This is a genomic window from Psychrobacter piscatorii, assembly GCF_904846415.1.
GTDB classification, from domain to species: domain Bacteria; phylum Pseudomonadota; class Gammaproteobacteria; order Pseudomonadales; family Moraxellaceae; genus Psychrobacter; species Psychrobacter piscatorii.
On the sequence record NZ_CAJHAR010000020.1, the window covers coordinates 1 to 57,671 of the forward strand.

At 44.1% G+C, this 57,671-nt stretch carries 46 protein-coding genes, 4 tRNA genes and 2 pseudogenes (1 of these 52 running past the window's edge); 31 read left to right on the plus strand and 21 right to left on the minus strand.

What is annotated here, in order from left to right:
• A pseudogene (locus tag JMX83_RS09655) lies at positions 1-142 on the minus strand (IS3 family transposase); the annotation flags it as partial.
• A gap of 52 nt (positions 143-194) precedes the next feature.
• Between JMX83_RS09655 and JMX83_RS09660 the strand changes: the two are divergent.
• The 6 genes from JMX83_RS09660 to tdh all read left to right on the plus strand — a co-directional run bounded on the left by JMX83_RS09660 (position 195) and on the right by tdh (position 6,174).
• Entirely contained in the window at positions 195-521 is a 327-nt protein-coding gene (locus JMX83_RS09660) for an MOSC domain-containing protein (RefSeq protein ID WP_227675809.1), read from the plus strand.
• A gap of 156 nt (positions 522-677) precedes the next feature.
• Positions 678-2,042 carry an APC family permease gene (locus JMX83_RS09665; protein WP_201601127.1) on the plus strand — a complete coding sequence of 455 codons (1,365 nt, stop codon included), beginning with the start codon at positions 678-680 and terminating at the stop codon, positions 2,040-2,042.
• Between the two features lie 95 nt (positions 2,043-2,137).
• Entirely contained in the window at positions 2,138-3,013 is an 876-nt protein-coding gene (locus JMX83_RS09670; RefSeq protein ID WP_201601130.1) for an N-acetylmuramoyl-L-alanine amidase, read from the plus strand.
• A 56-nt stretch (positions 3,014-3,069) separates the two neighbouring features.
• Positions 3,070-3,816 carry a pyridoxine 5'-phosphate synthase gene (locus JMX83_RS09675; protein WP_201601133.1) on the plus strand — a complete coding sequence of 249 codons (747 nt, stop codon included), beginning with the start codon at positions 3,070-3,072 and terminating at the stop codon, positions 3,814-3,816.
• Between the two features lie 78 nt (positions 3,817-3,894).
• Positions 3,895-5,085, plus strand: a complete 1,191-nt coding sequence (kbl, locus tag JMX83_RS09680) for a glycine C-acetyltransferase (RefSeq protein WP_201601136.1) — start codon at positions 3,895-3,897, stop codon at positions 5,083-5,085.
• A 63-nt stretch (positions 5,086-5,148) separates the two neighbouring features.
• Positions 5,149-6,174 carry an L-threonine 3-dehydrogenase gene (tdh, locus tag JMX83_RS09685; protein WP_201601139.1) on the plus strand — a complete coding sequence of 342 codons (1,026 nt, stop codon included), beginning with the start codon at positions 5,149-5,151 and terminating at the stop codon, positions 6,172-6,174.
• A gap of 216 nt (positions 6,175-6,390) precedes the next feature.
• Here tdh and JMX83_RS09690 read toward each other — a convergent pair whose 3' ends face one another.
• A complete protein-coding gene (locus JMX83_RS09690; RefSeq protein WP_201601142.1) occupies positions 6,391-6,801 on the minus strand; it encodes a hypothetical protein in 411 nt (136 codons plus the stop codon).
• Positions 6,802-7,101: 300 nt separating this feature from the next.
• Here JMX83_RS09690 and JMX83_RS09695 point away from each other — a divergent pair.
• The 4 genes and pseudogenes from JMX83_RS09695 to JMX83_RS09705 form a co-directional block, all read left to right on the plus strand.
• Positions 7,102-8,721: pseudogene (locus JMX83_RS09695) on the plus strand (HD domain-containing protein); the annotation flags it as partial.
• A 548-nt stretch (positions 8,722-9,269) separates the two neighbouring features.
• Positions 9,270-9,608 carry an IS630 transposase-related protein gene (locus tag JMX83_RS15245; RefSeq protein WP_227675808.1) on the plus strand — a complete coding sequence of 113 codons (339 nt, stop codon included), beginning with the start codon at positions 9,270-9,272 and terminating at the stop codon, positions 9,606-9,608.
• Positions 9,595-10,107, plus strand: a complete 513-nt coding sequence (locus JMX83_RS09700; protein ID WP_265089531.1) for an IS630 family transposase — start codon at positions 9,595-9,597, stop codon at positions 10,105-10,107. The genes JMX83_RS15245 and JMX83_RS09700 overlap by 14 nt, the downstream gene beginning before the upstream one ends.
• Positions 10,108-10,246: 139 nt before the next feature.
• Positions 10,247-11,035 (plus strand): hypothetical protein, encoded by a 789-nt coding sequence (locus tag JMX83_RS09705; protein ID WP_201601147.1) that lies wholly within the window; start codon positions 10,247-10,249, stop codon positions 11,033-11,035.
• 270 nt (positions 11,036-11,305) lie between these two features.
• On the opposite strand, the gene purL is transcribed toward JMX83_RS09705, so the two are convergent.
• Positions 11,306-15,319 (minus strand): phosphoribosylformylglycinamidine synthase, encoded by a 4,014-nt coding sequence (gene purL / locus JMX83_RS09710; protein ID WP_201601149.1) that lies wholly within the window; start codon positions 15,317-15,319, stop codon positions 11,306-11,308.
• 431 nt (positions 15,320-15,750) lie between these two features.
• On the opposite strand from purL, the gene JMX83_RS09715 reads away from it, so the two are divergent.
• On the plus strand, positions 15,751-16,245 hold the full coding sequence (locus JMX83_RS09715) for a pyridoxamine 5'-phosphate oxidase family protein (RefSeq protein ID WP_201601151.1): 495 nt from the start codon (positions 15,751-15,753) through the stop codon (positions 16,243-16,245).
• 364 nt (positions 16,246-16,609) lie between these two features.
• A complete protein-coding gene (locus JMX83_RS09720) occupies positions 16,610-17,104 on the plus strand; it encodes a pyridoxamine 5'-phosphate oxidase family protein (RefSeq protein WP_201601153.1) in 495 nt (164 codons plus the stop codon).
• Positions 17,105-17,213: 109 nt separating this feature from the next.
• On the opposite strand, the gene pgsA is transcribed toward JMX83_RS09720, so the two are convergent.
• The 3 genes from pgsA to acs form a co-directional block, all read right to left on the minus strand.
• A complete protein-coding gene (gene pgsA, locus JMX83_RS09725; RefSeq protein WP_201601155.1) occupies positions 17,214-17,894 on the minus strand; it encodes a CDP-diacylglycerol--glycerol-3-phosphate 3-phosphatidyltransferase in 681 nt (226 codons plus the stop codon).
• A gap of 650 nt (positions 17,895-18,544) precedes the next feature.
• Positions 18,545-19,702, minus strand: a complete 1,158-nt coding sequence (locus JMX83_RS09730; RefSeq protein WP_201601157.1) for an NAD(P)/FAD-dependent oxidoreductase — start codon at positions 19,700-19,702, stop codon at positions 18,545-18,547.
• A 276-nt stretch (positions 19,703-19,978) separates the two neighbouring features.
• Positions 19,979-21,940, minus strand: coding sequence for an acetate--CoA ligase (acs, locus tag JMX83_RS09735; RefSeq protein WP_201601159.1), 1,962 nt, complete (start codon positions 21,938-21,940; stop codon positions 19,979-19,981).
• Between the two features lie 438 nt (positions 21,941-22,378).
• On the opposite strand from acs, the gene JMX83_RS09740 reads away from it, so the two are divergent.
• Positions 22,379-23,662 (plus strand): BaiN/RdsA family NAD(P)/FAD-dependent oxidoreductase, encoded by a 1,284-nt coding sequence (locus JMX83_RS09740; protein WP_201601162.1) that lies wholly within the window; start codon positions 22,379-22,381, stop codon positions 23,660-23,662.
• 116 nt (positions 23,663-23,778) lie between these two features.
• Positions 23,779-24,780, plus strand: coding sequence for a pirin family protein (locus JMX83_RS09745; RefSeq protein WP_201601164.1), 1,002 nt, complete (start codon positions 23,779-23,781; stop codon positions 24,778-24,780).
• 103 nt (positions 24,781-24,883) lie between these two features.
• On the opposite strand, the gene nemA is transcribed toward JMX83_RS09745, so the two are convergent.
• Together nemA and JMX83_RS09755 are read right to left on the minus strand one after the other, a co-directional pair.
• Positions 24,884-25,990 carry an alkene reductase gene (gene nemA, locus JMX83_RS09750; RefSeq protein WP_201601167.1) on the minus strand — a complete coding sequence of 369 codons (1,107 nt, stop codon included), beginning with the start codon at positions 25,988-25,990 and terminating at the stop codon, positions 24,884-24,886.
• Between the two features lie 212 nt (positions 25,991-26,202).
• Entirely contained in the window at positions 26,203-27,132 is a 930-nt protein-coding gene (locus JMX83_RS09755; protein WP_201601170.1) for a DMT family transporter, read from the minus strand.
• Between the two features lie 603 nt (positions 27,133-27,735).
• On the opposite strand from JMX83_RS09755, the gene JMX83_RS09760 reads away from it, so the two are divergent.
• The 4 genes from JMX83_RS09760 to JMX83_RS09775 all read left to right on the plus strand — a co-directional run bounded on the left by JMX83_RS09760 (position 27,736) and on the right by JMX83_RS09775 (position 30,917).
• A complete protein-coding gene (locus JMX83_RS09760) occupies positions 27,736-28,149 on the plus strand; it encodes a hypothetical protein (RefSeq protein ID WP_201601172.1) in 414 nt (137 codons plus the stop codon).
• A gap of 261 nt (positions 28,150-28,410) precedes the next feature.
• Entirely contained in the window at positions 28,411-29,415 is a 1,005-nt protein-coding gene (locus JMX83_RS09765) for a lipoate--protein ligase (RefSeq protein WP_201601174.1), read from the plus strand.
• 209 nt (positions 29,416-29,624) lie between these two features.
• Positions 29,625-30,041 (plus strand): VOC family protein, encoded by a 417-nt coding sequence (locus JMX83_RS09770; protein ID WP_201601176.1) that lies wholly within the window; start codon positions 29,625-29,627, stop codon positions 30,039-30,041.
• The gene (locus JMX83_RS09775) at positions 30,042-30,917 is read left to right on the plus strand and encodes a lysozyme inhibitor LprI family protein (protein WP_201601178.1); all 876 of its coding nucleotides are present in this window, start codon (positions 30,042-30,044) and stop codon (positions 30,915-30,917) included. It abuts the gene before it with no gap.
• A gap of 136 nt (positions 30,918-31,053) precedes the next feature.
• Here JMX83_RS09775 and JMX83_RS09780 read toward each other — a convergent pair whose 3' ends face one another.
• Positions 31,054-33,189: an NADPH-dependent 2,4-dienoyl-CoA reductase gene (locus tag JMX83_RS09780; RefSeq protein ID WP_201601180.1), complete on the minus strand. Its 2,136-nt coding sequence runs from the start codon at positions 33,187-33,189 to the stop codon at positions 31,054-31,056.
• 413 nt (positions 33,190-33,602) lie between these two features.
• Between JMX83_RS09780 and JMX83_RS09785 the strand changes: the two genes are divergently transcribed.
• Complete coding sequence (locus JMX83_RS09785; RefSeq protein WP_201601181.1) at positions 33,603-35,267, plus strand: acyl-CoA synthetase; 1,665 nt, start codon at positions 33,603-33,605, stop codon at positions 35,265-35,267.
• Positions 35,268-35,363: 96 nt separating this feature from the next.
• On the opposite strand, the gene JMX83_RS09790 is transcribed toward JMX83_RS09785, so the two are convergent.
• The 4 genes from JMX83_RS09790 to hemA all read right to left on the minus strand — a co-directional run bounded on the left by JMX83_RS09790 (position 35,364) and on the right by hemA (position 39,417).
• Positions 35,364-35,783, minus strand: coding sequence for a DUF6691 family protein (locus JMX83_RS09790; protein ID WP_201601183.1), 420 nt, complete (start codon positions 35,781-35,783; stop codon positions 35,364-35,366).
• A gap of 98 nt (positions 35,784-35,881) precedes the next feature.
• Positions 35,882-36,319 carry a YeeE/YedE family protein gene (locus JMX83_RS09795; RefSeq protein WP_201601185.1) on the minus strand — a complete coding sequence of 146 codons (438 nt, stop codon included), beginning with the start codon at positions 36,317-36,319 and terminating at the stop codon, positions 35,882-35,884.
• Between the two features lie 206 nt (positions 36,320-36,525).
• Positions 36,526-37,662, minus strand: coding sequence for an aminotransferase class V-fold PLP-dependent enzyme (locus tag JMX83_RS09800; protein WP_201601187.1), 1,137 nt, complete (start codon positions 37,660-37,662; stop codon positions 36,526-36,528).
• Positions 37,663-38,025: 363 nt separating this feature from the next.
• Positions 38,026-39,417: a glutamyl-tRNA reductase gene (gene hemA, locus JMX83_RS09805; RefSeq protein WP_201601189.1), complete on the minus strand. Its 1,392-nt coding sequence runs from the start codon at positions 39,415-39,417 to the stop codon at positions 38,026-38,028.
• 551 nt (positions 39,418-39,968) lie between these two features.
• Here hemA and JMX83_RS09810 point away from each other — a divergent pair.
• The 10 genes from JMX83_RS09810 to JMX83_RS09855 all read left to right on the plus strand — a co-directional run bounded on the left by JMX83_RS09810 (position 39,969) and on the right by JMX83_RS09855 (position 48,887).
• Positions 39,969-41,906, plus strand: a complete 1,938-nt coding sequence (locus JMX83_RS09810) for a tetratricopeptide repeat protein (protein WP_201601191.1) — start codon at positions 39,969-39,971, stop codon at positions 41,904-41,906.
• A 178-nt stretch (positions 41,907-42,084) separates the two neighbouring features.
• A complete protein-coding gene (lolB, locus tag JMX83_RS09815) occupies positions 42,085-42,714 on the plus strand; it encodes a lipoprotein insertase outer membrane protein LolB (RefSeq protein ID WP_201601193.1) in 630 nt (209 codons plus the stop codon).
• A gap of 89 nt (positions 42,715-42,803) precedes the next feature.
• A complete protein-coding gene (gene ispE, locus JMX83_RS09820; RefSeq protein ID WP_201601196.1) occupies positions 42,804-43,769 on the plus strand; it encodes a 4-(cytidine 5'-diphospho)-2-C-methyl-D-erythritol kinase in 966 nt (321 codons plus the stop codon).
• Between the two features lie 167 nt (positions 43,770-43,936).
• Positions 43,937-44,012, plus strand: a tRNA-Gln gene (locus JMX83_RS09825).
• A gap of 239 nt (positions 44,013-44,251) precedes the next feature.
• Positions 44,252-44,327: transfer RNA gene (locus tag JMX83_RS09830), tRNA-Gln, on the plus strand.
• 110 nt (positions 44,328-44,437) lie between these two features.
• Complete coding sequence (locus tag JMX83_RS09835; protein ID WP_057758042.1) at positions 44,438-45,385, plus strand: ribose-phosphate pyrophosphokinase; 948 nt, start codon at positions 44,438-44,440, stop codon at positions 45,383-45,385.
• Positions 45,386-45,791: 406 nt separating this feature from the next.
• On the plus strand, positions 45,792-46,481 hold the full coding sequence (locus JMX83_RS09840; RefSeq protein WP_201601199.1) for a 50S ribosomal protein L25/general stress protein Ctc: 690 nt from the start codon (positions 45,792-45,794) through the stop codon (positions 46,479-46,481).
• A 177-nt stretch (positions 46,482-46,658) separates the two neighbouring features.
• Entirely contained in the window at positions 46,659-47,237 is a 579-nt protein-coding gene (gene pth, locus JMX83_RS09845; RefSeq protein WP_201601202.1) for an aminoacyl-tRNA hydrolase, read from the plus strand.
• A gap of 103 nt (positions 47,238-47,340) precedes the next feature.
• Positions 47,341-47,721 (plus strand): aspartate 1-decarboxylase, encoded by a 381-nt coding sequence (panD, locus tag JMX83_RS09850; RefSeq protein WP_010196068.1) that lies wholly within the window; start codon positions 47,341-47,343, stop codon positions 47,719-47,721.
• Between the two features lie 188 nt (positions 47,722-47,909).
• Positions 47,910-48,887: a calcium/sodium antiporter gene (locus JMX83_RS09855; protein ID WP_201601205.1), complete on the plus strand. Its 978-nt coding sequence runs from the start codon at positions 47,910-47,912 to the stop codon at positions 48,885-48,887.
• 46 nt (positions 48,888-48,933) lie between these two features.
• Here the strand turns inward: JMX83_RS09855 and JMX83_RS09860 are convergent, their stop codons facing one another.
• From JMX83_RS09860 to JMX83_RS09870, 3 genes are all read right to left on the minus strand, one after another.
• The gene (locus tag JMX83_RS09860) at positions 48,934-49,596 is read right to left on the minus strand and encodes an RDD family protein (RefSeq protein ID WP_201601207.1); all 663 of its coding nucleotides are present in this window, start codon (positions 49,594-49,596) and stop codon (positions 48,934-48,936) included.
• A gap of 253 nt (positions 49,597-49,849) precedes the next feature.
• Positions 49,850-49,926, minus strand: a tRNA-Arg gene (locus JMX83_RS09865).
• Positions 49,927-50,109: 183 nt separating this feature from the next.
• Positions 50,110-50,199, minus strand: a tRNA-Ser gene (locus tag JMX83_RS09870).
• A gap of 350 nt (positions 50,200-50,549) precedes the next feature.
• Between JMX83_RS09870 and JMX83_RS09875 the strand changes: the two genes are divergently transcribed.
• Positions 50,550-51,344: a hydroxymethylpyrimidine/phosphomethylpyrimidine kinase gene (locus tag JMX83_RS09875; protein ID WP_201601210.1), complete on the plus strand. Its 795-nt coding sequence runs from the start codon at positions 50,550-50,552 to the stop codon at positions 51,342-51,344.
• A gap of 139 nt (positions 51,345-51,483) precedes the next feature.
• On the opposite strand, the gene JMX83_RS09880 is transcribed toward JMX83_RS09875, so the two are convergent.
• Together JMX83_RS09880 and proC are read right to left on the minus strand one after the other, a co-directional pair.
• On the minus strand, positions 51,484-52,053 hold the full coding sequence (locus JMX83_RS09880) for a YggT family protein (protein WP_075105771.1): 570 nt from the start codon (positions 52,051-52,053) through the stop codon (positions 51,484-51,486).
• Between the two features lie 162 nt (positions 52,054-52,215).
• Entirely contained in the window at positions 52,216-53,049 is an 834-nt protein-coding gene (gene proC / locus JMX83_RS09885; protein WP_201601213.1) for a pyrroline-5-carboxylate reductase, read from the minus strand.
• Between the two features lie 219 nt (positions 53,050-53,268).
• Between proC and JMX83_RS09890 the strand changes: the two genes are divergently transcribed.
• The gene (locus tag JMX83_RS09890; RefSeq protein ID WP_201601216.1) at positions 53,269-53,778 is read left to right on the plus strand and encodes a GNAT family N-acetyltransferase; all 510 of its coding nucleotides are present in this window, start codon (positions 53,269-53,271) and stop codon (positions 53,776-53,778) included.
• Positions 53,779-53,793: 15 nt separating this feature from the next.
• Here the strand turns inward: JMX83_RS09890 and tilS are convergent, their stop codons facing one another.
• From tilS to ppx, 3 genes are all read right to left on the minus strand, one after another.
• Positions 53,794-55,350, minus strand: coding sequence for a tRNA lysidine(34) synthetase TilS (gene tilS / locus JMX83_RS09895; protein ID WP_201601219.1), 1,557 nt, complete (start codon positions 55,348-55,350; stop codon positions 53,794-53,796).
• A 134-nt stretch (positions 55,351-55,484) separates the two neighbouring features.
• A complete protein-coding gene (locus JMX83_RS09900; RefSeq protein ID WP_201601222.1) occupies positions 55,485-56,288 on the minus strand; it encodes an acetyl-CoA carboxylase carboxyltransferase subunit alpha in 804 nt (267 codons plus the stop codon).
• 165 nt (positions 56,289-56,453) lie between these two features.
• Positions 56,454-57,671: the 3' portion of an exopolyphosphatase gene (gene ppx / locus JMX83_RS09905; RefSeq protein WP_201601225.1), read on the minus strand. Its footprint extends 345 nt past the window's final position; only the last 1,218 of its 1,563 coding nucleotides appear in the window; its start codon lies off the right edge, out of view; the stop codon is at positions 56,454-56,456.

The following is a 57,671-nucleotide window of genomic DNA, read 5'->3' on the forward strand; positions in this document are numbered from 1 at the left end:
ATCGTAGGGTCTCAGGCGTGCAACCTATCTTTGGCGCTATGGCTTTGATGGCTGACCAGGTGGATGGGTAATCGTCTTTAGCTTCAATTAGCATACGGACGGCGCGCTCTTTCATTTCAGGGGTATATTTTCGTGTTTTCATTGTCGTATTCTCTCAGAAAGTTGAGTCTCCGACAATCTCGGGGCGGTTCAAACTGCGCATCGTCCAACCGCGCCGCCCGTGCTACAAAATCAACGATCAGATTGGGCAATTTACCAAAGTGCCCAATATTGCGGCATGGGTCAGTAAGCAAGGTATCTCAGGCTGGTATTTTCAAGTGGTGCGTGATGGCATGATTGACGCTGATTTACCAGTTTACTTGGTCAAACGTCCCTATCCGTTTGCTACGCTTGAGACACTTTGGCAATTGTCCAATTCAAAAGAAAAGTTTGACGCTGAGGTGATTGAGCCGTGGCTCGAGATTGAATGTTTGGAAGACAGTTGGAAAAAGGTTCTGGCTAAGAAAATCCAACAGGATTAAAAAGGTAACACTCAACAAAAACCTTTAATATGACTTTCTATTTATAAAAGATAGCCACTACCCTGCGTAATGGCGTCACAAGGTTTTTCATGTTCTATGTCAGCTCCATAATAAACACTCTCTCCTTCTCTATCTTTAATTGTGAAGGAGCACCCCATGAGTGAAAAGACAGAAAGTATCAGCTACCTACAAGCGATAGCGATTAGCGTTGGTGCGATTATCGGTTGGGGTGCTTATGTCATGCCAGGCGATTTATTTTTGCCACAGTCACAGCTACTAGGCTCTTCTATTGCTATTATTATCGGTACTTTAGCCATCTATATGGTTGCGCGTGCCTATATTAATTTGCTGACCCAAACGCCAGAGAATGAATCAGGCGGTATCTATTGGATTGAAAAATACATCAATCGCAAGCATGCCTATATTTATGGTTGGGGCGTCACGATAGGCTATATCTCTATTATCGCGCTTAATATATCAGCTGTCGCTTTGCTATTGCGCTATCTGTTACCTAGCGGCTTACAATTAGGCTATCTGTATACGATTGCTGGTTGGGAAGTCTACGCCAGTGAAGTGTTCTTATGCAGCGCGGCTATTATTTTGTTCAGTTATATCAATTTAAAAGGCATACGAGTCGGCGCAAAAATCCAACTCTATATTGCCCTCTTTATGATTCTATCAGTCACCGCGCTGTTTTTTGCATCGCTTTGGATGACACCAACGAGCCAAGCGTTTTTGCAAGCTGATATGTCTAGCAGCTCTATCACCAGTCTGGCATGGTTACCTATCTTGGCCGTTATGCCGTGGGCGTATGTTGGTTTTGAGACCACACCTCAGATTTCAAAAGCCATTAGCGATTCAAAAACCAAGACCAAAAGTATTATCCTAATTTCACTCATCGCAGGTGTGTTGTTTTACTTTTTAATCAATTACTTTACCGCGCTAAACATGAACTTTGACTATCAAGCAATCAAAGACAGCCACTGGGCGACAGGTGAAGGCATAGACAATCGGATTGGTAGCATCGGTATCTGGCTGCTATCGATCGCTATGATTGGCTCGATAATGAGCGGTATCAACGGCTTTATATTGTCATCAGTTAAGCTCTTAGAATCTATGGGCGACACGTCGTTATTGCCTAGCGTATTTACAGATAAACGCAACCAATTTAGTAAGCAAAAAACCGTTATATTGATATGCTTGGTATGTCTACTCTCTCCTTGGCTAGGTAGAAACTACCTACTCGATATCGTGACGATGGCGTCCTTGGGCATTACGGTTGGCTTCGCTTATGTCACGACCGCTGACCTTATCAATGAGCGAAAAAAGAAACAGGCAGGCTTACTAAATTATCTCTCTGTATTGATCAGTGTGGTCTTTATATCGCTATTACTACTACCATTTTCACCAGCGGCGCTATCATTTAATGCTTATGTCTTATTGGGATTCTTTATTCTGCTCGGGGCAATTGGTTATAAAAAAATCGCAGTCAATCCTAACGTTAAGTCTGTCGTTAGTTAACGGAAAGTAGCATTTACCTGTCGAACGAAATAGACACCAATAGCATCAAACGCAAACGAAGCTATAACCACAACTCTTCCTATATAGAGCATTTCATGGTAAAAAACATCTTCTTAGCACTTGGCTTAACTCTGCCTTTAATTGGCTGCGTGACCACAGCGCCGCAAGTAGCAACAACCAAAAACTACAACGTCGACAGCGACACCTATCAATCGACTGGTAAAAGCCAGCGCATCAAAACCATCGTCCTGCACTACACGGTCTCAGACAACGAGCGCTCAATCAAAACATTGACTACGGGCAATGTGAGCGCGCACTATCTGGTCTTAGACAGTGACGATGATAAAATTTATAACCTCGTACCCGAATCTGAGCGCGCGTGGCATGCAGGCGACGGTGGCTTTTCAGGTCGAACCATCCTCAATGATACGTCTATCGGCATCGAAATCGTCAATGCAGGAATCAAGCCTGAATATCGAGACGCGCTAAAGAATGGCAATATGGATTACCATCCTTATGATCATTATGTGGCGTTTGATGAATTGCAGATTAAAAAGGTCGCGCAACTGGTGCAAGATATCGCCAGACGCTATGATATCTCACCAAAGAACATCATCGGTCACTCGGACATGGCACCCTCGCGCAAGATCGACCCGGGTGCCAAATTCCCATGGGAGCGACTGTATAAAGAGTACGGTATCGGCGCTTGGTATGATGAAGCGGACAAGCAAGAAATTATGAATCGGCGTACCTTGGTCGCGCCAAGCGTGCAGGAAATCAAGCAAGCCTTTCGCAAATACGGCTATCAAATCAATAATAGCGACGAGTGGGACAAGGCTAGCCGCGATGTCATCTATGCGTTTCAGTTGCATTTCAGACCGCAGCAGCCAACCGGTAATATGGATAGCGAAACCTATGCGATATTGCAGGCGCTCAATATGAAGTATGCTAGTCGGGATGACTTCTACTAAAATTAAGTATTAATAACCAACAATCTATCCATAACAACAATGAAAAAGGACATATGATGAGCACCCTATTTAGTGTCAATTTGAATAAACTTGCTTTAATCAGAAACTCTCGCGGCACAGATTATCCCAACCTACTGTACTTCGTGAAGAAGCTGATTGATTTAGGTGTCAAAGGCTTTACTGTGCATCCGCGACCTGATGAGCGTCATATCAGATACCAAGATGTCTATGATATCAGCGCCTTTTTAAAAGACTATCCAGAGATTGAGTTCAATATCGAGGGCAACCCGAACGAGCAGTTCTTAAAGATTATCCGTGAGGTCAAACCGCATCAATGTACCCTCGTGCCCGACAGCGAAGATCAACTGACCTCCGATCATGGTTTCGATATCATCAAACATAAAGACATGCTCTCAGCGTTGAGCCATGAGCTGCAAGGGTTTGGCACGCGCTGCGCGGTATTTATCGATCCTGATATCGAGCAAATCAAAGCAGTCATCGACAGTGACGTGCAAACGATCGAGATGTATACCGAAGAATGGGCGCGCGCCTACAGTAATGGTAAGAACGATGACAATATTGACTTCGATGAGGTCAAGCAACGCTTTGACGACTGTATTACCCTCGCCAGTGACAACGGCATTCGCGTCAATGCCGGTCATGATTTAAATTTAGAGAACTTAGCCCAATTGCTCGGTCTTGGTAATATCGCTGAGGTGTCTATCGGTCATGCGTTTACGATTGAATCACTAGAGCAAGGTATGGATAATGTGGTGCGTCAGTATTTAGACATCTGTGCTTAACCCACATCAATAAGCAAATAATTTGGCTCTATCAAAAAACCCTAAGCAAACGCCAATAATAGTAAAAAAGGAATCTTTATGTATCAAGCCTTTCAGAAGCATCTACAGCAAGAAATCAGCGATATCCGCGACGCAGGGCTGTATAAAAACGAGCGCGTTATCACCTCTCCGCAAGATGCGCTCATCACGATCGCCGACGGCCGTGAAATGCTGAACTTTTGTGCCAATAATTACCTTGGATTGTCTGACCATCCTGAGATTAAAAAGGCGGCTACCCAAGCCATTGAAGACTCAGGTTATGGCATGTCATCGGTACGTTTTATTTGTGGTACGCAAGATTTGCACAAGCAATTAGAGGCAGCGATTTCTAAGTTTTTTAATACCGAAGATACGATTCTTTATGCGGCCTGTTTCGATGCCAATGGCGGTGTCTTTGAGCCACTGCTGACCAGCGAAGATGCCATCATTTCTGACTCGTTAAACCATGCCTCAATCATCGATGGTGTGCGCCTGTGTAAAGCCGCGCGTTATCGCTATGCCAATGCGGATATGCAAGATTTAGAGACTCAGCTACAAGCGGCGCAAGCACAGCGTTTTCGTTTGATTGTCACCGATGCCGTGTTTTCAATGGATGGTAATGTGGCGCCGATGGATGAGATTTATGCATTGGCACAAAAATATGATGCCATGATCATGATTGACGAGTGTCATTCAGCAGGCGTGGTCGGTCGCACTGGTGGCGGCGTGACTGAATTGTTTGATCTGCGCGGTGATATTGAGCTGATTACAGGTACTTTGGGCAAGGCATTTGGCGGTGCGATTGGCGGCTTTACGACGGGTAAAAAAGAAATGATTGAGATGCTTCGTCAACGCTCACGCCCGTATCTGTTTTCAAACTCCATTCCGCCCATGATCGCGGCCGCCGGGTTAAAAGCGTTTGAGATGCTAGCAGAGGACAATACCCTACAAGACAAACTGCATGAAAATACCGCCTATTTTGTGAAGCAAATGCAAGATGCGGGCTTCGATATCAAACCCACCGAATCGGCCATTTGTGCGGTGATGCTCTATGACGCCACTGTCTCGCAACAAATGGCAGAGGCGCTGCTTGAGGAAGGCATCTATGTGATTGGCTTCTTCTACCCTGTCGTCCCCAAAGACGAGGCTCGTATTCGTGTCCAGCTCTCTGCTGCCCATACGCGCGAGCAGCTCGACCAGTGTATCGCCGCCTTTACCAAAGTCGCCAAACAAATGAAGGTGATTGATTAAGCGTCGTTCGACAGTTATCTAGATTCACCAACGAAATGCAACACCGTTAAATAAGAGAAAAGTATGAAAGCACTGGTTAAAGCCCATGACAAAAAAGGCATCTGGATGCAAGACGTGCCAGAACCGACCGTCGGCATCAATGACGTAAAAATTAAAATCAAAAAAACTGCCATTTGTGGGACAGATTTGCACATTTATAAGTGGGATGAATGGTCACAAAACACCATCAAGACGCCGATGATTATCGGACATGAATACGTCGGTGTCATTAGTGAAATGGGTGATGGCGTCCAGCATCTGGAAGTGGGTGATCGCGTCACAGGCGAAGGCCATATCGCTTGCGGACATTGCCGTAACTGCCGCCGTGGCAAGCTACATGTATGCGAAAACACCATAGGCGTGGGCGTTGACCGCGATGGCGCGTTTGCCGAATATTTGGTGATACCTGCCGATAATGTCATCAAACTCGATGAGCGTATCAGCGATGAGATGGCCGCCATTATGGACCCCTTTGGTAATGCCACTCATACTGCCCTTTCATTCCCTGTCCTTGGTGAAGATGTGCTGATTACGGGTGCAGGACTGATTGGTTCCATGGCAACGGCGATTTGCCGATTTGCCGGAGCGCGTAATATTGTGGTCAGCGATATCAGTGATTATCGCCTAGAGCTTGCCAAAAAAATGGGTGCCACGATGACCATCAACCCAGCCAAAGGCGAAACCATCGAAGGCGCTATCGAGGATCTAAAAATGCACGGCTTTGATATTGGGCTTGAGATGTCAGGCTCGCCTCAAGCCTTTGATTCGATGATTAGTAACATGTATAACGGCTCTAAAATTGCGCTCTTGGGTATTTTACCTAACACCACCACGGTGGATTGGAGCAAGATTATCTTTAAGGCGTTAACCCTAAAAGGTATCTATGGGCGTGAGATGTGGGAGACGTGGTATCAGATGGAGCAAATGCTGATTAGCGGTATTGATCTGTCGCCAATCATTACCCATCGCATGCACATCGATGACTTTCAAGAAGGCTTTGATATCATGGAAAGTGGGCAATGCGGTAAGGTGATTTTAAGCTGGGATTGATTTTGGCGATTCAGCATTTGAGAAGTCGTGGTTAGAGTTTACATTATCACGACTTATAAAACGGTACTGATTTCAGTGCCGTTTTTTTTTCGGGTATTGAAAAGTGATATGAGAGATAAAAAGTTTCGCAATAGGAATTGTTTTGATTAAAATGCTATGTTTAACGAATAGTTATAGTTAGTATCAAGGAACGAGACCCAACACATTGTTAACTCATTATTTAATTTTATTATAAAATTCAGCATCTTCCCAGTTAGGTTGTAAAGCTTCTTGTATAGCGTCGGATAAATCCTCAGCGTATTTAACTTTTTTCTGACTGTTAATAGCCTGTTGTCTGTGTTCAACAAATTCATAGAACTCTGACCAACGAGTTGTATGAGCCAAATAGCACAATAAATCAGGGTCTATATCAGCTATCAAGTCATCATGATACTTATGCGAATCATCTAATCCATTAAAACTTTTTGCTAATTCATTAAAAAATATTTTTCTTACTACCTTATCCTCTTCTAATAAATTTCTAACCCCGATGAATAAGAACTCAATATGATTGACACCATAGTCACCAACGGCAAAAAGTTGGTTTATGACATTTAATAAAATATTAAGCTTACTTACATTATTCAATTTTCACCTACACTTGACCATTTTTATAAATCCGTGATGTCGTCAAGACATATCAATATCACTAAGACTCAATTCCAAACTAATTTACCGTCTTTAAGCGCGCGCAACCCAATCAAGAAAGGGTGAGCATAAGTTCATCTTATTGCCGCTGCCAAATAGGAAGTATGCTAGTTAGGATAATTTTCATTTAGCTTCAATAAATTCTTTATCAGTTCATCATACGTTTACGGTAAAATCAACCTATGTTGATAAGTAATATAAAACTCAAACGTCATATGTAGAAATTAAAAGGGACTTACCATGAGCGCAGGCTTAATCAAACATCTAAAAAGAAAAACCGAAGAAGACAGCAATACCAGAATACTGATGTCGCAATGGGAGTTTGATGAAAAGCTTGTCGGTAAGTCGCTCGAAAATGTGGGTAGTTATTACCCACACTTTAGTAGTCATAATGAATCGCACTCACAGCAAATACTCGTCAATATCGAACGTCTACTTGGTAACAACATTGAAAAGCTAACAGCGACAGACACATGGCTAATCTTAGAAGCGACTTACTGGCATGATATCGGTATGTTATTCAATGCTGATGAAGTTCAAAAAGTCTTTGAAGAAGATGACTTCAAAGAATATGTCGAAAGTTTAGCTAATGACAATACGCAAGACTTACATGAATTTGCCAAAGTGTGGCACGAAGATGGCTGGAATAAAGCACTTGTCAATCATTCAGATCCACATACAGGCGTAGAAAAATATCGTCAGATGGTTGCTGAGTGGTATCGTCGTGGTCATGCTAAAAACTCAAACTCAGTGGTTTTAGATCCCTTTGAGAAACTTGGTATTAGCTCTCCTCGTACTGAGCTCCTTCCCAAACGTATATATCGTTATCTTGGTCAAATATGCTGGTCGCATGGACTAGGTTTTGACTATGTTATGAATGATTTACCGTTCCGTCAAACAGGTATGGGTACTGAGAACTGCCATCCTCGTTTTGTCGCTTGTTTATTACGTCTAGGGGATTTATTCGATATCGATGACAACCGCTTTTGTCCAGTCATGGCGAGACAAGTCGGTAATATGCCGTCATTTAGTGAAACTCATAAACACAAGCATCAAGCGATTCGCGAGTTTCAGCTGGATAATGAAACAGTAAGCGTGACTGCTATATGCAGTACGGAAATGGCATATATAGAATGTCGTAACTGGTTTGATTGGATTCGTGAAGAGATTCAAAACCAGATGTCACAATGGAAAAACATCGTACCTAGTCGAGAGTTTGGTTTACTCCCGACCATAAATAAGCTTAATGTTGAAATGACCGACAAAAAGATTTTACTTAACGATAAACCAATGAAATTCTCGTTAGATGAGCGAAGTGCTATTGAATTGCTACAAGGTAACAACCTCTATAAAGACGACATGAGTATCTATCGAGAACTTATTCAAAATGCGATAGATGCCACAATGATTCGAGTTTGGCTTGAACATGGGCAAGATCATAGTCAAAAGAAACTCCCAAGAAACAATAATCCTTATAATGAAGATACTTATACTCTATTCAAGCAATACCCCATAATTTTAAACTTCGAAAAACCTAATACATATGAAGGACATACCGTTTGGAAGCTCATTATTGAAGATAATGGTATAGGTATCTCTCGTAAAGATCTTGAATATATGCAAAGAATTGCTGGTTCTAAAAACAATAAAGAGAAACAGAAAATTATTCGTCAAATGCCTGTTTGGATGAGACCATCAGGAGAGTTTGGTATTGGTTTGCATAGTGCTTTTTTACTTATGAGAAATTTACCTACAGAACAACAGAAAATAACCATTTTTACTAAAAGTAGGCTAACTCATGAAAGTTTAAAAATAGAGTTAAACTCTCCCTTATCAGGTAAAGCAGGTTATTGCTTCATTGAGGAAATTGACGACTTAGATCATTATGGAACTAAACTAAGTGTGAATAAGTCTTTAAATAATAATATTGTCGAAAGTCAGATTTATGACCCTAAAACCTATTTTTTATATCAAAACTACTCGCCTATTTTACAAACGTTAGAAGATATTTATAAGAAGGCTACTAATAAAACTGTAAATTTAATTTATCCTGACTTCTTTGTAAAGTTGGAAGACTATCTTTCTCAAAGTTTCGATATGCCAAAAGATGAGTCCTACAGGAAAGCTTACTGGTGTGATGAGACTCAAGCTCTACTAAAATTAAAAATTGATGACTCAGAAGATATAGAAAATTTTAGAGCATATAATCGTAAGTTTCCTAAGCAAAACAATTTAGCAGTTTTTTTTAGAGGGCAATTTATAACTTACTTCAAAAATAATAAAGCAATTACTTTTACAAACGGGATTAACGACCTACCTTTTTTCAAATTTTCTATCGACATATATATAGTAGAGTTCAGATAAAACCGATACAACACATAAAAACCAATCAACTATTCAGATAAACCATGACTTACTCAATAGACTATCGTAAACAAGTACTGTCTAGCATCGATAATGGTCTGACTGTTAGAGAAGCTGCTGCTTTTTACGAGCTTAGCACCAGTACCATACATAGCTGGAGACAGACTTTAGAGCCTAAGAAAGGTCGAGATAAAGCGCCGACTAGAATACCTGATGACGTTTTGCTGAACGATGTCAAAGAGTATCCTGATGACTATCAGTATGAACGTGCCCGACGATTAAACTGTAGCAAAACAGGCATTCATCATGCCTTAAAACGATTAAATATCAGTCAAAAAAAAGACACTAGAACATCCAAAAGCCTGTCCGATAAAAAGAGCTAATTACCTCAATCATTTGAATGATTATATGACTCAAGGCTATCCTATTGTTTATATGGATGAAAGTGGCTTTGAGGCTGAGACTATAAGACCTTATGGCTATGCACCGATAGGTAAACCTTGTATCGATCGCTATAATTGGCAAGGTAAAAAACGTACCAACGTCATTGGTGCCCTGTACGGAAAAGCATTATTTGCACTTGATTACTTCGAGAAAAATATCAATGGAGATATATTCTATAACTGGTGCAAGCACTCGCTAATACCTAGTCTTGAGACCAAATGCGTGATTGTGATGGATAATGCAAGCTTTCATAAACGAGTACGACGACTGCTTAATAGGCATGGCCATCGCCTTTTATTTCTACCGCCCTATAGTCCTGATCTAAATCCCATCGAGAAAAAATGGGCACAAGCAAAGTTTCTACGCCAAGGATGGATGGAGAATAATTTACCTAAACTTTTTCATGATATGGGCTGTATCGATTTTATATTAAACTGACTATAGTGAGAATGCAACCTCTCTCCTAGAGTTAAGTAGAGATAATATTAAAGATGGAGAAAAAGTAGTCAGCATACTTCAAAATACTTTTTTAAAATTCTTGGAAGAAGTATCTGAGGGTACGTTCGATGCCTTACCTATGCTAGATAATAGTAAAGTTAAGCTCTCATTGTTAACTAAATTACTCGAAAATAAAATTCTAAATTATGCTGATGATCAGGAATGGAAAAGCTTTAAAATTCATGATGACTTTACGATAAAAGATATTTTAGATAAAGATAGGTTTACATCATATTCTGGTTTTTCGATAGTTCTGAAGGAGACTGAGGGTAATGAATTTTTAGATCAATCACAAATCATAAATAGTCCTCTACTTAGCCGATTAGTTAAGAATTATAGGTTTAGAACTATATTGTCGGAATACAGCTTTAAAACATATGTATATTCTAATTCGCAAAAATCAGGATCCCATCAAGGTCAATACTTATTCTCGAAAACACCTATCAATAACAATCTCTTCAAAGAAATAGATACTCCACATCATCTTAATCTCATAACGTTAAGCAGTTTGCTACGTTTTGATGAAGAAAGTTACAGTATTAAACTTGCTCTTGAAGACATTGACTACTCGTTTTTTCCAATGAAAAACATTAAGGCTTTCGAAGAGATTTTTATAGAAGTTGATGAAATAAAGTATTTTATATTTCCGTTTATTAGAGTTAGAAAGTCAATTATTGAAGTAAAGACAGATGAAATTTTCAATTTATACAAAAGCTACTTAAATACTACTATTACCTATGAGAGATTTGAAGCTCTTTATTCAGAACTTAAATCATACGTAATTGGTAGAGCTAAAGATTCTTATCCAACATGGTGTCAAGCATTTAAAAGAGGTATAGAATTTAAAGCTATAGAATTGAAATTTTAACCCGAGCAAAAGTATTATAGTTAACTCGGGGTGCAGTTTAGCCCTGATTGCAGCGGATATACTTGGTTGGCCACTGGGCTGCGGAGGCTTGGCTAGAGGTGGTTGCTCGAATGTTGGAACGCCTATAGCCTTAGCCACCGCCTCAGTGGACGACCAAGATAGTAGCGAAAAGCAGGATTAGCTCCCAATAGAACCAAAACCCAAACACAAAAAAGGTGAGCCGAAGCCCACCTTTTTTATGCTTACAACAATACTCTAAAAAGCCTTAGTCTATCTAAACCAAGCGCGAGCGTTACGGAACATACGCATCCACGCGCCATCTTCGTCCCACTCTTCTGGTTTCCAGCTGTGGTTATAGGCTTTTAGGTTACGCTCAGGATGCGGCATCATGATCGTGACGCGACCGTCGGTGCTACATAGACCCGTGACACCGCCGAGCGAGCCGTTTGGATTGAGCGGATACGTCTCGGTTGGATGACCTTGGCTATCGACATAACGCATCGCAAGCTGACCGTGGTTTGCCATACCGTCGATCTCGGTATTATTCAGCGTGGCATAGCCTTCACCATGCGCCACCGCGATTGGCAAGATACTGTCTTGCATCCCTTTGAACAGGATCGACTTGGTACGCTCAACTTTTACGTTGACAGTACGCGCTTCAAAACGCGCTGATTTGTTAGCGATGAAGCGTGGAAAGTTTTCCGCCCCTGGGATGAGGTCTTTTAACTGCGCCATCATCTGACAACCGTTACAGACACCCAAGCTAAAGGTATCAGGACGGGCGAAGAAGCGGACAAACTGCATGCGTAGCTCGTCATGGAACAAGATAGAGTTCGCCCAGCCAGAGCCTGCGCCGAGTACGTCACCATAACTAAAGCCACCACAAGCGACCAGACCGTCGAAGTCACGTAGATTGATGCGACCACTGAGTAGATCGCTCATGTGGACATCGACCGCTTCAAAGCCCGCTTGGGTAAAGCCTGCTGCCATTTCTGTCTGACCGTTGACGCCTTGCTCACGCAAGATAGCGACTCTTGGTTGGCTATTATTAGCATCAGCACGGCTGTTTACATAAGGCGCTTCTACTTTTTGATTCAGATCAAAGTTTGGCGCAGCGATCAGGCCTTTATGGCTCGCGTCGCTAATCAAGTCATACTCTTGCTGTACGCACGCTGGGTTATCACGCAGGCGTGCGATTTGATAGCTAACCTGCGTCCACGCTTGCTGCAATTCAGTACGGCTAAAGCGTAGAGTATCATCACCCATGAGCGTTGGCGTTTGGATTAGCAGGCTGTCTTCTTCCGAGCTTTGACCGACGAGACTGAGCATATCGCTGACGTTAAATTCTTCTGCCAATTGCATGAGCGCTGCGACGTTCTCTGGCAATACTTGGATGACCGCACCCAGCTCTTCACTGAACAGCTGACCGAGTAAGTTGTCATCATCTAATGACAGCTTGATACCTTGACGGCTGGTGAACTGCATCTCAGCGATAGTCGCCAGCAGACCGCCATCACCGATATCGTGATAAGCGCTGATGACGCCTTGCGCGTTACCCGCTTGGATAAAGTTAAAAAAGTCGATCAAGTCGCTTGGCTGCGCAAGATCTGGGCAGTCGTTACCGAGCTGGCTTAGCGTTTGCGCAAGGATTGAGCCACCTAGACGCAATTTACCTTTAGACAAGTCAATACGGTAGAACGCGCTGTCGCCATTGATTAGCTCAGGGGTTAGCGTTTTTGCCACGTCAACGACAGGGGCAAACGCAGTGACGACCAAACTCATTGGCGATACGACTGATTTATCAGCGCCCTCTTCATCACTCCAGTTAGCACGCATCGATAGCGAGTCTTTACCGACTGGGATAGCGATACCGAGTGCTGGACATAGCTCTTCGCCGATTGCATGTACCGCATCGAAGAGTGCAGCGTCTTCTGCATCATCACCGCATGCTGCCATCCAGTTCGCCGACATTGTGATGTCTGACAACTGAGCGATACGCGCGCCCGCGATATTGGTAATCGCTTCACCGACGGCCAGACGTGCAGAGGCTTTTGGACTGATAAGCGCAACAGGCGTACGCTCGCCGACACTCATTGCTTCACCAGTCATTGGCTGACCATCTAACGCCACTAAGCCTGACGCCGTCACCGCGCAATCTGATACAGGCACTTGATAGCGACCCACATACTGATCACGCACGACCATACCGGTGATAGAGCGGTCACCAATGCTGATCAAGAACGATTTGCTTGCCACAGTTGGGTGACGCAATACATCGGTGATTGACTCGGCTAGATTGACATCACAAAGCGCTAATGCTGGCAACGTGCTCTCGGTACGCTCAAAGCTACGCTGCATTTTCGGTGTACCGCCGAGCAGTACTTGCATCGGCATATCGACTGGTTGCTCAGCCAATAGCTCATCATCAACGATTAGCTGACGGATATCCGTCGCCTCGCCCAAGATGGCATATGGGCAGCGCTCACGGGCACAGATGGCATCGAACTGATCTTTGCTCTCTGGACGAATCGCGAGGACATAACGCTCTTGCGCTTCGTTTGACCAGATGGCCATTGGCGACATGCCAGCTTCTAACGATGGAATCTTACGCAAGTTCAGATGCGCGCCCATTTCATGGTCATTGACCAGCTCTGGCATCGCATTAGACAGACCACCTGCGCCTACGTCATGTAGTGAGACAATTGGGTTGCCGTCTTTACTGTTATTACTGGCGTCTACATCATCTCCGGCCAGCGCCCAGCAGCGATCGATGACTTCTTGGCAACGACGCTCCATCTCAGCATTGTCGCGCTGTACTGAAGCAAAATCCAAACCTTCATCAAGCTCGCCACTATCGACCGATGAGGCTGCGCCGCCGCCCAGACCGATTTGCATCGCAGGCCCACCCAGAACGATGAGCAAATCGCCTTTTTTAATAGCATTTTTTTCAATCAAGTTGCGTTTGATATTGCCGTAACCACCTGCCAGCATGATTGGCTTATGATAGCCGCGCATCTCGCTACCGTCTTTTGCCGCAGAGGTATCTAGCTGAAAACTACGGAAATAACCGCATAAATTTGGACGACCAAATTCATTTGAGAAGTTGGCGCTACCTAATGGGGCATCAAGCATAATCTCAAGACTGGTTGCCATACGGTCTGGCGTACCATAAGCTTGCGTGCTCAGCTGACCTGACTGCTCCCATTTCTCGCTAAGCTCTGGAATATGCAGATGCGACACGTGGAAACCTGCTAGACCGGCTTTTGGCTTACCGCCACGACCCGTTGCGCCTTCGTCACGAATCTCACCACCAGAACCAGTCGCTGCACCTGAATACGGGGCAATTGCGGTTGGGTGATTGTGCGTCTCAACTTTCATCAAGATATCGATGTTTTCTTGATGAAATCCATAAGGATGGATTGAGTTGGCATCCATCGCGTCCGTTGGGATAGGATAAAAACGCATACCATCAGACCCCGCCATCACCGCAGCGTTGTCTTTATACGCTGATAAGATACCTTGTGGGTTCGACTGGTAAGTGTTTTTGATCATTTGGAACAATGATTTTGGCTGTGCTTCGCCGTCAACTGTCCACTGAGCATTAAAAATCTTATGACGGCAATGCTCTGAGTTTGCCTGTGCAAACATCATCAGCTCAACGTCCGTTGGATTGCGTTTCAACTCATTGACATAAGCATTCATCAGATAGTCGATATCTTCACTGGATAACGCAAAGCCGAACTCAGTATTGGCAGACTCTAGCGCTGAATGGCCTTGTCCGATGACATCGATATGATTCAATAAGGCTGGCGCTTGATCATCAAACAATTTGCTGACATCGCTCAAGTCATACACCAAGCTCTGAGTCATACGGTCAAACAACAACTGCTCAGCGTCTACTGGTAGTTTTTCGCCTGCGTCACCGTCTGTTTTTTCATCGAGGGTTAACGTATAAACAACCACACGCTCAACACGATTGATTTCAATTTCACAGTTATTAAAGATATCGGTCGCTTTACTTGCCCATGGTGAGATGGTACCAAAGCGCGGCGCAACGATCACTTGTCGTTGATTGTCTTGCGGCGCATCTAGCGTTGTTGATGCGTCAACCGCCAGTAAATCTAGCGCTTTTTTATGCTCATCACCGCTCAATTCGCGTGATAGCACATAGACTTGCTGAGTACTTATTTGACTAACATTTAGCTCGGTTTTTTGCTGGAACTGACTGATGAGTTGCTGCGTCTGAAAATCGGTAAGAAACGGTTGTCCGGCGATGGTCATCATAAAGGCATAATCCGTAAGATCAAGGCATCTCTGCCATGCTAAGTAAATGGTCTGGGTATTATAACAAGAAGACCTATAATAAGCAGGTCTAAACCAAGATAAATTGCCGATAAGTTGTCTTCTGTCAGCATCACATATGTGCTAAATGCCGAGTCTAACTGACTCACTATCTGCTACAGTTTTGCTTCGATACTTCTTAGACCTAATTGTTTTGATGCTTGATAACACAATTTTTACCTAACCCTCATACTCCTTACAAACACTCACATCGCATTACTGGGCACCTATATAAATACAAGGGCATAACTCGGTATTCTAGTTCCAGTTGTTAAGGCGATGTTTTTTAAGAGATGAATTACATCTACCCTGAATAAAAATGATTACTACAAATAATTAACCACCTAATCACTATAAAGAAAAGGAAATCCTCTATGAATAAGCAAGAACAAATCGACAAAATCCAAGACGTTATCAAAGATGTAAAATTTGCAATGTTAAGCACCGTCAATAGTAAAGGTGACGTACATGCTTGGCCAATGACAACCAGCGAAGCGAGTATCGGTGGTAAAGAGATTTGGTTCATCGGCGACAAAACATCAGATGTGGTCAAAGACATCCAGAACAATCAAAAAATTGGCTTGTCTTATGCTTCTAAAGATGAAAAAGATTATGTCTCTGTCAGCGCCAATGCTGAGTTACCAACAGACCAAAACAAATTAGAAGAACTATGGTCACCAGTCTACAATGCATTCTTTGAGCATGGTAAAGAAGATCCAAACGTACAGCTAATCAAAGTCGTCCCACATGGCGTTGAGTGCTGGTTAGGTGGTAGCTCTACTATTAATATGTTCAAAATGGCAGCCGCTGCGCTACAAGATGGCAAAACAGCCGAAGACATCGGCGAGCAGTTTGAAGTATCGCTATAGTTTAGAAGCAACATATAACTCGATTTGGCTCAGATAAATCTACGGTTAAGTTAATGAGTCGCTTAAAACGTCAATATACTTCGGTTTATTGGCGTTTTTTATTGCCTTATTTTTGGTAAGGCTATTTTTAGACAGTACTTTTTGATTTGTAAATCATCTACTGAATAAAATCACGCAGATAATTACAAACTTTCACAGGGTATTACAGACCAGCTGTATCGTTCTATTAGGTGATATCGCTATATTGATAACTGTTAATAGGCATCATTTAATAGGCATCATTGACCACCTTATTAGTACTCTAGGTCACGCTTACCGAATAATAATTTTTACTCCAAATTTTAAATAGTAAAGGATAACTATGATGAGCAAGCAACAACAAATGGACACCATCCAAGAAATGGTAAAAGACATCAAATACACCATGATGACCACTCGTAATGATGAAAACCATCTACATTCTTGCCCGATGAATACCACTGAAACCAGTATCGGCGCAAAAGAAATTTGGTTTATTGGTCACAGCCCTTGCGAAACCGTGAGCAGTATTGAAAAGAACCCAGAAGTGAACTTGGCCTACGTCAGTGAAGATGGCAAAAAATATCTCTCTATCGCTGGTACAGCCGAACTGGTTGAAGACGAAGAAAAACTCAATGAGCTGTGGTCGCCTATGTACAATGCGTATTTTGAAAAAGGCAAAGAGGACCCACGCGTTCAGCTAATCAAAGTTACCCCACATGGTGCTGAATATTGGGCGAATGGTAATGCCATCACTAGCGCTGTCAAAATGGCGGCGGCGGCAGTCACTGACACTGCCATTGAAAAAAGCTTGGGTGAGAATTTTTCGATAGAGCTGTAATGCTTTAGTCGTTAGAACAGTAAGAACAGTAAAAGTAGACAAATAAAAAACGCCAGTCACTTAATGCGGCTGGCGTTTTTTATGCAGGTTATGATTGTTTGTCTCACTATTAGCCACTTTGCTTTAGGTACGGCCAAGCGGCTTTGAGATAAATCATCATCGACCAAAGCGTCAATATAACAGCGGCGACCATCAGCGCATAACCGATCGTCTCAAGCGACTCCCAATTTAATAAGAGTACCGTAATGGCCACCATCTGAAACGTCGTTTTTAACTTACCGACATAGGACACGGCGACGCTAGTGCTTTTGCCCAGCTCTGCCATCCATTCGCGCAATGCGGATACAGCGATCTCACGTGAGATGATGACGATCGCAGCGATTGCCATGATAATATTAGGATGCCATTGCACAAGAACGATCAGGGCGACGGCTACCATTAATTTATCAGCGACAGGATCCAAAAAACGCCCAAACGCTGACATGACATTTAATTTACGAGCGAAGTATCCATCAAGCCAATCGGTAATCGCCGCAATGATAAAAACACTGGTTAATAATAAATGGCGCAATAGGCTATCGCTAAACTCACTCATCCCCACTCGCGCAATGACATTGTCTGAGATTGCAGGCAAGCCTATACCCATGGCAGGCGGCCAGTAAGCAATTGCAACAAACAACGGAATCATCAAGATACGAGCAATCGTAAGATTATTGGGCAAGTTAAAAATACTCTTGGTATTTTGCGAACTTGACGGCTCCTGCGTATGCAAATGCGTGCTCTCAGTCATGGCAAACCCAGTTTAATATAGACATAATAATGGCAGATAGCTTAGCATTTTTCCGGCAAGCCGTCATGCCATCTCTGCAGCGATTGAGTCACCAAAGGTATCAATATCAGATGTCTCTTGTCATATCGATATAATTTCTTGAAAGCATTGAGTGCTTCTATAGAGATTAATAGTAAAAAACGCTGAGACGTTACCATTTATTTAATGGCGTATTACTTAAATAGCTTGGCATAAGACTTACTACTTAAATAGATTACTAGCCAAATAAAAGCTTAATGCATTGATCATACGGTTTAGTGTTTTTATAACGTAATATACTGTAACCAAAACAGCCAAATAGCAGTCAGTCGGGTTATGATAGCAACTGTCACAAAACACTTGTACACTTAAATATGTAAGCAAATATATGTACCTATTGTATTGGTCATTACTGCCCTAATAAATAAGTGTATAGAAAGCCAATAACTATAATAAATCACGACCACGGAACTTGTGACCAATCTGCACAGCCCGTTTTCCTCAGCCCACAGCACCTCCTCTGTGGGCCTTTTTTTGCCTTTTTGCTGATACAATAGCCTCTCATATGGGATAAAAAGTATCTTTAAATTTCAGTTGCAAACCAGCGCTACTGACAGACCATCACAGCGCCGTTATCTTGTCTTATAGATCGCCTCAACGGTTTGCTGCGCCACCTGATAGCAGCTTTCAATATTGCCGCGTGCGCACCAGTCTCCACTGACAATCCACTGTCTGATTTCATCAACTAAGATACCCAACTCTTTAGTATCTGTATCTATTATAGTAGCCGCATAACGCCAACGATGACAATCTGTTTGGCTAGGGGCGCGGTCATCATTCCAGTTTAAGGCTCGCTGCGCTGCCATTAATAACGCGGCTTTGACTGTCTCCAAATCATCATCGACGTGAGCTTCTGACCAGTCATTACGCGCATGAATGGTGATGCTTGGTAATAGCTCATCATGTCCAGGCTTATGATGTTCAATAAATATTCTATCGAGTACCGTATTATTTAAATAAGCAACATCCCACTGCGCTGCTGCTTGATAGTTTAATGTTTCAGGTAATTCTTGGGTATTGTCCCAGCCGAGCATCAGCGTATAGCAAGCCTGCATCTGCGGCTGGGTAATGTTATCTTGCTGATTAAACCCACTATCTGCCATCAGCTCTACTGCCTGACCATTTGGTGCAGTACAAATGACCCAGTCAAACCAACCGAGGCTCTCCCCTGTCTCATTAAATAGCTGAGTTTTTTTATCATTTGAGTGAGTGGTATGCTCATCAAGCGGAGCCACACGCGTTTTGAACATTATGTTTGTGTGCTTGAGCCCAACGGCTAACTCACGTCCCCAACTGGTCATTTTCGGTGTGCTGATATAGCGCGCATGCACGGTATCCCATTGCTCTTTACTTTGGATATCGGGTGCTTGACCATGATCATTTGCGGGCGTTAACTCGACCACGTTGGCACACCATGGCTGTAGCAGCCCGGTATCTAACCAAGGGGCAATAAACTGCTGAAAACCAGTGGTCTTTGCCGTAAAGAACTGTGCGCCAAATGCCCATTGCCAGTTTTTACCTGTATCACTGTCGGTGCGATAGCGCGTCGCTAACCGGCCGACACTGCGTGATTTTTCAAAAATAGTAATTTGTGGCGTACTGGATAGTCCGTGTGTCTGGTTTGAGGCACATTCTAGCAGTGTCGCGGTTAGTAGTCCTGTCAAACCGCCACCAATGATAGCGATTTTTGGCGAGGATTCATCCGTTGAGAGCAAAGCATGATCAGTCATAATGGCAGTAAACCTTATAGAGTATTTATGAGTCGTTACCATCTATAAACGGTAAGACGATCTGTTATATGGCGGGCAACTAGTAGGTAGCAATGTTAATTAACCATTGATATTGAATCGTCAAAACACCGCAATATCAATATCGTCTACGTAAAAAAGCCATGCTATTCACGATAACATGGCTTTTATTCTACTTTGATGGCAGGTACTAATGGTAGGCAAATACTAAAGGTTGAATTTAAACCACGTCTTTAATAAGTGCACTTACTTAGCAAGCTACTCTCCGCGACCAGCTTTGACCTGTTCGACCAGATCATTAATCACTGAGCTGTCCGCTAGCGTGGATAAGTCGCCCAATCCGACATATTGGCCTTCTGCCAGCTTACGCAAGATACGGCGCATGATTTTTCCTGAGCGAGTTTTCGGTAACGCCTCAACCATATAAATGGCATCTAAGGTCGCAATCGGCCCAATCTCAGCACGCACATGACGTTTTAGCTCCGCTTTTAGATCGTCTGTTTTTTCTTCGCCAGACTTTAGAATGATAAAGGCACAGATACCTGTCCCGCGAATCTCATGCGGCATACCGACAATCGCGGCCTCGGCAGTAGCCGGATGAGCAACCAAGGCGCTCTCAATCTCCGCAGTTCCTAAGCGATGCCCAGAAACGTTTAGCACGTCATCAACACGTCCTGTTATCCAATAATGTCCATCTTCATCACGCTGCGCCCCATCACCTGTGAAATAATGACCGGGATAATCGCTAAAATAGGTTTTCAAAAAGCGCGGATGGTCATTGTAGATCGTACGCATTTGCCCAGGCCAACCACTACTGATGACTAAGTTACCTTCAGCAGCGCCGTCTATGATTGCGCCTTCGGCATTGACGACTTCAGGTTTAATACCATATAGTGGCGTCATCGCGGCGCCCGGCTTAAGATCGACAGTACCTGGGATAGGTGCCATCAAAATACCGCCTGTCTCGGTCTGCCACCACGTATCGACAATAGGACACTTACCATCACCAACGACATGATAGTACCAGTCCCACGCTTCTGGATTGATCGGCTCACCGACCGAACCAAGCAAGCGTAAGCTTGAGCGATCCGACTCGCGTACAAAGGCATCACCCTCTTTCATCATCGCTCGAATGGCGGTTGGTGCGGTATATAAAATAGTCACGTCATGCTTGTCGATGATATGTCCGATACGTGCCCATGTTGGATGCTCTGGCACGCCTTCAAACATAACCGTGGTTGTACCATTCGCAAGTGGCGCATAGGTAGAGTAAGTATGCCCTGTAATCCAGCCCACATCTGCAGTACACCAATAGACGTCATCTTCTTTGACATCAAAGACGTCACGGAAGGTAGATAGTGCATAAGTAATATAACCCCCTGTGGTATGCACGACGCCTTTGGGTTTGCCCGTTGAGCCAGAGGTATACAGTAAGAATAATGGATCTTCGGCATTCATCACTTCAGGCTCACAGATCTCTGATTGCCCATCAACGAGATTGTGATACCAGACATCGCGGCGACCACTCATTGGGATAGAGTTGCCTGTGCGGTGGACGACGATGACTTTTTCGACACTGTCAGTTCCATCCATCTCTAGTGCATGATCGACATTGGCTTTGAGCGGTGTATGTTTGCCGCCACGTAAACCTTCATCAGCCGTGATAACGACTTTTGAGCGACTGTCTATCAAACGATTGCCTAGACTCTCGGCAGAAAATCCACCAAATACCACAGAATGCACCGCGCCAATACGCGCACATGCCAGCATCGAGACCATGGCTTCTGGTATCATTGGCATATATAACGTGACACGATCGCCTTTGCCAACGCCAAGCTTGCGTAGCGAGTTGCCCAGACGACAGACTGCTTCATGTAATTCTTTGAAAGAAATAATCTTGTGTAATGAAGGATGGTCACCTTCCCAGATAATGGCAGGCTTATAGGGATTGTCTTCAAGATGGCGATCTAGACAGTTTACTGAGATATTCAGCTCACCATCTTCAAACCATTTAATATTAAAATTGTCTAAGTCATAATTGACATTGCTGACTTTAGTCGGTTTTTTTATCCAGTCTATCAGCTCAGCACGCTTCGCCCAAAACGCATCATTTGCTTCGGTTGATTCGATAGATTGGTTGTAGTCTTCGAGATACTTTTCAGGGGTGGTATTGGCAGCAGCCATAAACTCGGCTGAGATTGGAAATGATTTCTGGGTCATAGTATTAGTCCTTTTTAATTATTATGACCTATACAGATAATCGTCTATAACGACTACCTATGTAGGCAATAAGGGTCATCTTCCATAATGCGTGACACTCAGCGATAGTTTGACAAATAAGCGTGTCGGTTGCAAGGCATCAACAGCCAATCATAACAATTTCGCTGTACATCTGTATACTTGGTGATTGATAGCAGCGGTTATTAAAGAATTATTAGTAAGGATTATTGCAACACCGCAATCAAGAGTGCTCTTGATATGCAGATATCACATCACAGCTCATCGGATAACACATTTAATCCTTGTAACCTCAAATGAAATATGGACAATAGCTACCCTACCGATACTGCTGTAGACAACACTGCCGATCTTTATTATTAACACATACGATTGGTTTTGTTATCACCTTTTTTAAAATTATTGTTTTACGAGACCGCAATGACTAATCACCGCAATGCACAACCCTCTACTCACTATGACGTCATCATCGTCGGCGCTGGCGCTTCAGGATTGTATTGTGCGCTCACCGCAGGTCGCCGTGGTCGTCGCGTTTTGGTCATCGACCACGCCAATAAAGCGGGCAAAAAGATTTTGATGTCCGGTGGTGGTCGTTGTAATTTTACCAACTACTTCGTCGAGCCTGAGCATTTCATCGGTGCCAATCCTCACTTTTGTAAGTCGGCACTGAGTCGCTATCCAAGCTGGGAATTTATCGGTATGGTAGAGGCGCATCAGATTCCCTACCATGAGCGTGAACACGGTCAGCTATTTTGTGATGATTCTGCCCAAGATATCCTCACTATGCTTCTTGATGAATGTACGGCTGTCGGTGTGCAAGTCAAGCTCAACACCCAGATCAATCATGTACAGACGACCGACCATGATAAAGCCAAACGGTTTGAGCTAATGACCAGCAAAAAACTTGGCAAAAAAGAGGTCGCCAGCGAGAGTCAATCTTCACAGACGCGCTATAGCTGTGAGTCGCTAGTCGTGGCAACTGGCGGTCTGTCTATTCCAACGATGGGCGCAAGCGGCATCGGTTATGAGCTAGCGCAGCAGTTCGGGCACACCCTGATAGCAACCGATGCCAGTCTCGTACCGTTTACCTTCACGGACAAAACAGGCGAGCTGATTCGTAATTTAGCGGGTATCAGCCTGCCAGTCATTGCCAGTAATGAGCGTATCTCTTTTAAACTGCCGGTACTGTTTACCCATCGCGGGCTCTCTGGCCCTGCCATGCTACAGCTATCGAACTATTGGCACAGCGGTGAGACCATCAGCATTAACCTACTGCCCGATGTAGATGTCACCGATATTTTGCTGGCTCGCAAAAAGTCACACCCACGCCAACTGATCCGTACTGTATTGGCAGAAAACACAGACAATGCACTACCCAAAAAACTACTGGCAGCATTACAAACCCAGCTGTGGGACGATATCAAAGATACCGAGCTTGCTAATATCAAAGATGAGCGACTCACAGAGCTTGGCGCTACCCTCAACGGCTGGCAGCTTAAGCCCTCTGGTACTGAAGGCTACCGTACGGCGGAGGTCACACGCGGCGGAGTAAAAACTGACGAAGTATCCTCAAAAACCATGCAAAGCAATTTGCAAGAGGGCTTGTACTTCATCGGCGAGGTACTTGATGTGACAGGCTGGCTTGGCGGCTATAATTTTCAGTGGGCATGGGCCAGTGGTTTTGTTAGTGGCGAGGTCGTTTAAGAAGCAGTCGCATTTGATAGTATAAAATAAACACGACATAAGTTCATTTTACTATAGAATTATAGTATAATATTCACTTACTGTTATTTATGCTAGATAGAATTGCGAGGTACTCGATGCGCCCAATCAAACAGATTCATGGTGATAAAGCACCACATTGGGTCGGTGACGGATTTTTTGTGAAAACATTGATCAATTATGTCGATGACCAACCAGACTTCAATTACAGTCATACCGATCCATTTTTATTATTTGATTATGGTGAGCCGACGACGTTTGCACCAAATCCTGATTATCAGACGCAGCCACATGGCATTGGCAAACATCCTCATAAAGGATTTGAGACCGTCACCCTCGCGTACTCAGGCGAGATCAGTCATGCTGACTCAATCGGTGGGCGTGGGGATATTTTGGAAGGCGATGTGCAATGGATGACCGCTGGTCGCGGCATTCTACACGAAGAGTTTCATTCAGAAAGCTTTGGGCAGCGCGGTGGTGTGTTTAGTATGGTGCAAATGTGGGTCAATCTGCCGCGTGCTCATAAGCTGACTGATCCTAAATATCAATTTATCAAACGTGGTGAGATGCCTATCATAGAATTGATGGACAATCGCGGTGACGACTCTCAAGACACTGTTGCTCAAAATACTGACAAACAAACGGTCATCGGTCAAGTTGCCATTATTGCAGGTGACTGGCATGGCGTCACAGGTAGTGCGGTGACCTTTACGCCAGTCAACCTATGGGATATCGCGCTACATACCGCAGGTACGACAACGCTACAAGTACCATGCACGCACAATACTTTATTGCTTGTACAAGAAGGCCAAGTACTGGTCAATGGTACATCTATCAGTGCAGGTAATCTGATTCAATTTGCAGCGCCGATTAAACCATCTGTAGACTCTCAACCTATACCTTTATCTGATGCTGCTACCGATACTATTGAGCTCACCTATTCTACCAATAATAATGAATACACTCCGGCCAAGCTACTGCTGCTAAGTGGAGAGCCTATTGGCGAACCAGTCGCGGGACACGGTCCTTTTGTTATGAACACCCAAGATGAGCTAAGACAAACTTTTCGTGATTACCAAACAGGGAAGTTTGGACATTAATCAAAATGAATGCGTAAAAAAAGCCCTCTAACTATCAATAGTCAGAGGGCTTTTATGAAGCATAATTTAGCTATTTAGTCAGCAAAACCGACTAATAAACGAATTACTGCGCCTGATCCATAAACGGATAGTCAGTATAGCCTTCAGAACTACCACCATAGAAGCTCTCTGGGTGCTGCTCATTAAGTGGTGCACCTTTTTGGATACGCTCAGCCAAATCAGGGTTGGCAATATAGTCACGACCGAAAGCAACCGCGTCGATATAACCAGCTTTGATATTTTTTTCTGCTTTGTCCGCATCGTAGCCACCCGCTGCGATGATGGTCTGATCGAACGCATCACGGACACGCTGACGGAACTCATCGCTATAAGGCGTACCACCTGCCCAATCTGGCTCAGATAGATGCAAATACATTAGACCACGTTTATTGATTTGCTCAATCATCCAAACGTTTTCGTCTTCGTTATAGCCCGCTTCTACATTGTTGAATGTACCAAGTGGTGAGATACGGATACCGACATGGTCTGCATCCCAAGCATCCACACAAGCATCGATAACATCTAAGGTCAAACGCGCACGATTTTCGCGGCTACCGCCGTACTCATCATCACGCTGGTTGGTTTGCTCAACCCAGAACTGATGTAACAGATAGCCGTGAGCACCATGGATTTCTACCCCATCAAAGCCGACTTCTTTGGCATTTTTGGTCGCTTGCGCAAAATCAGCAATGACTTGTTTTATTTCATCAAGTGTGGCTGGGCGTGGCGGCGTGGCATCTACACGGATCGCTTGGTTGTCGCTATCACGTAGTGAGGTGCGAATACCAACATCGACATCTGATGCTGAAATCGGTGCGCGACGTTCAGGCTGTACGCTCTCATGCGAAACAAGACCGGTATGCCATAACTGTACGACGATCTTGCCACCTTTAGCATGGACATTGTCTACAATCGTTTTCCATGCAGTGGTCTGGTCTTGAGTGTGCACACCAGGCGCGCCAGCGTAGCCTTTTGCCTGAAATGAGATTTGTGTCGCCTCGGTAATGACCAAACCAGAACCTGCACGCTGTGAATAGTATTCACTTGCCAATGCGGTTGGTACGTCACCTGGCTCAACTGAGCGCAGACGCGTTAGCGGTGCCATGATGATGCGGTTTTTTAGGGTTTGGGTGCCCATTTTGACGGGTTCAAATAAGTTATCGTGTGCCATGATATATCCTGTTCGTTATTGTATTGAGCGGTAGTAAGAACTATCAAACTCTGTTTAGAAATACTTATGATATTATTAGAAAATCTACGTTTAACGCCTATCTTTATAGGGGATAGATCTGATTATTCCAAGCAATATTTACAAACAGATACAGCAATATTCACCTATACAAATCTTTGTGTTTGGTTACTACGAAGACTGTTTACTAAGCCTTAAATACTGTTCGTCTGAGTCTTGGTTTTTGGCTTTAGCATCTTCTTAATAGACAGCTCTAATGACAGATATGTGCCGAACAATATCACCACCGAACCAATAATGGCCTGTATATTTAGCGCCTCGCCAAGCAATAAATAACCCAAAATAATCGCAAAAATTGGGATGACTAACGTAATACTCGTGGCGCGCGTCGGCCCAATGTTTTTGATCAACTGATTCATAAAAATAAGAGCAATGGCTGTTGAAAACACGCCGATACAAATGACCGATACCCATGCTTTTATACTGATCTCTTTGCCATAAGGAAACTCAGTAAAGGCCACTGGCAACATGATGATGCTACCGATGATGAGTGAGCCTGCTGTAATGGCAACGGGTGAGACGTTGTATAAGTAGTTTTTGGTGATGTTCGCGCCAAGCGCATAACCCACACAAGCAAACAAGGCATAGCCCATTGGTAATAAACCCTCCACCAAGCCTTTACCCTGCTCGCCGCCACCAAATAAGCTTTCGCTCATCAATATAATCACCCCAACTACCCCAATCACCAAGCCAAGCGCTTGTTTTTTGGACAGTCTGTCTTTAAAAAATACACGAGCGATAAAGCCACTCATCATCGGTACAGAAGCGTTTAGTACGGCGAGTACACCTGCATTCACTGATTGCGCAGAAAAAGAAAACAACACAAATGGCAGCGCTGCTGAAAACAAGCCGACGAGCGCTAGCATTTTCCAATGCTCCTTGATGCCTACTCTGTTTTTCTTTTTTAACAGTACAAAGACGAGCATGACCAATCCAGCAAATATTACCCGCAAACTGGCAAATGCTAATGAGCCAAACTCCGGCACGCCAATTCGATAAAACACAAAGGAGAGTGACCACATAAAAGAGAGGGTCACAAAGATGATGAGGTCACGGTTGGTCATCGGATAATCCTATTAAGCGCGTAGACTGCATTTACCAACTCGTGTCGGTCATAAGTGTCTGATATATGGTGTAAATTATTATACTATCAAAATATATCACGATAAATTTTTGATGGTTTGGTGAGTGATTTTTATAAAAATTATGGTAAGATTTCTTCTTATTTTTTCATTTATTTAAAGCCGTTTTCAGGTTTCTAGCTGCTCTATATGCACATAAATTAAGTCTAGCATTTCGTTGAGCCCCACACCGTCAGAAGCTCTTATTCTTTACCTTGCCTACTTTAGCTTATTTTAGCGACTCTCTATTCATATACTCGCAAACTACAAAGTCACCCTTGAGTAACCTGTTATGTTAGTAGATATAAAAATCAAACTCACTTTGATATCAAACGCTCATCATAACAAGGTGCTATAGAAGATAATCTTAATAATATCAATATTAGGACAGACTTTATCTAATATATCCAAATCTATATTAAAAATAAAAAAGTTGATATTTGTTTGCTAATTACTTAATATTTGGAATGCTAGTTGGTGTTATCATGCCAAAAAAATAACTGGCAAACAGGATGAGCAGTCATTACCATTTATTGAGGAATAATTATGAAGAAAATCGCTTTATTGATAGGCAGTATGTCCGTTGCGACGGCAGGTTTTTGCGGGGTTGGTCAGTTCTCAGATGCGACCACCTGCTATGTTTATAAACAAAATAAACTGCAAAAAAAGCTAAACTGTCAGTATGAGGGCGCTGAGGGCGCGGCGATGAGTTATAGTTTTAGACAGGTCTCCTATAACCTGCCAGGATTTGGCAAAATGGCAACCTCTACCAGTGCAAACTACAATGACCGTAATGAAGTGACTGGATGGACAACCACCGTCAATGACGAGCCCGCGATCATCAGATATCGTCTGCCAACCAATCAGCGTATCGTCAATGATGCCTATGCGCAGTCTGGCAAAGCGGTTATGCAGTGCTATCTCAGTACCAAATCACAGTGGGAAATTTGTGCTGAGTAGGATGAGATAATATCGATATTTAAAAGATCATAAAGCTAAGTATTTTACTCAGCTTTATGATGAGTATAACCAAGAACTAATGGGTTACCTTTATCAGCCCAACTCTAATTACCCCATTAACGCTCTTTACTCTTCTAAAGCTACAAATAACCTTTCCTACTCCCTACCACACTCATTGAACTCTAGCCCTGTATCAGTAAGAATATCAGTATCTATCTCTAACGCTCACTCTATAAAAATGATTTAAAAAAAGGATCCATCATGAAACTGCGCATCTTAAAATCTGCGGTGACCAACCCTTGGTTCAATCTTGCCACTGAGGATTGGATATTTAATACGCTCAATCCCGACTCGCATACGTTGTTCTTATGGCGCAATTCTGAAACCGTGGTCATTGGTCGCTCACAAAATCCATGGGTCGAGTGCAAGACCGATAAGATGGCAGCAGACGATGTGTTTTTGGCGCGGCGTCAGAGTGGCGGCGGTGCGGTATTTCATGATTTGGGCAACACCAATTTTACTTTTTTGTCCCCCAAGCATGCCTATGACCAAACGGCTAATTTTACCATTATCATCAATGCGCTAAAAAAACTGGGCATAGATGCCACATTATCTGGTCGTAATGACATGCAAGTCGGCGACCGCAAAATATCAGGCAGTGCCTTCAAACACGCCGCCGATCGCAGCTTTCATCATGGGACACTACTAGTCAATGCAAACATGCAAAAGCTCGGCGACTATCTCAATCCGCATCCCTTAAAGCTCAAAGCAAAAGGCATCAAATCTGTACGCGCACGCGTGGCAAACTTGGTAGAATTCAATGATGCCATCAATCATGAGACATTGTCTGATGCGATTATCGAGGCGTTTTGCGAATATTACGGAGAGACTGCGCCAGTTGAGCAGTTGGATGAAGCCAGCCTTGCCAAGCAGCCGGCGCTAAACACTTACTATCAGCAGATGGCTGACTGGGATTGGCGCTTTGGCAAGACGCCTGAGTTTAGCCATCATATCGAGACGCGCTTTGATTGGGGCATGATAGATGTGCATATGGATGTGAAGCAAGCCGTGATTGCAGAGGTTGTTATTTTCTCTGACGCGCTAAATGTTGAGCTTATTGAGCTGCTCAAAGAGACATTGACTGGTGTGAAATATAATAAGCATGAGATTCAAGATGCGCTCGCTAAACTAGCAAACGCACAATCTGAACTAGCGACGCAGGTGAATGATTTTGAGCAGTGGTTAGTTAGTGGGATGGAAGGTTAGATTTTGCGACGTCAGATTTAATCTAGCAAGTATTGCAGGGTATGCCACTTGCACTGCTTGATAAAAAGTTACTGACACAAATGCGCTTTATATATTTAATGTTATCGATATCATACATACGCTATTTGAGCTTTTGTATATTAATGATGCATAACAAGCACCCTGCCATTACTCGATTTTTTATGAATAATTAATATTAAGGTATTTTTATGAAGTACTTACATGCAATGATTAGAACCAACAAACTAGAAGAAACATTATCTTTCTACTGTGACCTTATGGGCTTACAACTGCTAAGAAAGAGAGACTCTGAATCAGGCAGATTCAGCTTATATTTTTTAGCAACGCATGAGGGTGCGCCAGAGATTGAAGTGACGCACAACTGGGATGAAAAGGAGTATACCAATGGCGATAATTTTGGGCACTTTGCCTTTAGAGTCGACAACCTATACGCACAGTGCGACACCTTTATACAGGCAGGGATCGAGATATTAAGACCGCCTAGAGATGGCCATATGGCTTTTGTTAAAGACCCTAATAATATCTCAATTGAGCTGCTACAAAATGGTGAAGACCTAGAGCCTATTGAGCCTTGGATTTCGATGGAAAATATTGGCAGTTGGTAGGTGAGTAAGGCTAACGAGGCTGATTTTTTTGCAGAAAGTGATGATGACACGTATATCACAGTTATATCTTTCTTAAAATATAACCAAGCTCTAAAAAATGAGGACAATATGAAAAAGTTATGCATCACTACAATCGGTATTTTAGGCACTTGCCTACTTTCCACTTATGCAAATTCAGCAAGTTTTGATTGCAATAAGGCTGCTACGTGGGTAGAAAAAACAGTTTGCGACAGTCCTGAGCTTTCTAAGCTTGATGACGTAATGGCAAAGAAGTATAGAACTAATCTCAATGATGCAGCTAACGAAGAAGACAGCAAAAGCTATAAAAACAATGTGATTATAGATCAGAAATTATGGCTGAATTTTCAGCGTAATACCTGTAAAAGTGAAGAGTGTCTGATACGTGAGTATAAAGAGTATATCGAAGAGCAAACCAATTACGGTATGGCTCGGAATTTTTCAGATGAATTAAGTCCTTCTGATTTACCGAGTAAAAGTACCTTTGGTAAGTTTTCTCAAACCTCTCAAATCTCAATATATAATTCAGGTACTCAGCGCTGGGAAGATACGGGAGAGGCAAAAAACACGGTATCGATTCATAGTGTCGCTAATAAGCCTTATCTTTCCATTATCGATGGCGTTTTGATTTTTACCAATGCTCATACCTGTGATTTGGGAGAGAGTAAAGCCATATGGTCAGAAAACCATTGGATCATCAATGATGAACAGTCAAATAAAGATGTTGAGCTACGTTTATACCCAGCACTTTATAAAGGTAGGACTCAGTTGTTATTGAGAGACATTGATAACCAGTATAGAGAACTGCATTGTGGTATGCGAGGGTATTTTGATGGGATTGTATTAGAACGAGAGTAAGTAAGCAGAATACTTTTACCTGTGAAAAAACTCTAAGAGAATCTGAGTCTATATTATAAGAATCCAAATTTGTTAAACCAAAAAAACGGCAGAAGACAATATCCCTGCCGCCTCTTAATTACTTTCTGTCTAACGATTAAATCCCCGCTGCAACCTCAGCACCATCACGGATTGCGCGTTTGGCATCTAGCTCAGCTGCGAGCTTAGCACCGCCGATGAGATGGTATTGCGCATCTGGCGCATCACCGACATTTGGCATCAGCTCAACGACCGACTCCTGACCAGCACAGACGACGACGCTATCGACACGAAGTAGCTGGCTTTGACCTTGTGAGTTGGTGACCCAAATACCTTCGTTGGTGATTTTGTCATACTGCACGCCAGCGACTTGGATGACGCCATGCGATTTGATATGCGCGCGATGTACCCAGCCTGATGTTTTGTTCAAACCACTACCCAAACGACCTTTACTACGCTGCATGAGGTAGACTTGGCGAATAGGCTTAATCGCTTTGGGTCTGACCAGTCCGCCATCACTTTGGTAGTCGGTATCGTTGGTTACACCCCACTCTTCGCGCCACTCGCTGATGGACTGAGGTTCAGGGCGATAATCTGGATCTTTTAGACCTTCAGGGCCGATCTCATCAAGCGATTGTCCATGATTGGCAGTCAGATATTCACTGACATCAAAGCCAATACCGCCAGCACCGATTACCGCTACGGTGTTGCCCACGGCTTTTTCGCCAGAGAGCAGCTCTGCATAGCTAATCACTTGTGGCAGGTCAGCCCCTTCAAGCTTACCTGCTAGGCTTCTAGGTACGACGCCCGTTGCGACAATGACATGATGGAACTTGGCTTTTTCCAGCATGTCTTTATCCACAAAAGTATTGAGTTTGATCTCAACGCCTAAATGCTCAAGCTCATTGATATAGTAGCGAACGGTCTCAAAGAATTCTTCTTTGCCAGGGATGACTTTGGCGTAGTTAAACTGCCCGCCCAATACATCTTTGGCTTCAAACAAAGTCACATCATGACCGCGCAAGGCGGCGACATGAGCGGCTGACATACCAGCGACCCCGCCACCGATGACGGCGACTTTTTTCGGTTTTTTCGCTTTTTTGTAGACCAATTCTGTCTCATAGCACGCTTGCGGATTGACCAAACAAGTCGAGCGTTTGTTTTCAAAGGTATGGTCGAGGCAGGCTTGGTTACAGGCGATACAGGTATTGATGCGATCTGTCTGACCGTTTTTGGCTTTATTGACCCAGTGTGCATCCGCCAAGAATGGACGCGCCATTTGAATCATATCGGCCTGACCCGCAGCGATGATTTCTTCTGCCGTGTCTGGCATATTGATACGGTTAGCCGCCATCATCGGGATGCTGATATGTTTTTTGATTTCAGCGGTGAAATCAACGAAAGCGGCGCGTGGTACGCTGGTGACGATCGTCGGAACACGCGCTTCATGCCAGCCGATGCCCGTATTCATGATGGTCACGCCCGCTGCTTCTAGCGCTTTGGCCACGGTGATAACTTCGTCCATGACGTTGCCATCTTTGACTAAATCAATCACTGACAGGCGGAATAGAATAATAAAGTCTTCACCAACAGCTTCGCGAACGGCTTTGACCACATCAACGGCAAACTTCATGCGACCTTGAATATCGCCACCATAAATGTCTTTACGCTTATTCACATGACGCGATAAGAACTGATTGAGCAAGTAGCCTTCAGAGCCCATGATCTCGACACCATCATAGCCTGCTTGTTTGGCAAGACGTGCTGAGCGAGCGTAGTCTTTGACCGTCTGCTCGATATTTTTGATGCTCATCTTGCGCGGTTTAAACGGCGAGATTGGTGATTTGATTGGGCTGGAGGATACCGCAAAAGGATGATAGCCATAGCGACCACTGTGCAATATCTGCATGATGATTTTGCTGTCATGCTTATGCACAGCACGGGTGACGCGCTGGTGATTGATGACGTCAGCTTTGGTATTCATCGTGCCGCCAGCAGGTAGTAACCAGCCTTCACGGTTAGGCGAGATGCCGCCTGTGATCATCATTGCCACGCCGCCACGGGCACGCTCTGCAAAATAAGCCGCCAGCTTACCGTAGTTGTAAAAACGGTCTTCAAGCCCTGTATGCATAGAGCCCATGACCATGCGGTTTTTTAGCGTGGTAAAACCCAAGTCTAATGGCTCAAATAAATGCGGATAATATTCATTAGTGCTGGCGGTTTCAATCGTATTGGCAGAACGGCTGGCGGTCATATCATTTTCCTTATGAATGGTTTTTTGAGACGGCTTCTTAAAAACGTCTTTTTAGAATTAGAAATAGTGGTGCTATAGGATTTAGCGTTACTGGTATCGTAACACACCGCTATTATCGCCAGCTATGCAGACAAACGACTGATGAGTGAGCACTATTTAGCGACGATCAGATTACGATCGTGAAGTGTGCCAACTATCGCACGAACTTGTGGTGTATCGTTAGATTATTACGGTAAAACCCGCTCCAGTGTTGACAATGTTTTTTATAATCAGACAATTATTTTATCACTCTCTCCTCACCGCCCATTAGACTAATCGATAAACATCGACTATTCTAAAGCCTTTCTGTGTTAAATTACGGTGCTGCGTTATCATATTGACGCGTTATAAAAATACGATAAAGGATTATCATCATGACAGACTTTCATACTGGTCTCGGCAAAAACGCCGCCAATTACCAACCGCTCACGCCTATTGATTTTATCATCCGCAGCGCGCAAGTTTATCCTGATAAGACTGCGATCATTTACGATGATCTTGCGCACAACAACCTCACTCAGACGTGGCAACAGACTTATACGCGCTGCCGCCAACTGGCGGATGGCTTACGCAAACTGGGTATTGATAAAAATGATACAGTCGCCGTCATGCTGCCAAACACACCTGCAATGGTCGAATGTGCCTTTGGCGTACCCATGTCAGGCGGCGTACTCTGTACCCTAAACACGCGTCTCGATATCAATGCACTTACCTTTTGTTTGCAGCATTCAGAAGCAAAGGTGCTGATTTTGGACAGTGAGTTTGCTGAGCACGCCGAGATCATCGATGAGACTTTCCCAAACCTAATTGTCATTCACGCGACCGATAATGCTATCGATGTCGAGCCGTTTGGGCAGATGGATTATGAGGCGCTAGTGGCCAGCTCAGACAGTCTGGATAATTGGGAGATGCCAGCAGACGAATGGGATGCCATTGCGCTGAACTACACCTCTGGCACAACAGGCAAACCCAAAGGCGTCGTTTATCATCACCGCGGTGCTACGCTCAATGCAGTGTCGAATATTTTGGATTGGGACATGCCAAAGCACCCAATGTATTTGTGGACGTTGCCACTCTTTCATTGTAACGGTTGGTGCTTTCCGTGGACCATCGCCGAGCGCGCTGGGGTCAACGTGTGCTTGCGTAAAATTGATGCGGATTTGATATTGCAGCTGATTGCCAAGCATCAAGTGACCCATTATTGCTCTGCGCCCGTCGTACATAATATGATTGCTGGCGGCAAACCCGAGTATAAAGAAGCCATTACGCATACCGTCAAAGGCTGGGTCGCTGGTGCACCACCCTCTGAAACCATGCTAGCAGCAATGGAAGCGATGAGCTTTGATATCTCTCACGTCTACGGTCTCACCGAAGTCTATGGGCCAGTGACCGTCTGCGCTGAGCAAGAAGAATGGAATGAGCTTGATGTAGCTAGCCGCGCCCAAAAGAAGTCACGTCAAGGCGTGACTTCTCACTTGATGGCTGGATTTGAGGTATTTAAACAAGGCACTACCGAGCCTGTTGCCGCCGATGGCGAAGAGATGGGCGAATTGGCACTACGTGGCAACATGGTGATGAAGGGCTATCTGAAAAGCCGCAAAGCCACCGAAGAAGCATTCGCTGATGGCTGGTTCCGCACGGGGGATTTAGGTGTCAAATACCCTGACGGCTATATCAAAATTATGGACAGGCTTAAAGACATTATCATCTCAGGCGGTGAGAACATCTCTAGTATCGAGGTCGAAAATGTCTTATACAAACTGCCTGCGATTGAGAGCTGTGCGGTCGTCGCCGCGCCACATGATAAATGGGGCGAAGTACCTGTTGCCTTCATCGAGATTCATGAAGGCAGTACTTTACAACGTGATACGGTAATGGCGCACTGTAGTCAGCACTTAGCAGGTTTTAAAGTTCCTAAATATATTGTCTTTGCTGAAATCCCAAAAACCAGTACGGGTAAGGTTCAAAAGTTTGAGCTACGCCAAGCGGCCAAATCATTGGCACATGAAACACCAAAAGTTACTGCTAGTATTAAATAACATGGCAACTTATTGAGTCATATCATCAACTAACATCCATAAAAAAGGTCAAACACATATACGTGGCTGACCTTTGTTAATACTCAAATTATTTAATTAGCCAATTTTTGGCTCAAACCACTGATAGACCAGCATCCCTATAATCATCGCAGGGATAAACACATACGCTTGCCACTGCCCCGTCCCGAGCAAGACGATACCTGGCCCCGGGCAAATACCCACCAGTCCCCAGCCGATACCAAACAATATGGCACCGATAATCAGTTGTTTGGTGATGACGGTTTTACTTGGCATGTCAATGGGCGTGCCAATCCAGCTATTTTCTTGACGCTTGGCCAACAGCACACCAAAAAATGCAACGAACAACCCACCACCCATCACCAGTGCAAGGGAAATATCCCATGCGCCAAACACATCTAAAAACCCTTGTACTTTCACAGGATCGGTCATACCTGACACCAGTAACCCGAATCCAAAAAGTAACCCTGCCAGCAATCCGATTATATTTTTTAGCATCGTCGTATCTCGCTATTATTATCTTCTATTAACTATCATATGTCGTGCGCGCTTTAGTGCTACTACTAGCAACCTCATAACAATCTGCCATTGAGCATTTATAGTAGCCCTAGTACATGACGACCGATATACACGGTCACAATACCAAACAGCATAAAGGTGACGGTCGCTGCCAATGAGCGTGGAGACAGGCGTGCATTACCGCAGATACCATGCCCACTGGTACAACCTGAGCCAAGACGCGTGCCAAAGCCAACCAATAGCCCTGCGACAACCAACAGCGGCAAAGAAGTACTGATCTGTACATCAGGTAGCGGTCTTGCTAGCCCGTACAGCACGGGCGATATGACCAAACCCAGTATAAACAGTACCTGCCACATCTCTACACGCTTGGGTTTTAGCAAACTTGAAAAAATACCACTGATACCAGCTATACGCCCAATGCCGAGCAGCAAGATAACTGTCGCTACCCCTAGCATCAGACCACCTACTAGAGATATCGGTGTAAATGCCTGCCAGTCTATTTGTATACTCATAACGGACTACCCATTCAGGTTTATTAAGTATTTGATTAAATTTCGATTTATATAAATACATTATATTATAAAATATAATAAAAAGGGTAAAAAAATACCGAGCACGTATGATTATAATAACGGCTCAGTATTTTATGATGATAAAAGCGTCTTCAGAAGTACTTATAAAGGTAGCGGTATCATTTTAAAAGGTTTCTCAATCATAACTACTGGCTCAATACCTCATCCAGTGCGGACTCAAAACGCGCTACGGTACCATCGATATCGGTTAATTTATCCAAGCCAAACAGACCCAAACGGAACGTCTTGAAGCTATCAGGCTCGCCTACTTTTAAGGGTACGCCAGCAGCGATTTGTACACCCGCTGCCGCAAAAGCGCTGCCTTTATGCATATCATCACGATCGGTATAAGACACGACAACGCCAGGCGCTTGAAAGCCTTCAGCCGCAACGCTCTCGATACCTTTAGCTTCTAGTACGTCACGAATACGTTTGCCGAGTGTCCACTGCGCCTCACATAGTTTATCAAAACCAATGGCTTTGGCTTCATTCACCGCATCACGGAACTGGCGTAAGCTGTCTGTAGGCATCGTCGCATGGTAGGCATGACCACCATTTTCGTAAGCGCGCATGATGTTTAGCCATTGCTTTAGATCAATACTGAAGCTATCAGACTCGGTGCTGTCTACTTTTTTGACAGCGGCATCGCTTAGCATGACCAGACCAGCGCCTGGGGTACTGCTCCAACCTTTTTGCGGGGCGCTGATAAGCACATCGATACCTAATGCTTTCATGTCTAACCAGACACAGCCTGACGCGATACAGTCGATAACCAGTAAGCCGCCGACGCTATGTACAGCCGCGCTTAATGCTTTGATATAGTCATCTGACAAAATCATACCTGATGAGGTCTCGACGTGCGGCGCAAATACCACTGCTGGCTGCTCTTCTTTAATCTTAGCGACCGCCGTGTCGATGTCGACGGGTGCAAATGGCTTTGGCGACTCGCTATCGTCCGCACGATTGGCGGTGAGTACGGTTGATGATTTGGCAATTTTGCCTTTTTCTAAGATTTGCGTCCAACGATAGCTGAACCAACCATTACGAATGATGAGGCAATCTTCGTCATTTGCCAGTTGGCGAGCCACCGCCTCCATACCATAAGTACCAGAACCAGGCACGATCACCACGGCATCCGCGTTGTAGACAGATTTTAGATCACTAGATAAGTCGTTCATCACTTGCTGAAAGGCCTTTGACATATGGTTCAGCGCGCGATCGGTGTAAACCACTGAATACTCTAATAAGCCGTTTGGATCGATATCTTGACGTAATGCAGGCATTGAACACTCCTAGTATATGATTAGATGATGACTGTCTCTTAATTCTTCGTACCGTAATATCGGGATAGGAAATAATATAGAGACTGATCTAGCTCAGTACCATGGATAATTGGTATCAACGAGTACTGATAGCGAAAAATAATGAAGATGATACAAGATTGACGAGATAGCAGGTTAGAGCAGTGCTATTGTCTGTGACGATGAGGGCTATAAGTATCGGGATACTGTCTTTACCCAAATCATCCATAAGATTCGATAGTAGCACTGATACTAGAGGTTGACAACGATACGCTCAGGCAATGGTATGGCTTGCGCGATTATAGTTTTATTGGTAAGTATTCTTTGAACGGCACTGTGAGAATCTTAACGTCCGCGATGGGCATCCTGTAGCCCAGACACCACAAAATCTAGCAAATCACTGTCGCCTTCGCGGGCCGCTTTACGCATGAGCTTGGATGGTGCATGTGTCAATGTTTGGGTCAGGCGCCGTGACAGCTCAATGAGAATGTCTTCTGGACTCACATCGTCTTGTTGCAGTTTGGCAATGGACTCATGCAGCAGCTTATCTACTTGATTTTGAGTACAGGTACGATACTGCTGGATGTCTTTACCCACTTGCCGAACTTGGAAGCGACGATCTATCTCAACGACCAATTGACTAACTAGCAGTTCCGCATCGACAGCCGCCTGCCGACGCTGCTCAATATTGCCGGCAATCACATGCTGCAAATCATCAACAGAATACAGATAAACATCATCAATGCGGCTAATGGTCGAATCGATATCGCGCGGCACGGCCAAATCTATCATCAACATCGGCTGATAACGACGACGCTTGAGCGCTTGCATGGTCATGGTTTTATCAATCAATAAATCCATACTGCCACTACAGCTGCTGACAATATCGGCTTCTGCTAATACTTGCGGCAACTCTTGCAAGGGTCTGACGTCTATGCGGCGATCAGGACTACGTAGCTCCGCCGCCAATGCCTCAGCACGCTCAGGATTACGATTGCAAATAATTACTCGCCCAACGCCAAGACCGGCGATATGGGTGGCAACCAAGCGATTCATCTCACCTGCTGCGACGACCAATAGCGTACGACTGGGCAAGTCATCAAATATCTGCGTGACCAATTTAGCCGCCGCAAAGCTCAGAGATACCGCTTGTGCACCCACTTGCGTCTCATTACGTACTCGTTTGGCAGCGGCAAACACTTGATCAACGATCCAACCGAGCTGATTGCTCAATACTTTTTGCTCTTGTGCCAAATGCACAGAGCGCTTGATCTGACCAAGTATCTGCGGCTCACCCAGTATCATAGAATCCAGCCCCGCTGCGACTCTTAGCCAGTGGGTCAATGCGTGTGTGTCGCGGTGCACATAGAGATAAGGATCGATATCTGCGAGTGGGAGCTGTTTGAATTCAGCAAGCCACGTCTTAATCTTGAGAATATGAGCGCTGATCATGCTTGATGTGACATGAGCACTGCTACTAAAATCATTATGAGAGATGGCGTGGTCTGTCTGCTCATTGACTGCCAAGCTAGACGAGTGGGAATGGTGCGGGGTCAATGTATGCGGCACAAGCGCATAAATCTCAGTACGGTTGCAAGTAGAGACAATCACACTGCCATCCGTGAAGGATTCTATTTGCTCAAGCGCGACATTCACATCGTCACCCACCAGCGCCAAGCGCTCTCGCAGAGCGACTGGTGCAGTTTTGTGATTGACCCCAATGACCACTAATCTCATTATTGATAGACCATAAACATGCCGCTCAGCTGCTCACTCACGCTATCTCATTATTTTTAAAAGACAGTTTTTGACGACAGCGCTGAAAGGAAGACCCTAAAAACCGCTTATTATATCATTATTGCTGGCGTTAATTAACACTCACCTATCTATGATAGCTATATCTCTGTATCTGGTCGCAAATGTAACAAATCAACTACCGATATGATTGATAAAATCAATGGATGTGTTTTGGCAAATGGTCGCTAAGACCACCATAAATCATTCGCTTAGTCTCACCTAAATTGTTATATTTCCACAGTATTCTGATCAACATGGCTATTTGTATAAAAGTCCTAGCAAAATAACTCATGCTTAAAACAAGTATCAGTCATAGCGTATCAATAGAATAATGGTTGCTCAGATATGAGTAACACGGATGCTATTGTTTATACTGTTCATCTGCTCTTATAATGTTTGTCATGGGTACTCGTTACCACTATTTGATTTGAAATGATTAAAATAAAATTGCCTCAGCTATGTAGGTAAACCATGGGCGAACACGGCTATCTATGATGTTTTTTGGATCATTATCTAGATCACAACCTCTTTATAACGAGCAATCTAGCCTCCGCGCTTTATTGCAGGTCGTTATCGATCGTTTGTGCCAGCGTTATAAGCTAGCGTTGTCATTGGCCGTCTGCTTATGCCTTGCCGTACCTGCGCATGCCAGCCATGCTGATACAGAATTGGCCGCAAAAACGCCACGAGCATCAGTCATTACTAGCGATAATGGGGTAAATAACAACGTTATTTCTAGCACCTCTATTAGCACGATTGTTCATAAAAACAGCCAAATGACAGATAGCGTGACCAACATCGATGGCCTAGCGCCAGCCAGCCTATGGCAGCCTGAACTCAACGAACCCAGTTTATATGCTCTATTAGATGCAGAATTTGCTGCGGATCGTGATGATAAACAACGTGCGATTACGATCTATAAGCAACAATCTTTTAAAGAAGATGCCACAGCGGTCTTTGAGAGGGCACTGACTCTATCACTGCGTAATGAAAGGGTCGAGGATTCATTAGCATTTGCAAAATCATGGCAAGACCAGAATCCGGATCATGTACCTGCTTGGTTTTATGTAGCACACTTGGCACTACGGGCACACGACTATATCTTAGCTGGCGAGACCTTAAACCGCATCTTGCGTTACGATCCGCGTGCAGATTTGAGCGAAATCCTTATCGGCATTTATCCCAATAATGACGATGACAAACGCGAGCTGCTTGCCGCTTTGCAGCCACTAGATAGTGAGCAAAATGCCTCACTATCCGTATTAAAGGCCGGTTTGCTTTACCAATTCAATGAGCCCGAAATCGCTATCGTGCATATTAACCGTGCGCTAGAGCGCCAGCCCGATTATGTGCCTTTTATCACCCTAAAGGCTGATATCTTGCGCAAAATCGTTACAGCGGAAACCGTGGTCAACTATATAAGCCAAGCACGCTTGCGTAATCCTGATAGCAAAAGCTTGTACCTGTACGAGATTCGCTACTTATTAGACTTAAAACAAAGCGAGCAAGCTTGGAAACTATTGCTCGAAGCTCACAGCCGCTTTGACGACGATGCTGAGATTACCTTGCTAGCAGCACTAGTGAGCTTGGATATCGAAGAATATGCGAGCGCAGATGATCTACTCAATATGCTTGCCAAAAACCCCGCTTACCTTGACCAGGCTTATTACTATCTCGGTATCAGTGCCGAGCGTCAGCAGCAGTTTGATAAAGCCAAATACTATCTCAATGGCGTGATGCAAGAAGACTTAGTATTAGAAGCACGTCGCAAAGTGGTCGCATTTGAATTGCTCAATGACGACGTCGACGCCGCCATTGCTACTTTAGAAAAGCTACGCAAAGACTTTACGGTATTCGCCCCTGACACCTTTGTGATGCAAGCCGATATTTTGTGGCAGCAAAATGAATCAGAAGAAGCCTTACGACTGTTGACGCGGGCCGCTCGTAAATATCCTGACAATGAGATGTTACTCTTTGCCCGTGTCCAACTGTTAGATGACAAAAGCGACTATGTCGTCAAACGTACGCTCCTTAACCATTTGCAGGCGCTCGATCCTACCAATTTATCCTATCAGCTCAGTTATGCACAGTTGCTATTGGCCAACGAGCGTAGCTCTGAACAAGGTCTGGCACTCGCCACAGCAATTATCCAAATTCGCTATGACGACCCACGCTATGATAATGACCTTCATCTGCAAGCCCTAAATGTATTGGCGGGTAATGCATTGGCCAAAGGAAATTATAAGCAAGTCATCGACTATCTACAAACGCCTTACGATGTGCTCCCAACCCTGCGCTCAGGCACTCTATTACTGCGTGCTTATCAGGGTCTTGGCAATAACGAAAAAGTCGAAGCACTACTCGCAGACTTGCAACAGCGATTCTCCTTTGGACAACATAATATCAATGACAGTATACAGCTATATTGATATTGGTTTTTCAAAATAACTGTTGCGGTATGATGACATTAGGCTTGATAAGTGACAAAGCACTTATCAATTACAAGGGACGTATAAGAAGCTAACAGCCGTGCATAACCGAGCAACAAATAGCCCTTAAGCTAATATCTTTGTTAACCTGTCCATTTTCCCATTTTGAGAGCACATTATGTCAGCATCAACGATGTCTTATAAACCAAATAAACTGGCTTTGCTTACTGCGATAGCGACTACAATGGTGATTACCTCTGGCTGTCAGTCACTAAAAACAGCCAATGCGACCAATCAACCAACCACGATGCAAGGTCAAAACGCTGATCAGCCCAAAAAGCTAGAGAGCTTTAATATCACGGGTAAAATTGGGGTGACAACACCTGCTAATGACACCTCAGGTACCCAAGGCGGTAGTGCGTTTTATGCATGGGGACAAGAGAACGATCGCTTTGCCATTGAATTGATTGGCGCACTTGGTATTGGTAAAACCAACATTGAGTACAACGGTCAAACCGCCACACTAGTCAGTGAAAAGACAGGGACATTGACTGCTGATGACCCTGAAACCTTGCTCAAAAAAGCCACTGGCTGGCAAGCGCCTATCTCGCAAATGCCTTATTGGATCTCTGGTCGCCCAGCGCCTTCAGATAGTGCCCCGCAGCTTGATGCTCAAAACCGATTGATCAGCTCAGTCAACGGCGACTGGAGCGCCAGCTTTACTTACAAAGGGAATGACAAGCTCCCTAGTAAAATCAGTGCCGTGCAGCCACAGGGCAATAAGGTTGTGATGACGATCAATCACTAGTTCGTCATACTAGTGCATCACCACTGAAAAATCAGCCAGTATTGCTCATTACCATAGTCGTTTATGACTGCACCTTATGATGAAAAAACATGATTAAAAATATAGCCGAAGCATCTGACTCTACTATCACGCGTTTGTCCCCTGCAAAAATTAATTTATTTTTGCATATCACTGGTAAACGTGCTGACGGCTATCATAATTTGCAAACGGTATTTCGCTTGCTCGATTGGGGCGATTATCTGCACTTTTTGGTAACTGATGATGCTGTGATACAAATGGCTGATAGTAAACCAGATGCCAACACCCTCTGTCATCAGCTATTGGTATTAGCTGGTGCAGAGGCGATCACGGCCGATATAGAAGACAACTTAATCTTCAAAGCCGCGCGCGCATTGCTAGCGTTTGCCATACAGTCAGAGACTCTACCTAGGCAATTGGCACAAGTCACTGTCAAGTTAGACAAACGTTTGCCAATGGGTGCAGGACTGGGCGGTGGTTCGTCCAATGCCGCAACGACTATGCTGGTGCTCAATGAGCTTTGGCAGCTTAACTTTACTCGCGATGCGCTTATAAAAATTGGTGCAAAGGTAGGCGCAGACGTGCCAATATTTATCTTTGGTCAAGATGCCATTGCAACGGGAATTGGTGAAGAACTAACTGCCATCAATTTACCTGACCAGCAGTATTTAGTCTTAACGCCTGAGGCGCATGTCAATACTGCCAAACTATTCGCCCACCCCAAACTACAGCGAGATATCGCTCTTCTATCGATTGATACGATTAAAAATCAATCTAATGATTATGTTCAAAATTTGAATACGCCTTATTACAATGTCTTTACTCCAGTAGTGACGAGCCTCGCTCCTGCTGTTGCAGAGGCTTTGAATTATTTGCAAGGGTTGGAGACGCAGGCAATGAGTACCGCACGCATGACTGGCTCAGGTAGTGCAGTATTTTTACCCTTAGATGCGAGTATTGCCTCTGATAAAGCGCTGTTGGCAAAGTGGATTGAAAGTGCGCCTTGTTCGGGGTATGTTGTTAGAAACTTAAAATAGAACATATAGCCTTTAGATTTCTTATCATCTGAATAAGGACAAAGGTAGGATTGCCTATTTTAATTTGCTAAAATAGCGCCAGCAACAACCTATGATGAATAAATACCAGAAAAACCCGCAAATGACTTGCAAAATCTGAAAATTTACTTATAATAGGTCGCCACAATAGGGGTATAGCCAAGTTGGTAAGGCATCAGGTTTTGATCCTGACATCCGTTGGTTCGAGTCCAGCTACCCCTGCCATTTTTTAGTACGAAGCGTTAGACATACATTGAGTATAAGCGGTTTATAAATAACCTCTTATGCTATTGTCATTGACAACGTTATCCCAGTTTCGGTATAGTTCGCAATGAACACCGCTAGGGAAAAGTTATGTTTTAGACGGCTTAATCGTTTATAAGATAACTGAAAGGTTGTGACACCATTCTAAGAATGACTATTAGTCGCTATTAGCTTTCGGTTGTTCATAGCCTAGACATTACAGGGGTATAGCCAAGTTGGTAAGGCATCAGGTTTTGATCCTGACATCCGTTGGTTCGAGTCCAGCTACCCCTGCCATTTTTTACTGTAATAGTAGTCTTCAATCTTTTTCACCACTCTTTTCTTAATTTGAGCAGTTTGTCACTGCTTAGCGGTCGCTGCTTGAGTCAATCAATAGGACTTCTGTCATGCCTTATTTGGCGATTTTTACGGGCAATGCCCACCCAGAATTAGCAAAAACCGTAGCCGATCATCTTCATATACCTCTTGGTAAAGCTGACATCACGCGTTTTTCTGATGGCGAAATTGCCGTGGAAATCAAAGAACACGTACGTGGTAAAGATGTGTTTATCATGCAGCCTACTTGTGCACCGACCAATGACAACTTGATGGAAATCATGATGATGGCTGACGCTTTGCGTCGCTCTAGTGCTGGTCGTATCACAGCTGTTATGCCGTATTTTGGTTATGCGCGTCAGGATCGTCGCCCGCGTTCAGCTCGTGTACCTATCTCGGCTAAAGTCGTCGCTGATATGCTTAACATCGTTAGTATCGATCGCGTGATGACGGTTGATTTGCACTCAGATCAGATTCAGGGTTTCTTTGATATCCCTGTAGATAACATCTACGGCACGCCAGTACTCCTAAACGACCTACAAAAACAAGATTATGACAATATCATGGTGGTTTCACCTGATGTTGGCGGTGTAGTTCGTGCCCGTGCAATGGCCAAGCAATTAGGCGATACTGACATGGCAATTATTGACAAGCGCCGTGCTCGTGCCAATGAGTCACAAGTCATGCACATCATCGGTGATGTTCGTGACCGTGATTGCGTTATCGTTGATGATATGGTCGATACGGCAGGTACCTTGTGTAAAGCTGCCGAAGCATTGAAAGAAAATGGTGCACGCCGCGTCTTAGCCTACATTACTCACCCTGTCCTATCGGGTAATGCACTCAAAAACATCAGCGAATCTGCGCTAGACGAAGTCGTTGTGACCGATACGATTCCATTATCTGCTGAAGCAAAAGCGTGTAGCAAAATCCGTCAGGTCAGTATCGCGCCAATGCTTGCTGAAAGCTTACGCCGTATTAATAATGAAGAATCTATTAGTGCGATGTTTGATGCCTAATGCTAGACAGTCATTGCTATAAATTTTAATAGCATTGTGGTGACAATAAAAATTTAGTAATAAGAAAAATAGCGCCAAGTATCAGTACTTGGCGCTATTTTTATGTAGGTACTTTGCGTAGGTCTTTATTATTACTACAAAATCCCGTATAATGCGCGCCTGTGCTGACCTTTTATTTTATTCAATCAGGTTGGCATTATCAAAAGTGCTGATCATGCTGAACAATAATGGCTATTGTGGTAATTATTACTATAAAAATCATTGTTATAAGCAAATGGCTAACATCGATAGTTGTGTCATTTATACGCAACGATAGATATTAGCTCTCATCACGTATTAGTGGATTGGTCGCAAATCCACTTTTTTATGACCAGACACTTCATCATTCTTTTTATAGGATTTATCCATGAGCAATAATCATTTTGAACTAAACGCTACTGATCGTTCTGCTGAAATCCAAGGTAAAGGTGCGAGCCGCCGCCTACGTAAGCAGAACCTAGTTCCTGCTATCATCTATGGTGGTAACGAAGAGCCAACAGCGATCTCTATCAAAATCAACGAGCTAGTAAAAGCACTTGAGTTTGAAGCATTTTTCTCACATATCTTGACCATCAATGTTGACGGTACCGAGCATCAAGCCGTTATCAAAGACTTGCAGCGTCATCCTGCTAAAGGCTTCCCAATGCATGCTGACTTCCAGCGCGTTGTAAAAGGTCAAAAAATCCACATGAACGTTCCTGTGCATTTTGTTGGTCGTGAAGAAGCGCCAGGTACTGCTGCTGCTGGTGTACTATCTACCCTAGTATCTGATATCGAAGTTATCTGCTTACCATCACAGTTACCTGAATATCTAGAAGTAGATGTATCTGGTATGGAAATCGGTGATTTGTTCCGTCTATCAGACATCAAACTTCCTGAAGGCGTTGTGATTCATGAGCTTGAGCTAGAAGACGGCCATGACCGTACTATCGTTAACATGCAGCCACCAACGGTTGAAGAAGTTGACGAAGATGCTGACGACGTTGATGCTGATGAAGTACCAGCAACTGAGCAAAACGACGACGCTGATGCTGAAGAAAGCAAAGACGACGAGTAATATACTATGTCTAGGTAGCACTTTATTTTGTGCTCCCTAGTAACAGACTCGTTTAGTTAAGAAGACAGCAGGTGATTTGAAATCTCCTGCTGTTTTTGTAAGTAAGGTTTGAGAATATACTGTCTATCAATATTTCAAACCTTATCCTTATTTATCAAATTTAAGCAGGGTGTTTTTATGGCCATAAAGCTTATTGTCGGTCTTGGTAATCCTGGTCAGCAGTATATGTTTACGCGTCATAATGCCGGATTTTGGTTCGTCCATCATTTAGCGCAACAGTTTAACATTACGCTCTCCCCTGACAAAAAATTTCATGGGGTGACAGGACGTGGGCACATTCATGGCTCTGATGTGCGTTTACTTATGCCTCTGACGTTTATGAATAAATCTGGTCAGTCAGTCGTGCCTATGGTAAATTTTTATGGCATCAAAAACGACGAATTATTGATTGCTCATGATGAGCTCGATATTCCAGCTGGTAGCATTAAGCTCAAAACCGACGGCGGTCACGGTGGTCACAATGGCCTGCGTGATATTACGCCGCATATCGGTAATGACTTTCATCGTCTGCGTGTGGGTATCGGCCATCCTGGTCACAAATCTAAAGTCAGTGGTCATGTCCTCTCAAAAGCGTCTCCCGATGAGCAAATCGCCATTGATAGCGCATTGACGGCGGCTTTTGACGCGCTACCACTATTGCTAGATGGTGATATCGAAAAAGCACGTTCACAAATCAATGGCTTTAAATTACCTTAATAAAATATTGCCTCTATGGTAATAGCCTTTTATTTTGGCAGGTTTGTCCCCATTAACCTTTTGATTTAGTTATTTAATATCAGTTACGCTAAGGAAGCAACCTATGCTACTTAATATGCTTAAATGCAAATTACACCGTGCTCGCGTTACCCATGCTGAGCTTCACTATGAAGGCTCATGCGGTATCGATGGTGATCTACTAGACCTAGCTGGTCTACGTGAAAACGAATCTATCGATATCTATAATGTGACCAATGGCAAGCGCTTTCGCACCTATGCTATCCGTGCTGAGGCGGGCTCTGGTATTATCTCATTAAATGGTGCTGCGGCTCATATGGCAGATTTGGGTGATATCGTCATTATTTGTGCTTACGCGCATTTTGATGAAGTTGAAGCATCGACGTATCAGCCAAAATTGGTCTATTGCAACGAAGACAACACAGTTAAAGACACAGCAAATATCATTCCTGTACAAGTTGCTTAATATGACAGGATGGTGAGGTTTTGGTAAATTTAAGATAAACACAAAGTTACATCTTTGAATTAACTGCTATTATTACTAAAAATCTCGATGCTAAAGGGAAAGCTGAATCTAAATCAAGATTCGGCTTTTTTTATGCGATTTTTCTCTATTAAACTCATATTTTTCATCATATACAAGGAAACATACCGATGTGGTTGGCAGTGATTGCAATACTGATTGGGTTAGCAATTTTGGTTTGGAGTGCCGATGTCTTTATTGATGGGGCGACAGCACTGGCAAAAAAGTTTAGTGTACCGAGTTTCTTAATCGGTGTTTTGATATTAGGTATCGGCACGTCAGCGCCTGAAATGGTGGTGTCAGTATTAGCAGCGCTAGAAGGTAGCCCTGAGCTGGCTTTGGGCAATGCTTATGGCTCTAATATTATTAATATTGCTTTGGTACTCGGCGCAACCGTACTGATTAGTCCTATTATCATCCGTAAGGGCATCGTAAAGCGTGACCTGCCGCTACTACTGCTAATCACCGCCATCGCCGCATGGCAGCTACGTGATGGCATATTGAGCCAAGCGGATGGCCTCGTATTATTGGTATTATTGTTTGCCGTATTGGGGCTACAAATCGTGCTAAGCATCCGTGAAGGCTATCATGAGCACGAAGATGATATTGCTGATGGTGCGGATTCAGATGAGACAGAGCTAAGCATTGCGCGTGGACTTGGTAGCTTATTACTTGGCATGCTGATGCTAGTAATCAGCTCGCGAGCGATCGTCTGGGGAGCCGTTGAGTTAGCAACGCTATGGGGTCTCAGCGAGCTCATTATTGGCTTGACGATTGTGGCGGTTGGTACATCACTGCCTGAGCTGGTATCGAGCTTGTCAGCAGCACGTAAAGGCGAACACGATATGGCACTAGGTAATATCATTGGTTCGAATGTTTTTAATACGTTAGCGGTCGTAGGCCTAGCAACGGTCATTGCCCCTATTTCTGCTGATCCGGTGATTTTATCGCGCGATGTGATGGCAATGGGGCTACTGACGATATTACTCGTGGCTCTATGTGTGTTTGCCTTTACCACAAAGCGCCAGTTCGGTCGTACGTCGGGCGCTACGTTGGTACTTTTCTTTGTCGGTTATACTGCATGGCTGATTCAAAGCGTTAGTATATAATTTTTCACTTCTGTATGTTTTGAGCCTTGCTGGCTATTTTATAATCCTAAGACTTTTTCTTACGATTTTTAAAGCCACGCCATAACCCTTCATGTGCTACTTTTGGCATTTTTAGGGTAATGGTGTTGGATAGCATATCCTGTACTGCAAGACCGCGAGGGTTAAACAGACAAAAAACATAGTTGAATACCAATCCAAGAAACGCGCTGGCTAATAGGGCGGCGCGTGACCCATCAATAAGACTACCGATAATGCCAAAGAGTAACGGCATCAGACAAGCAGCCAAGATACGCTTAAACGCCTGTCCCCACGTGAGCCATTGCCCAGCATCATTGATGGTTTTCAATCGCCACGTTTGCATCCCCAATGTCTGACCACCACGGCGCCAAAATATCCCATAAAATGCCACCAGTGTCAGAACAAACGACGGTGTCATAATGGCATTTTGATACCAAACTGGTAGTGACTGAGCCTGTGAAGACTCGGTACCCGTCTCCATCGTTAGCAGCGTGCCAACTACGGTCAATATCGTACCCACCAAAAACAGTAAAGCCAGAATCAACATGCCATCATAAAGGATAGCCACGACACGAACCATGGGCTTGGCTATCGTGGGCTCTTCATTAGGATCTTGCTGTGCAAAAGCGCTGGGTTGCGGCTTTGATTTGCTAGTAGACTTTGACGGGCGTTTAGAGGAACTTTTTGACATGGTACGAGCTCATAGCAAGCAGTGAATAGTAACGCTATTGTACCGTAAATGACTGGTCTATCGTACATTATCCTAAATGACTGTCTAATCATCCTAATCACATAGGGTGGCTATGATGTGGCCAATATAAAATCACGAAACCAAAAACCTTGAAGTCACTAAGCAAAAGACAATGCTAAAACACAAAAACTGCAGACATAAAAAAATCGCCAATTGTCATAAGACAGGCGATTGATTTAGTTGATTATGCAAATGGTGCGCTTGGAGAGATTCGAACTCCCGACCCCTTAGTTCGTAGCCAAGTGCTCTATCCAACTGAGCTACAAGCGCGTACTTTGCAAATCATTTACCGAGTTGTTAAAAACAATTTCAGTAAATTAGGTTGGCTATTATATAGATAATATCGCTTGTGTCAACATCTTTTTTAATTAAAAACAAAATATTTTTTGATTTAATTATTAAGAATGTTTAACGCAATATACTGCGTTACTACTCTAATAATAACTGAATAAATGGCGGTGAAGGAGGGATTCGAACCCTCGATACGCTTACACGTATGGTTCCTTAGCAGGGAACTGGTTTCAGCCACTCACCCACTTCACCTAACGATTTAAGACATCTATAAAAAATCTATAAACATAGTATTGATGCTAACAATACGTCTTATGCCGTGGGCGAGTATTATAGCAAAGCCAAAACGAATTGCAAGCCTTGTCTACCGATTTAATCCAGCTTTTCTTATAATTATCGATATAAATGCTTTTCTCGCCTTTTAATACTTAAAATTACGCCATGTTGCAGAAAAATGCCACTGCTGAATTGATGACTCAGAACAGTCTCATGTGTTTTGATATTTTATACTTAATCTACAGGTACTAGACTGAGATAGATTTTTTGGCAGTAGGTGGCTATAGTATTTATCATTTATTATAAAATACCTCAAAGGAGTGATTATGCGACCTGTCGTACTGTGTTTTTCAGGATTGGATCCTTCAGGCGGCGCTGGATTACAAGCGGATATCGAAGCCATCGGTCAATCTGGTGCGCATGCTGCGATCGCGTGTACAGCAGTCACGATCCAAAGCTCACAGCAAGTATTCGGTTTTGAAGCATGTGCGGCAGCGCTAGTGAAAGCTCAAGCCACTGCCGTACTGGATGACTTACCTGTCAAAGCCATTAAATCCGGTATGCTCGGTACCACGGACAATATTACAATGCTGACCCAGTTGTTTGCTGAGCAAATAATAAGCACTGATACCCCTTTTGTATTAGACCCTGTATTGGTCGCCAATAGCGGTGGCAGCTTGGGCGATGAGAAGACGCTGGTGAGCGCGTTTAGGCAGCTGCTACCCTATGCCACCTTGATCACACCCAATACGCATGAATTGCGCGCGCTCAGCGGTGAGCAGGATTTGCACAGTGGTGCGAAAAAACTATGCGCGCAAGGGGCTCATGCGGTGTTGGTAAAAACCTCTCATGATTTTGATAGCGGTGATATCGAGCAGTATTTATATATAGAAGGAGAGATGGTACACAAGAGTACCTTACCGCGCCTAGAGGGTGAATTTCACGGCTCAGGATGTTCGCTTGCCAGCTTTATCGCTGGGCGTCTGGCGATGGGAGATGATTTGATTGATGCGGTAAAATCTGCAGATAGTTGGATTACCCAAACCTTGCGCGCGGCTGATGACCCGCACCCTGAAGATGCTCAAGCGCAATTGATACCCAATCGCTTTATCCACTCTTAATGTCTTTATAAAGTGACAACATGAAGTATTAACGTTCATCAATAGCAGACATAAAAAAGGCGCTCTATATTTTATAGTGCGCCTTTTTAGTCAAAGATCTGAAAATATGCATGGTTTATTCACTGTTGCAAAATATCGCTTAACCCAACATAGGCATAAAGTTTGCCGCCAACCCACCGATGAATATCTCAAGTAAATAAAACACAAAGAATGCAACCATCGGTGACAAATCAAGCATGCCTAAGTTTGGCGTAATACGACGAAACGGCTCTAGTATCGGCTCCGCTAAGCTCATAATAATACCAATAATAGGATGCTGGGATTGGGTAAATACCACGATCCAGCTGACGATAATAGACCCAATCACCAAGTAGCGACACATGCGTAAAAAGTCTAATACCAAGCTGATCGTACCCGTAAAAAATAGCGGCACAGGGGCAATCCCTTGATGCGTCAATGCCGCTTTTCCAGAGATATCGATCAGACGAATCAAAAACATCAAAACGATAGCCGCAATGCTAATACGTCCCTGTCCGACCGTTGGGAAGATACGCCCAAACACATCGACGATATGGGTCGCTTTATAGGCAGGTGCAATCATCGGGTTGCGCGCATCCATCCCTGCAAATTGCAGCATAAAACGAATAAACACCAGCATCATAGCGAATGTGGTGACCAGATCAAAAACTTGAAATAACATGTTGTTCATGAAGGGCTACTCAATGGGACATTGTTGACAGATTTTAGGATGACAACTGTCATTATCAGATGCTAATCATCATGCAATGTAGGTCAGCTATTTAGCCTGACCTACTTTTTGGGTCGTTACTTATTAATTACTAATTGCTAATTGCTAATTGCTAATCAATAACTACTTACTCATCTCTTCACTAAGCGCTTGGCTACGATCATAGCACGCTTGCATGGCTTCACCGATTTGGCGACCAATCTCATTGGCTTGCATGGATTCAACGGCTGCTTGGGTAGTACCGTTTGGAGACGTCACTTTGCGGCGCAATTCAGCAGGCGTATCTTCACTATTCATCGCCATTTTTGCCGCACCTATCATGGTTTGTAGTGCCAGTGCCGATGCCTGCTCGGTATCTAGTCCTAGCGCAATGCCTTTATCGACCATCGATTCGATGAAGTAAAACATGTACGCTGGCGCTGAGCCTGACACGGCAGTAACAGCATGCATATGTTCTTCGTCATCGACCCACATGACCAATCCTGACGCTTCCATCACCGCAGTTGCCAACGTTTTTTGTTCGGCTGAGATATTATCTGTACCGTAGAGGCCAGTTGCACCCATCTGAATCATCGAAGGCGTGTTTGGCATAGCACGCACGATATTACTATAGCCGCCCAACATGCTAGACAATAGGTCAGTTGACAGACCTGCGGCAACCGAGATGACCAACTGATTGTCCAATGCATCAGCAAAAGCACCAACCACCACTTTCATCATTTGTGGTTTTACTGCCAATACCACGATATCAGCACCGACCACAGCAGATTTGGCATCCGCCATTGGATCAACAGTGTTTAGCCCTTTAGCCGCTAGTTGCTCACGAATATCGCTGCTAGGATCGGCGACCGTGATGAGGTTTGGTTCGATGCCGCAGCCCACAAGCCCGCTAATAAGCGCTTGCGCCATGTTTCCGCCACCAATAAAACTGATTTTCTTATTATCTAATACCGACATACTTGTCTCCTAGTCACAAAATTTAAAAGTATTCAACGTAACATACTGATATATAAAACGACACTCAGTTTATCATACTGCTCCTAGTATCGTTTGATAAATTCCTGCCGTCTACAACGGTAGTAAACCTAGTTGAAACACGTAACTGACATCGACTATGACATGGTTTAGCTGTTAGATTGAGAAATAGTTTTTATAAAATATTTTGAGGTGTCAAATATGTTTTTTATTCGTAAGGCCGTTCAAAAAGACTTCTCAGATATTGCAAAAGTACATGTCTACAGTTGGCATGATACTTACCTAGACCTTTTGCCGATGCCTTATATCAATGAGATGAATAATCTAGCTAAAAAAACAGCCATGTGGGAGCAGGTATTGCGTCAACCCGAAGTAGACGCTTGGGTAGCACAGGATGGTGACATTATCGTGGGTTTCATCGGTTACCATGCTCAAGATGAGCGTTATGAAATCACTACTTTGTATATTCTGCCTGATTATCATAATCAAGGTATAGGCAGCGCGCTTATAGACACATCGTTGCAAGAGATAACAACTGCCAACGCCGCGGCTCGCTTTCATCTATGGGTTTTGGATACCAATACCAACGCCATTAATTTTTATAAAAAACACGGCTTTAAGCAGAATGCAGAGCGTCACGAGGAGATGTATGAAAACACCAAAATAATAGATATTAAAATGATAAAAAATACCGATCCTCTAACTACCTAAATAGTTTCGACTCATTTACTCAGTTTGTCTCAGCACATTAACAAAAACATCATCGATATCACTACCTAGATTTTTGATATTGATCGAAAAGTCATTTTTCAATATCCACCTATCAAAAGGTGATAATAATAGGATGGGTATCTCATTTTCAGCGTGTTCTTTATCTGTGAATACGACGCTGACCACAACCAAGCTTTCTCGCAGCCATAATGGAATACCTAGCGTTTGATACAGCTTTTTACCCGCCTGTGGGCGTGTCGCCAGTGCCGTCTGTACACGCTGTTTGCGAGCTAATGGCTTTATCTTTAATACTGCATTGAATGTGCCTATATGACTTTCTAGCAGTTGTACCAGCCTTTCTGGCTTAACTTGCAGCTGCCAGATATGGCCTTCACTACGACGAACAGTCAGTAATACAAAATCACCGTCTGCTGAGTCACTTGTTGTCAAATCCAAACGCGATAATGGCTGCTTCTGTTCTATCATTGGTCTATCTAACCAAGACAACCATTCATTGCTTAGCCGGTAGAGCTGCTGACGATAGCGGCGAACGGTATAGGAATGCGTGCGACCTTGCCAAAACAGCTCAGTTTGATGGTCATGATCGCTGCGCTGAGTAAGGTTCCAGACGTCATCGACGAGCTGCTTAGCAGGTGGTAATGGCTCATCTTGACCCAGCCAATGATGCAGTAGTTGCCGCTGGCGATACAGAGGTAATGCTTGCAATGCATCGATATTGAGCACACGCTGTGCTGCTGGTAGCTGTAGATTTTTATCAGCCGTCTGCTGCATATCTTGCTCAGCTTGAGCATTGACAGTGGCTTGCGCATCGCCTAATAGCTTCGCACTGCGAGCAATATTATCAATGACATTGGAGTTATAAGTCGCCAGTACAGGCATGATATCGCGGCGCAGTCCACTACGTACGTTGTCGCCGCTGTCATTAGTCGGATCATCGATATAAGGTAATGCTAAGCGCTTGGCATAAGTACTAATCGTGGCGCGCCTTACCGCAAGCCAAGGCCGCCATAATACATTTCGTCGCCCATGCTGCGTTTGCGTTCGCCATGGCTGCATGCCTGACAGACCATTAACCCCAGCGCCCTGGATCAAGCGCATTAACACCGTTTCGGCTTGGTCGTCGGCGTGATGTCCTAATAGCAGTACATCGTCTTGATTGATATGTGCACGCATGACGTTATAGCGGGCTTGACGCGCGGCTTGCTCGTCATGACCTGTCACTTGTGCTCTTAGGATGCGACAAGGTATTTGCTGTATCTTAGCCCAATTCGCGACATGCGTTGCCCAATGCTGACTATCGGCTTGCAAACCATGATCGACATGTAGGAGCTGCGGTAAACATGGTAATCGCCCTTGTCGATAAAGCTGCACACACAGCGCCGCGAGTGCCAATGAGTCACGCCCACCACTACAGGCTAGCCACAGGCGACGACCATGCAACTGCTCACTATAGTCCGACATACTGCTCAATATTGCATCTGCCAACGTCTCATCAATCGGCAAATCGTTGACTGGTCTAATAGGATGCGTAAGGATGGCACTGCTGGTCATAATCAGCCTTAGTTTTAGATAGATAAATTCATGAGCAAATTAATAGACATAAAAAAACGCGCCATTGAATGACACGTTTTATTTTAGCATTAAGACTCAGTTTCTAATATGAAAAGCTTAGCACATGCTTTGTATTAAGCAGGCAGCATCACTTCTGAGTTAAACGTCTTTAGTTTTTCGTAGCGGAGCTCACAACGCTCTTGAGCATCCAAATCTTTGATTTCATCAAGCTGCTCAGTGATCAGTGATTTTAAAGCTTCCATAACGGGTTGTGGCTGCACATGTGCGCCCTCACCCTCGTCAATAACAGCATCAATCAAACCCATTTGATATAGATTAATGGCGTTTAACTTCAATGCTTCACTGGCGTCTGGTGCTTTTTCAGCGGTTTTCCATAAGATAGAGGCACAGCCTTCAGGAGAAATGACCGAATAGATACTATTTTGTAGCATGTTGACTTTGTCACCAACACCAATAGCAAGCGCTCCGCCTGAACCGCCTTCACCGATAATAGTGACAATGATAGGCACTTTTAGGCTAGAGAATACCGCGATACTCTCTGCAATTGCTTGCGCTTGACCGCGCTCTTCTGCACCAACACCAGGATAGGCACCTTGAGTATCGACAAAGGTCATCACAGGAACGTTAAAACGCTCGGCCATTTTGACCAAGCGAATCACTTTGCGATAGCCTTCAGGGTTGGCCATACCAAAATTATGCTCGATACGCTCACGAGTACTGCGACCACGATGCTGACCGATGACCATTACAGGTTGATCGTTGAATCGTGCCAGACCGCCCAAAATGGCTTTGTCATCGGCAAAAGCACGATCGCCGTGCAACTCATCAAATTCGGTAAAAAGCTGATTAACATAGTCCATAAATAATGGACGCTTGGCATGTCGTGCAAGCTGCACACTATCCCAGACAGTGCTCATAGACGCTTCCCTTTAATCATTATACTTAATGTATTTATGTTTAAGAATAATATCGTTATCGGTATTCAGATAATGAAAGTACAGTTGTAAACTGAGTAGAGGCTATAGTAGCACATCTTATATGGCATGACATTATCGACAGCACTGCTTTTGTTACGTTAATCTTTAACTCGATACTGACAATGGTAACGGCTCAGCCTCTTGCGTCTCCATCACGCTAAGCTGTACGCCCCATTTGGCAAACTGTTCAATCTCTGTGCGCAAATCAGCAACCAAAAACGCATAATGCTCACTGCTATCAGCAACCGTGATTTGCCAGTCGCTATCACTGATGACCTTTAATTCTAGCTCTGGCAGTTTATAATCACTACGGCTATGATGCGCGAGTACGGCAAGACGCAATAGCAAGCACAGATAGACGAGCTGGTTTCCGCCAATCTGACAAGTCTGCTCAAACATATCGGCTTTGAGCTTACGGCGATGGTTGAGCATCAATTGCGCCATACGCTTTTGATCCACTTGCGAGAACCCTGGAATATCAGAATACTCAAGCAAATACGCGCTGTGCTTATGATAACTGCTATGACTGATTGCAAGGCCAATCTCATGCAAGAACGCGGCACGTCTCAGTAAATCACAGTCATCGCTTGTTAGGGCGAGCGTTTCCTTGACTTGCTCAAACAGATTACGACTGGTTTTTACCACTTGTTTGGCTTGCTTTTTGTCTCCTGAATAACGCTTGATTAGCGCAAGTACACTGCGGTCACGCACATCTTCGCTCGCAAAACGTCCGAGCATGTCATACATCACGCCTTCACGTAATGCGCCATCTGAGTAGGTAATGGTTTCAACGCCTAATACCTTCATCACTGCACGCAACACTGCCACACCTGCCGGAAATACGGCTTTACGGTGGTCTTTGACGCCTTCTAACTCGATATCATCAATATTGCCAATCTTAAGTAGCAATCGCTCTAGTTTTTTGACGCCTTTATAAGTAATTCGTTCTTGCTCATCGGCCCAGCCTTTGGACACAAGGACGTTACGCACCGCTTTGATCGTGCCACTTGAGCCAACCACACTGCTCCAGCCGGTCTTTTGGTAACGACCATTGATTGCCAGTACTTCTTTGCGCGCGCCTGAAATCGCATTGTTAAAAGCCTCTTTGGTAATGAGGCCATCAGCAAAGTACTTCTGTGTAAATGCAACACAGCCCATTTGTAAGCTTTCAGTCAATAGCGGATCAAATTCTTGACCGATGATAAACTCCGTCGAACCACCACCGATATCAATGACCAAGCGCTTGTCGCTACTCTCATTGGTATGCGAGACGCCCAAATAAATCAATCGTGCCTCTTCGCGACCAGCGATAATCTCAATGGG

Bases quoted from the DNA above. Each gene is read 5' to 3' on its own strand.
- JMX83_RS09800 (WP_201601187.1), bottom strand. From the start codon at position 37,662: ATGCCTGCATTACGTCAAGATATCGATCCAAACGGCTTATTAGAGTAT.
- JMX83_RS09780 (WP_201601180.1), bottom strand. From the start codon at position 33,189: ATGACCGCCAGCCGTTCTGCCAATACGATTGAAACCGCCAGCACTAAT.
- JMX83_RS09755 (WP_201601170.1), bottom strand. From the start codon at position 27,132: ATGACCAACCGTGACCTCATCATCTTTGTGACCCTCTCTTTTATGTGG.
- JMX83_RS09810 (WP_201601191.1), top strand. From the start codon at position 39,969: ATGATGTTTTTTGGATCATTATCTAGATCACAACCTCTTTATAACGAG.
- JMX83_RS09715 (WP_201601151.1), top strand. From the start codon at position 15,751: ATGAATAAGCAAGAACAAATCGACAAAATCCAAGACGTTATCAAAGAT.
- tdh (WP_201601139.1), top strand. From the start codon at position 5,149: ATGAAAGCACTGGTTAAAGCCCATGACAAAAAAGGCATCTGGATGCAA.
- JMX83_RS09890 (WP_201601216.1), top strand. From the start codon at position 53,269: ATGTTTTTTATTCGTAAGGCCGTTCAAAAAGACTTCTCAGATATTGCA.
- JMX83_RS09875 (WP_201601210.1), top strand. From the start codon at position 50,550: ATGCGACCTGTCGTACTGTGTTTTTCAGGATTGGATCCTTCAGGCGGC.
- JMX83_RS09770 (WP_201601176.1), top strand. From the start codon at position 29,625: ATGAAGTACTTACATGCAATGATTAGAACCAACAAACTAGAAGAAACA.
- proC (WP_201601213.1), bottom strand. From the start codon at position 53,049: ATGTCGGTATTAGATAATAAGAAAATCAGTTTTATTGGTGGCGGAAAC.
- JMX83_RS09675 (WP_201601133.1), top strand. From the start codon at position 3,070: ATGAGCACCCTATTTAGTGTCAATTTGAATAAACTTGCTTTAATCAGA.
- JMX83_RS09855 (WP_201601205.1), top strand. From the start codon at position 47,910: ATGTGGTTGGCAGTGATTGCAATACTGATTGGGTTAGCAATTTTGGTT.
- JMX83_RS09730 (WP_201601157.1), bottom strand. From the start codon at position 19,702: ATGACTGATCATGCTTTGCTCTCAACGGATGAATCCTCGCCAAAAATC.
- JMX83_RS09745 (WP_201601164.1), top strand. From the start codon at position 23,779: ATGCGCCCAATCAAACAGATTCATGGTGATAAAGCACCACATTGGGTC.
- tilS (WP_201601219.1), bottom strand. From the start codon at position 55,350: ATGACCAGCAGTGCCATCCTTACGCATCCTATTAGACCAGTCAACGAT.
- ispE (WP_201601196.1), top strand. From the start codon at position 42,804: ATGATTAAAAATATAGCCGAAGCATCTGACTCTACTATCACGCGTTTG.
- kbl (WP_201601136.1), top strand. From the start codon at position 3,895: ATGTATCAAGCCTTTCAGAAGCATCTACAGCAAGAAATCAGCGATATC.
- JMX83_RS09900 (WP_201601222.1), bottom strand. From the start codon at position 56,288: ATGAGCACTGTCTGGGATAGTGTGCAGCTTGCACGACATGCCAAGCGT.
- JMX83_RS15245 (WP_227675808.1), top strand. From the start codon at position 9,270: ATGACTTACTCAATAGACTATCGTAAACAAGTACTGTCTAGCATCGAT.
- nemA (WP_201601167.1), bottom strand. From the start codon at position 25,990: ATGGCACACGATAACTTATTTGAACCCGTCAAAATGGGCACCCAAACC.
- JMX83_RS09760 (WP_201601172.1), top strand. From the start codon at position 27,736: ATGAAGAAAATCGCTTTATTGATAGGCAGTATGTCCGTTGCGACGGCA.
- pgsA (WP_201601155.1), bottom strand. From the start codon at position 17,894: ATGACTGAGAGCACGCATTTGCATACGCAGGAGCCGTCAAGTTCGCAA.
- purL (WP_201601149.1), bottom strand. From the start codon at position 15,319: ATGATGACCATCGCCGGACAACCGTTTCTTACCGATTTTCAGACGCAG.
- JMX83_RS09670 (WP_201601130.1), top strand. From the start codon at position 2,138: ATGGTAAAAAACATCTTCTTAGCACTTGGCTTAACTCTGCCTTTAATT.
- acs (WP_201601159.1), bottom strand. From the start codon at position 21,940: ATGACCCAGAAATCATTTCCAATCTCAGCCGAGTTTATGGCTGCTGCC.
- JMX83_RS09740 (WP_201601162.1), top strand. From the start codon at position 22,379: ATGACTAATCACCGCAATGCACAACCCTCTACTCACTATGACGTCATC.
- JMX83_RS09795 (WP_201601185.1), bottom strand. From the start codon at position 36,319: ATGAGTATACAAATAGACTGGCAGGCATTTACACCGATATCTCTAGTA.
- JMX83_RS09790 (WP_201601183.1), bottom strand. From the start codon at position 35,783: ATGCTAAAAAATATAATCGGATTGCTGGCAGGGTTACTTTTTGGATTC.
- pth (WP_201601202.1), top strand. From the start codon at position 46,659: ATGGCCATAAAGCTTATTGTCGGTCTTGGTAATCCTGGTCAGCAGTAT.
- JMX83_RS09835 (WP_057758042.1), top strand. From the start codon at position 44,438: ATGCCTTATTTGGCGATTTTTACGGGCAATGCCCACCCAGAATTAGCA.
- JMX83_RS09665 (WP_201601127.1), top strand. From the start codon at position 678: ATGAGTGAAAAGACAGAAAGTATCAGCTACCTACAAGCGATAGCGATT.
- lolB (WP_201601193.1), top strand. From the start codon at position 42,085: ATGTCAGCATCAACGATGTCTTATAAACCAAATAAACTGGCTTTGCTT.
- hemA (WP_201601189.1), bottom strand. From the start codon at position 39,417: ATGAGATTAGTGGTCATTGGGGTCAATCACAAAACTGCACCAGTCGCT.
- JMX83_RS09765 (WP_201601174.1), top strand. From the start codon at position 28,411: ATGAAACTGCGCATCTTAAAATCTGCGGTGACCAACCCTTGGTTCAAT.
- JMX83_RS09840 (WP_201601199.1), top strand. From the start codon at position 45,792: ATGAGCAATAATCATTTTGAACTAAACGCTACTGATCGTTCTGCTGAA.
- JMX83_RS09720 (WP_201601153.1), top strand. From the start codon at position 16,610: ATGAGCAAGCAACAACAAATGGACACCATCCAAGAAATGGTAAAAGAC.
- JMX83_RS09705 (WP_201601147.1), top strand. From the start codon at position 10,247: ATGCTAGATAATAGTAAAGTTAAGCTCTCATTGTTAACTAAATTACTC.
- panD (WP_010196068.1), top strand. From the start codon at position 47,341: ATGCTACTTAATATGCTTAAATGCAAATTACACCGTGCTCGCGTTACC.
- JMX83_RS09860 (WP_201601207.1), bottom strand. From the start codon at position 49,596: ATGTCAAAAAGTTCCTCTAAACGCCCGTCAAAGTCTACTAGCAAATCA.
- JMX83_RS09785 (WP_201601181.1), top strand. From the start codon at position 33,603: ATGACAGACTTTCATACTGGTCTCGGCAAAAACGCCGCCAATTACCAA.
- JMX83_RS09880 (WP_075105771.1), bottom strand. From the start codon at position 52,053: ATGAACAACATGTTATTTCAAGTTTTTGATCTGGTCACCACATTCGCT.